Origin of the sequence: Massilia soli, from assembly GCF_016809835.1 — a bacterium.
Lineage (GTDB): Bacteria > Pseudomonadota > Gammaproteobacteria > Burkholderiales > Burkholderiaceae_D > Telluria_A > Telluria_A soli.
This window is the reverse complement of the sequence record NZ_JAFBIL020000009.1, coordinates 111,653-168,838: the sequence shown is the minus strand read 5'-3', so window position 1 is coordinate 168,838 and position 57,186 is coordinate 111,653. Positions and strand designations below refer to the sequence as shown.

General features: G+C 65.7%; 49 protein-coding genes (2 of these 49 only partly in view). 32 read left to right on the top strand and 17 right to left on the bottom strand.

Annotated elements, in window-relative coordinates; genetic code table 11:
• The 5 genes in view from I4X03_RS21180 to I4X03_RS21160 are tightly spaced (at most 56 nt apart) and all read left to right on the top strand, a layout consistent with a single transcriptional unit that may run on beyond the window.
• A protein-coding gene (locus tag I4X03_RS21180) for a TolC family protein (RefSeq protein WP_223470440.1) crosses the window boundary here: on the top strand, positions 1-51 show its final stretch. Its footprint begins 1,176 nt before the window's first position; 51 of the gene's 1,227 nt are visible here — the last part of the coding sequence; the start codon falls outside the window, past its left edge; it ends in the stop codon at positions 49-51.
• Positions 48-596, top strand: coding sequence for a hypothetical protein (locus tag I4X03_RS21175; RefSeq protein WP_223470438.1), 549 nt, complete (start codon positions 48-50; stop codon positions 594-596). The genes I4X03_RS21180 and I4X03_RS21175 overlap by 4 nt, the downstream gene beginning before the upstream one ends.
• Before the next feature lies 1 nt (position 597).
• A complete protein-coding gene (locus I4X03_RS21170; protein ID WP_223470436.1) occupies positions 598-1,716 on the top strand; it encodes an efflux RND transporter periplasmic adaptor subunit in 1,119 nt (372 codons plus the stop codon).
• A 7-nt stretch (positions 1,717-1,723) separates the two neighbouring features.
• Positions 1,724-4,822, top strand: coding sequence for an efflux RND transporter permease subunit (locus tag I4X03_RS21165; RefSeq protein WP_223470434.1), 3,099 nt, complete (start codon positions 1,724-1,726; stop codon positions 4,820-4,822).
• Positions 4,823-4,878: 56 nt separating this feature from the next.
• Positions 4,879-5,253 carry a hypothetical protein gene (locus tag I4X03_RS21160; RefSeq protein ID WP_223470432.1) on the top strand — a complete coding sequence of 125 codons (375 nt, stop codon included), beginning with the start codon at positions 4,879-4,881 and terminating at the stop codon, positions 5,251-5,253.
• Between the two features lie 21 nt (positions 5,254-5,274).
• On the opposite strand, the gene I4X03_RS21155 is transcribed toward I4X03_RS21160, so the two are convergent.
• The 7 genes from I4X03_RS21155 to I4X03_RS21125 are packed head-to-tail and all read right to left on the bottom strand — an operon-like array spanning position 5,275 to position 11,582.
• Complete coding sequence (locus tag I4X03_RS21155; RefSeq protein WP_223470430.1) at positions 5,275-6,669, bottom strand: sensor histidine kinase; 1,395 nt, start codon at positions 6,667-6,669, stop codon at positions 5,275-5,277.
• Positions 6,666-7,331: a response regulator gene (locus tag I4X03_RS21150; RefSeq protein ID WP_223470428.1), complete on the bottom strand. Its 666-nt coding sequence runs from the start codon at positions 7,329-7,331 to the stop codon at positions 6,666-6,668. Before I4X03_RS21150 ends, I4X03_RS21155 begins: the two co-directional genes overlap by 4 nt.
• Before the next feature lie 21 nt (positions 7,332-7,352).
• Positions 7,353-8,003 (bottom strand): tetratricopeptide repeat protein, encoded by a 651-nt coding sequence (locus I4X03_RS21145; protein WP_223470422.1) that lies wholly within the window; start codon positions 8,001-8,003, stop codon positions 7,353-7,355.
• Between the two features lie 29 nt (positions 8,004-8,032).
• Positions 8,033-8,833 (bottom strand): SDR family oxidoreductase, encoded by an 801-nt coding sequence (locus I4X03_RS21140; protein WP_223470420.1) that lies wholly within the window; start codon positions 8,831-8,833, stop codon positions 8,033-8,035.
• 1 nt (position 8,834) lies between these two features.
• Positions 8,835-9,494: an iron-containing redox enzyme family protein gene (locus I4X03_RS21135; protein WP_223470418.1), complete on the bottom strand. Its 660-nt coding sequence runs from the start codon at positions 9,492-9,494 to the stop codon at positions 8,835-8,837.
• The gene (locus tag I4X03_RS21130) at positions 9,494-10,969 is read right to left on the bottom strand and encodes an AMP-binding protein (protein WP_223470409.1); all 1,476 of its coding nucleotides are present in this window, start codon (positions 10,967-10,969) and stop codon (positions 9,494-9,496) included. The genes I4X03_RS21135 and I4X03_RS21130 overlap by 1 nt, the downstream gene beginning before the upstream one ends.
• Positions 10,953-11,582, bottom strand: a complete 630-nt coding sequence (locus I4X03_RS21125; RefSeq protein WP_223470407.1) for a thermostable hemolysin — start codon at positions 11,580-11,582, stop codon at positions 10,953-10,955. The genes I4X03_RS21130 and I4X03_RS21125 overlap by 17 nt, the downstream gene beginning before the upstream one ends.
• A gap of 225 nt (positions 11,583-11,807) precedes the next feature.
• On the opposite strand from I4X03_RS21125, the gene I4X03_RS21120 reads away from it, so the two are divergent.
• The 4 genes from I4X03_RS21120 (at position 11,808) to I4X03_RS21105 (ending at position 14,555) form a co-directional block, all read left to right on the top strand.
• The gene (locus tag I4X03_RS21120; protein ID WP_223470405.1) at positions 11,808-13,100 is read left to right on the top strand and encodes a hemolysin family protein; all 1,293 of its coding nucleotides are present in this window, start codon (positions 11,808-11,810) and stop codon (positions 13,098-13,100) included.
• A 217-nt stretch (positions 13,101-13,317) separates the two neighbouring features.
• Positions 13,318-13,464 carry a hypothetical protein gene (locus I4X03_RS21115; RefSeq protein ID WP_223470403.1) on the top strand — a complete coding sequence of 49 codons (147 nt, stop codon included), beginning with the start codon at positions 13,318-13,320 and terminating at the stop codon, positions 13,462-13,464.
• Positions 13,465-13,656: 192 nt separating this feature from the next.
• Complete coding sequence (locus I4X03_RS21110) at positions 13,657-13,995, top strand: CzcE family metal-binding protein (RefSeq protein WP_223470400.1); 339 nt, start codon at positions 13,657-13,659, stop codon at positions 13,993-13,995.
• Between the two features lie 89 nt (positions 13,996-14,084).
• Positions 14,085-14,555: a hypothetical protein gene (locus I4X03_RS21105; RefSeq protein ID WP_223470391.1), complete on the top strand. Its 471-nt coding sequence runs from the start codon at positions 14,085-14,087 to the stop codon at positions 14,553-14,555.
• A 22-nt stretch (positions 14,556-14,577) separates the two neighbouring features.
• Here the strand turns inward: I4X03_RS21105 and I4X03_RS21100 are convergent, their stop codons facing one another.
• Entirely contained in the window at positions 14,578-15,093 is a 516-nt protein-coding gene (locus I4X03_RS21100; protein ID WP_223470389.1) for a DUF421 domain-containing protein, read from the bottom strand.
• A gap of 17 nt (positions 15,094-15,110) precedes the next feature.
• On the bottom strand, positions 15,111-16,034 hold the full coding sequence (locus tag I4X03_RS21095) for a YihY/virulence factor BrkB family protein (RefSeq protein WP_223470387.1): 924 nt from the start codon (positions 16,032-16,034) through the stop codon (positions 15,111-15,113).
• 220 nt (positions 16,035-16,254) lie between these two features.
• Here I4X03_RS21095 and I4X03_RS21090 point away from each other — a divergent pair, with 220 nt between their 5' ends.
• Positions 16,255-17,169 (top strand): mechanosensitive ion channel family protein, encoded by a 915-nt coding sequence (locus tag I4X03_RS21090; RefSeq protein ID WP_223470385.1) that lies wholly within the window; start codon positions 16,255-16,257, stop codon positions 17,167-17,169.
• Complete coding sequence (locus I4X03_RS21085) at positions 17,166-18,230, top strand: sodium:calcium antiporter (protein ID WP_223470383.1); 1,065 nt, start codon at positions 17,166-17,168, stop codon at positions 18,228-18,230. The genes I4X03_RS21090 and I4X03_RS21085 overlap by 4 nt, the downstream gene beginning before the upstream one ends.
• 3 nt (positions 18,231-18,233) lie before the next feature.
• Here I4X03_RS21085 and I4X03_RS21080 read toward each other — a convergent pair whose 3' ends face one another.
• Positions 18,234-20,774 (bottom strand): NAD-dependent epimerase/dehydratase family protein, encoded by a 2,541-nt coding sequence (locus I4X03_RS21080; RefSeq protein ID WP_223470381.1) that lies wholly within the window; start codon positions 20,772-20,774, stop codon positions 18,234-18,236.
• Positions 20,775-21,061: 287 nt separating this feature from the next.
• Here I4X03_RS21080 and I4X03_RS21075 point away from each other — a divergent pair, with 287 nt between their 5' ends.
• The 4 genes from I4X03_RS21075 (at position 21,062) to I4X03_RS21060 (ending at position 24,886) form a co-directional block, all read left to right on the top strand.
• Positions 21,062-22,666: a L,D-transpeptidase family protein gene (locus I4X03_RS21075; protein ID WP_223470379.1), complete on the top strand. Its 1,605-nt coding sequence runs from the start codon at positions 21,062-21,064 to the stop codon at positions 22,664-22,666.
• 41 nt (positions 22,667-22,707) lie between these two features.
• Complete coding sequence (locus I4X03_RS21070) at positions 22,708-23,259, top strand: hypothetical protein (protein WP_223470377.1); 552 nt, start codon at positions 22,708-22,710, stop codon at positions 23,257-23,259.
• 115 nt (positions 23,260-23,374) lie between these two features.
• On the top strand, positions 23,375-24,319 hold the full coding sequence (locus I4X03_RS21065; protein ID WP_223470375.1) for a methyltransferase: 945 nt from the start codon (positions 23,375-23,377) through the stop codon (positions 24,317-24,319).
• Between the two features lie 39 nt (positions 24,320-24,358).
• Complete coding sequence (locus I4X03_RS21060; RefSeq protein WP_223470373.1) at positions 24,359-24,886, top strand: MarR family winged helix-turn-helix transcriptional regulator; 528 nt, start codon at positions 24,359-24,361, stop codon at positions 24,884-24,886.
• 9 nt (positions 24,887-24,895) lie between these two features.
• Here the strand turns inward: I4X03_RS21060 and I4X03_RS21055 are convergent, their stop codons facing one another.
• Positions 24,896-26,194 (bottom strand): hemolysin family protein, encoded by a 1,299-nt coding sequence (locus tag I4X03_RS21055; RefSeq protein WP_223470371.1) that lies wholly within the window; start codon positions 26,192-26,194, stop codon positions 24,896-24,898.
• Positions 26,195-26,471: 277 nt separating this feature from the next.
• Between I4X03_RS21055 and I4X03_RS21050 the strand changes: the two genes are divergently transcribed.
• From I4X03_RS21050 to I4X03_RS21035, 4 genes are read left to right on the top strand one after another with little or no spacing between them, the layout of a single operon-like run.
• Positions 26,472-26,930, top strand: a complete 459-nt coding sequence (locus tag I4X03_RS21050) for a hypothetical protein (RefSeq protein ID WP_223470369.1) — start codon at positions 26,472-26,474, stop codon at positions 26,928-26,930.
• On the top strand, positions 26,930-28,015 hold the full coding sequence (locus I4X03_RS21045; RefSeq protein ID WP_223470367.1) for a hypothetical protein: 1,086 nt from the start codon (positions 26,930-26,932) through the stop codon (positions 28,013-28,015). The genes I4X03_RS21050 and I4X03_RS21045 overlap by 1 nt, the downstream gene beginning before the upstream one ends.
• Entirely contained in the window at positions 28,005-29,210 is a 1,206-nt protein-coding gene (locus tag I4X03_RS21040) for a cation:proton antiporter domain-containing protein (RefSeq protein ID WP_223470365.1), read from the top strand. The genes I4X03_RS21045 and I4X03_RS21040 overlap by 11 nt, the downstream gene beginning before the upstream one ends.
• Positions 29,211-30,428, top strand: coding sequence for a YbdK family carboxylate-amine ligase (locus tag I4X03_RS21035; protein ID WP_223470363.1), 1,218 nt, complete (start codon positions 29,211-29,213; stop codon positions 30,426-30,428).
• On the opposite strand, the gene cueR is transcribed toward I4X03_RS21035, so the two are convergent.
• Both cueR and I4X03_RS21025 read right to left on the bottom strand, forming a co-directional pair.
• Positions 30,425-30,853 (bottom strand): Cu(I)-responsive transcriptional regulator, encoded by a 429-nt coding sequence (cueR, locus tag I4X03_RS21030; RefSeq protein WP_223470360.1) that lies wholly within the window; start codon positions 30,851-30,853, stop codon positions 30,425-30,427. The two genes, I4X03_RS21035 and cueR, sit on opposite strands and share 4 nt — an antisense overlap.
• Positions 30,850-33,228, bottom strand: a complete 2,379-nt coding sequence (locus tag I4X03_RS21025) for a heavy metal translocating P-type ATPase (RefSeq protein WP_223470350.1) — start codon at positions 33,226-33,228, stop codon at positions 30,850-30,852. Before I4X03_RS21025 ends, cueR begins: the two co-directional genes overlap by 4 nt.
• A gap of 153 nt (positions 33,229-33,381) precedes the next feature.
• Between I4X03_RS21025 and I4X03_RS21020 the strand changes: the two genes are divergently transcribed.
• The 5 genes from I4X03_RS21020 to I4X03_RS21000 all read left to right on the top strand — a co-directional run bounded on the left by I4X03_RS21020 (position 33,382) and on the right by I4X03_RS21000 (position 37,354).
• Positions 33,382-33,759 carry a hypothetical protein gene (locus I4X03_RS21020; RefSeq protein WP_223470348.1) on the top strand — a complete coding sequence of 126 codons (378 nt, stop codon included), beginning with the start codon at positions 33,382-33,384 and terminating at the stop codon, positions 33,757-33,759.
• Between the two features lie 93 nt (positions 33,760-33,852).
• Positions 33,853-34,191, top strand: a complete 339-nt coding sequence (locus I4X03_RS21015; RefSeq protein WP_223470345.1) for a hypothetical protein — start codon at positions 33,853-33,855, stop codon at positions 34,189-34,191.
• Between the two features lie 2 nt (positions 34,192-34,193).
• Complete coding sequence (locus I4X03_RS21010; protein ID WP_223470336.1) at positions 34,194-35,582, top strand: TolC family protein; 1,389 nt, start codon at positions 34,194-34,196, stop codon at positions 35,580-35,582.
• 17 nt (positions 35,583-35,599) lie between these two features.
• A complete protein-coding gene (locus I4X03_RS21005; protein ID WP_223470333.1) occupies positions 35,600-36,994 on the top strand; it encodes a multicopper oxidase family protein in 1,395 nt (464 codons plus the stop codon).
• Between the two features lie 39 nt (positions 36,995-37,033).
• Positions 37,034-37,354, top strand: a complete 321-nt coding sequence (locus tag I4X03_RS21000) for a copper-binding protein (protein ID WP_223470331.1) — start codon at positions 37,034-37,036, stop codon at positions 37,352-37,354.
• 3 nt (positions 37,355-37,357) lie between these two features.
• Here the strand turns inward: I4X03_RS21000 and I4X03_RS20995 are convergent, their stop codons facing one another.
• On the bottom strand, positions 37,358-38,557 hold the full coding sequence (locus I4X03_RS20995; protein WP_223470329.1) for a beta propeller repeat protein: 1,200 nt from the start codon (positions 38,555-38,557) through the stop codon (positions 37,358-37,360).
• 207 nt (positions 38,558-38,764) lie between these two features.
• Here I4X03_RS20995 and I4X03_RS23120 point away from each other — a divergent pair, with 207 nt between their 5' ends.
• Positions 38,765-42,691: a DUF4214 domain-containing protein gene (locus tag I4X03_RS23120; protein WP_267874090.1), complete on the top strand. Its 3,927-nt coding sequence runs from the start codon at positions 38,765-38,767 to the stop codon at positions 42,689-42,691.
• 7 nt (positions 42,692-42,698) lie between these two features.
• Here the strand turns inward: I4X03_RS23120 and I4X03_RS20980 are convergent, their stop codons facing one another.
• Positions 42,699-43,202 (bottom strand): pyridoxamine 5'-phosphate oxidase family protein, encoded by a 504-nt coding sequence (locus tag I4X03_RS20980; RefSeq protein ID WP_223470320.1) that lies wholly within the window; start codon positions 43,200-43,202, stop codon positions 42,699-42,701.
• Between the two features lie 162 nt (positions 43,203-43,364).
• Between I4X03_RS20980 and I4X03_RS20975 the strand changes: the two genes are divergently transcribed.
• The 5 genes from I4X03_RS20975 (at position 43,365) to prsT (ending at position 53,063) form a co-directional block, all read left to right on the top strand.
• Entirely contained in the window at positions 43,365-45,455 is a 2,091-nt protein-coding gene (locus tag I4X03_RS20975; protein ID WP_223470317.1) for a TonB-dependent receptor, read from the top strand.
• Positions 45,456-45,662: 207 nt separating this feature from the next.
• A complete protein-coding gene (locus tag I4X03_RS20970; protein WP_223470315.1) occupies positions 45,663-47,624 on the top strand; it encodes a serine protein kinase in 1,962 nt (653 codons plus the stop codon).
• Positions 47,625-47,655: 31 nt separating this feature from the next.
• Complete coding sequence (locus tag I4X03_RS20965) at positions 47,656-48,807, top strand: DUF444 family protein (protein ID WP_223470312.1); 1,152 nt, start codon at positions 47,656-47,658, stop codon at positions 48,805-48,807.
• Entirely contained in the window at positions 48,804-50,189 is a 1,386-nt protein-coding gene (locus I4X03_RS20960) for a SpoVR family protein (RefSeq protein WP_223470310.1), read from the top strand. Before I4X03_RS20965 ends, I4X03_RS20960 begins: the two co-directional genes overlap by 4 nt.
• 96 nt (positions 50,190-50,285) lie before the next feature.
• Positions 50,286-53,063 (top strand): XrtA/PEP-CTERM system TPR-repeat protein PrsT, encoded by a 2,778-nt coding sequence (gene prsT / locus I4X03_RS20955; protein ID WP_223470298.1) that lies wholly within the window; start codon positions 50,286-50,288, stop codon positions 53,061-53,063.
• Between the two features lie 35 nt (positions 53,064-53,098).
• Here the strand turns inward: prsT and I4X03_RS20950 are convergent, their stop codons facing one another.
• Both I4X03_RS20950 and I4X03_RS20945 read right to left on the bottom strand, forming a co-directional pair.
• Positions 53,099-54,769, bottom strand: a complete 1,671-nt coding sequence (locus I4X03_RS20950) for an FAD-binding oxidoreductase (RefSeq protein ID WP_223470296.1) — start codon at positions 54,767-54,769, stop codon at positions 53,099-53,101.
• A gap of 11 nt (positions 54,770-54,780) precedes the next feature.
• The gene (locus I4X03_RS20945) at positions 54,781-55,524 is read right to left on the bottom strand and encodes an N-acyl amino acid synthase FeeM domain-containing protein (protein ID WP_223470294.1); all 744 of its coding nucleotides are present in this window, start codon (positions 55,522-55,524) and stop codon (positions 54,781-54,783) included.
• 307 nt (positions 55,525-55,831) lie between these two features.
• Here I4X03_RS20945 and I4X03_RS20940 point away from each other — a divergent pair, with 307 nt between their 5' ends.
• Together I4X03_RS20940 and I4X03_RS20935 are read left to right on the top strand one after the other, a co-directional pair.
• Positions 55,832-56,782, top strand: coding sequence for an EDSAP-1 family PEP-CTERM protein (locus tag I4X03_RS20940; protein WP_223470292.1), 951 nt, complete (start codon positions 55,832-55,834; stop codon positions 56,780-56,782).
• A 299-nt stretch (positions 56,783-57,081) separates the two neighbouring features.
• A protein-coding gene (locus I4X03_RS20935; protein WP_223470290.1) for an XrtA system polysaccharide chain length determinant crosses the window boundary here: on the top strand, positions 57,082-57,186 show its start. Its footprint extends 1,422 nt past the window's final position; 105 of the gene's 1,527 nt are visible here — the first part of the coding sequence; its start codon is at positions 57,082-57,084; the stop codon falls past the right edge of the window.

Sequence of the window (57,186 nt, the reverse complement as noted above, 5' to 3'; positions counted from 1 at the left end):
CTTGGCCTGGCGCACGCCCAAGTTAATCAAGCACGAGGAATTCTTCCATGAAGTTGTTGACCACATTCTTGTTCGCGCTCTCGGTCGCGTCCGCCGCATTGGCATCTCCCGGCGCCCACGGCCCCAACGGCGAACACCTCGATGGTGCGGTCGCCACCGCCGAAGGCGGCACGTTTCCGCGCATCGAGACGTTTACCGAATCGTTCGAACTGGTCGGCCAACTTTCGGGCGGCGAGCTGTCGATCATGATCGACAGGTACGAGACCAATGAACCGGTGCTGGGGGGCACGCTGGAAGTCGAGTACAAGGGCCTGAAGGCGCCGGCAAAGTTTCACGCCGACCTTGGCGACTATGCGATCGACAATCCCGCATTGCTGGCAGCCCTGTCCAAACCCGGCAGCCATCCCTTGTTGTTCACCTTGATTGTGGGCGACGAAAGCGACCTGCTGGAGGGCACGCTGGTTGTGAACGAGATTCATGGCGAGGAACACGAGCACCTCAATGCCTGGCCGTGGGTGACCGGGATCGCCATCGCGGCAGCCATCCTCGCGGCCGTGGTCTTTGCACGCCGCCGTACCAACCGCAAGGACATCTGAGATGACATCATTCCATTACCGACTCGCCGCCTGCGTGTTGAGCGCAGCGCTGGCCAGCCCTGCCCTTGCCTCTCCCGGCGCCCATGGCCCGAATGGCGAGCATCTCGATAACCAGGTAAGCGGCGCAGGCGGCGGCCTGGCGCGCCTGCCCGACGGCAGCGTGAATGTGCCGAAGCTGGCCCAGCGCCGCATGGCAATCCGGACGCTTATGGCGCAGGAAGCCGAGCATCCGCTGACGGTCGAGCTGAACGGCCGCGCCAGCATCGACGCGAACGCGGGCGGCCGTGTCCAGGCGCCGTTTTCCGGTCGCATCGAGCCAGGGCCAGCGGGCCTTCCGGTTGCTGGCCAGCAGGTTCGCAAAGGCCAGGTCCTGGCCCGCATCCGCCCGGTCGACGGCGCGATCGAGCGCGGAAACCAGGCCGCCCAGCTGGCCGACCTGCGCGCCAACCGCACCATGCTGGCCAGCCGTGTGAAGCGCCTTGAATCCCTTGAAGGCACGGTGCCCGCCAAGGACATCGAGGCAGCCCGGGCCGAACTGGCCAGCGTCATCGGCCGCGAACGCGCCGTGGCGGCCTCCATCGGTGGCGTCGAGAACATTAGCGCGCCCGCCAGCGGCGTGATCGCCAGCGCGTCTATCCTGAATGGGCAAATCGTCGAGTCGCGCGAGGTGCTGTTCGATATCGTCGATCCCGCGCGCATGCTGGTCGAAGCGCTGGCGACCGATGTGTCGCTTGCCGGCCGCATTAGCGAAGCCACGCTGTTGCAGTCCCCTTCCGTCAAGCTGACCTTGCTGGGCGGCGCACGCGCGCTGCGCGATGGCGCCCTGCCCCTGAACTTCCGCGCAAGCGGCGGCGATCTCGGCCTTGCGATCGGGCAGCCGGTGACCGTGCTCGCCAAGTTGCGCACCACGGTCAAAGGCATCGCGTTGCCAGCCGAAGCGCTGGCGCGCAACCCGGCTAACGAGACGGTGGTCTGGATCAAATCCGGGGCCCAGCGCTTCATCGCGCTGCCGGTGGAGGCGAAGGCGCTCGACGCCAAAACGGTGGTGATCGTTAAAGGGCTGAGCGGCGACAATCGCGTCGTTGTGTCCGGCACCGCGTTGATCAACCAGATCAGGTAAGCGGCGCATGTTCAATTCCATTGTGAGCTTTAGCCTGAGAAACCGGCTGTTCGTGCTGGCGGCCGCCCTGCTGCTGATGATCTACGGCGCCTTTACGGCCTGGCGCACGCCGGTCGATGTGTTCCCCGATCTCGACAAGCCAGTGGTGACGGTGCTGACCGAGGCCGGCGGCATGGCCCCGGAGGAAGTCGAGCAGCTGGTGTCGTTCCCGATCGAGACGGCGCTTAACGGCATGCCTGGGGTCACCCGCGTGCGCTCGGTCTCCGGCGTGGGGCTGTCGATCGTCTACGCCGAATTCGACTGGGGTACCGACGTCTACCGCAACCGCCAGCTGGTGTCCGAGCGCATCGCGCTGGTTAAGGAGCAGCTACCGGGCGACCTTGCCCCCATGATGGGGCCGGTGTCGTCGATCATGGGCGAAATCATGCTGATCGCACTGCCGATCGATGTGACGGTGACCGATCCGATGAAGGCGCGCGAATACGCCGACTTCGTGCTGCGCCCGCGCCTGCTGTCGATTCCCGGCGTGTCGCAGGTGATTCCGATCGGCGGCGAAGTGCGCCAGTTGCGGGTGGAGCCGGATACCGCTCGCATGGCCCAGTTCGGTATCTCGCTCGACCAGGTCACCACCGCACTGCGCGGGTTCGCAGCCAACACCAGCGGCGGCTTCATCGACCTGAACAGCCGCGAATACCTGATCCGAAACCTCGGCCGCACCAACAAGCTGGACGACGCCAAGGGCCTGGCGGTCGCATACCGCAACGGCGCGCCCGTGCTGCTTGAACAGGTTGCGACGGTGCGCTATGCGGCCGCGTTCAAGCGCGGCGATGCCGGCCTGAACGGTAAACCGGCGGTCATCGTCAGCGTCCAGAAGCAGCCGGCTGGCGACACAGTTCGCCTGACCCGCGACATCGAAACCGCGCTCGCCGAGCTTAAACAGGGGCTGCCGAAGGGATTGGCGGCGCCCGTGGTGCTGTTCCGCCAGGCTAACTTCATCGATTCCTCCATCGGCAATGTGGTGGAGGCGCTGCGCGACGGCGCCATCCTGGTCGCGGTCGTGCTGTTCGCCTTCCTGCTCAGCGTGCGCACCACGCTGATCTCGCTGGTCGCCATCCCGCTGTCGCTCGGCGTCACGGCGCTGGCCTTCCACCTGCTTGGCCAGTCGATCAACGTGATGACCCTCGGCGGGTTGGCGATTGCCGTCGGCGAACTGGTCGACGATGCGGTGGTGGACGTCGAGAACATCGTGCGGCGCCTGAAGCAGCGTGGCGAGAGCGGCCTGTCGGTGCTTGAGGTGATCTGGCGCGCGTCGGTCGAAGTGCGCTCGGGGATTGTCTACGCGACCGTCATCGTGGTGCTGGTGTTCGTGCCCCTGTTCGCCCTGCCCGGCATCGAGGGCCGCCTGTTCGCGCCGCTTGGCATCGCCTACATCGCGTCGATCCTGGCGTCGATGCTGGTGTCGATGACGGTCACGCCGGCGCTGGCGTATTACCTGCTGCCGCGCATGAAGCGCCTGCACAAGGGCGACAGTCCGGTGGTGCGGCGCCTGAAAGCGTGGGATGCCGCTGTCCTCAACTGGTCGTTCGGGCGCATCCGCGCGATCCTGGCGCTGGCGTTGATTGTCGTGATCGCCGCCGCGGCTTCGGTGCCGTTCTTCCCGCGCGCATTCCTGCCGGCATTTAACGAGGGCTCGCTCGTCATGGGGATGACCTTCACGCCCGGGACCTCGCTGGCGGAGGCCAACCGCATGGGCGCACTGGCGGAAACCCTGATTGGCCAGGTGCCCGAAGTAACCAAGGTCGGGCGGCGCACTGGACGCGCCGAACTCGATGAGCACGCCGAGGGTGTGCATTCGTCCGAGATCGACGTCGACCTGAAGGCCTCCGGTCGCAGCCGCGAGGAAGTCATGGCCAGCATCCGCTCGCAGCTGGCCGCCATTCCGGCATCGGTGGCGATAGGACAGCCGATTTCGCACCGTCTCGACCACCTGTTGTCGGGCGTACGGGCCCAGATCGCGTTGAAAATCTATGGCGACGACCTGGACACGCTGCGCGGGCTGGCCGACGGCTTGCGCGCGTCGCTGGCTACGGTCCCGGGACTGGTCGACCTGTCGGTCGAGCGCCAGGTGCTGATCCCCCAGATCAAGGTGCATGTCGATTACCGCAAGGCGGCGCAACATGGCCTGGCGACCGGACAGGTGCTGGCCGTACTGGAAGCGCTGGCCGAAGGCACGCGCGTGACCCAGATCATCGACGGCGCGCGCCGCTTCGACCTGGTCGTGCGCCTGTCCGATGCCAACCGTTCGCCCCAGGATCTGGAAAAGGTCATGATCGACAGCCCGGCCGGACGGATTCCGCTGTCGTCGATCGCCACCGTCGAAGAAGGCGATGGCCCCAACCAGATCGGGCGCGAAAACGGCCGCCGGCGTATCGTCGTGTACGCCAATACCGATGGCAGCAACATGTCCGACGTGATCGCCGATGTCCGCCAAGCGGTTGCAGCGGCAAAGCTTCCCGATGGCTACTTCGTCAGCATTGAAGGCCAGTTCCAGGCGCAGGAGCAGGCGCAGCGGCTGATCGTCGGCCTGTCGCTGGCGTCGCTGGTGCTGATCTTCCTGGTGCTGTATTCGCGCTATCGCTCGACGACCTTGGCTCTCATCATCATGGGCAACATTCCGTTCGCCCTGGTGGGCAGCGTGATCGCCATGTGGATCGCCGGCGTGTCGCTGTCGGTGGCGTCGATGGTCGGCTTCATCACGCTGGCCGGTATTGCGACGCGCAACGGCATCCTGAAGGTCAGCCACTACGTGAACCTGTGCAAGTTCGAAGGCGAAACCTTCGGCTGGCCGATGATCGTGCGCGGCTCGCTCGAACGCCTGACCCCGGTGCTGATGACCGCCCTGGTGGCGGCATTCGCCTTGCTGCCGCTGCTGTTGGCGGCCGACGCGCCGGGCAAGGAGATCCTGCATCCGGTGGCGGTCGTCATCTTTGGCGGCCTGATCAGCTCGACGGTGCTCGACTCGCTGCTGACGCCGCTGATTTTCTGGCTGGTGGGACGCGCGCCGCTCGAAGCGCTGGTCGGCTCGGACGAAAAGGAAGCATTTTAAGATAAGGGCCTGGTGGCGGCGCCCTTCCTGAGCCGCCACACTCTTGGAGAAATAGAATGAAGAAATTGATCGCACTCGCAGCTGTTGCTGCAACCCTGGCCCTGTCGGGCAACGCGGTGGCACACGGCAGCAAGGCCAAGCATGGCGGCATCGTGCAGACTGCGGGCGACCTGTCGTTCGAACTGGTCAGCAAGGATGGCAAGACCACGATCTTCGTCGACGACCATGGCAAGGACTTGCCGACGGCAGGCGTCAGCGGCACCTTGACCGTGCTGAAGGGCGCGCAAAAAACCGCGGTGCCGCTTGAAGCTGCCGGCGGCAACATGCTGGTGGCGAAAAGCGACGCGGTACTGGCAAAGGGAAGCAAGGCCGTTGCCGCGGTCACCTTGGCAGACAAAACGGTTGTCAGCGTGCGCTTCGCGGTGAAGTAGGCGATCTTGGAAGCGGGAGCGTCACGCGCGCCATAGAGGCAGCGACAGCTCGACCGCGGTTCCCTGCCCGTCAGCCTTGCGGCCGATGACAATCGTGCCGCCGTGCTGTACCGCGATTTCCTTGACGATCGCCAGGCCCAGGCCATGCCCGGCCCCGGCGCGGCCCGACAGCCGGTAGTAAGGCATGAAAATCCGCTCCAGCTCGGCATCCGGGATTGGCGTGCCGTCGTTGCTCACGGTCAGTCGCGCCAGCCCGTCGCGCTGGCGCACCGTCACCGCGATGTCGCAGCCAGGGCTGCCGTGCACCGACGCATTGTCGATCAGGTTCTGCAGCAGCCTGCCGAGCTGCTCGCGCTGGCCCCAGACGATGCAATCCTGTTCCACTTCCAGGCCGATGGTCTGGTTGCGCCGCTCGACCAGCGGTGCCAGCGTGCCGATCACGTCGCAACATACCTCGGAAAGCGCAACGGCCTCGCTGGTCTCGCCCCCTCCCCCGGCACTGATCCTGCCCAGCGCAAGCAATTGCTCGGCCAGCTTGCTGGTCCGGCGCACCGCCGTCATGGCGCTGTCGAGCGAGCGGCTGCGTTCCTGCTCGGACCCGGCACGCAAGGCGTTTTCAACGTGCAGCTGGAGGCCGGCTATCGGCGTGCGGATTTCATGGGCGGCGGCGTTGATGAACTGCTGCTCTCGCTCGTAGGTCAAGCGCATGCGCTGCAGCAAGTCATTGAGCTCGGTGACGATGGGCGCCAGCTCGACGGGCGTGGCCGGCAGCGCGATCGGGTCGAGCGACTCGGGACGGCGCGCGGCGATGCGGTTGGCAAGCTCGCGCAGCACGCCCATATTGTGGCCAAGCACAAAGTTGACCGCGCCAAGCATCAGCAGCCCGCCTATGGCCAGCGGCATCAGGATGGACAGGCCGATGGCATGCGCCATCTCCTGGCGCACTTCTTCTTTTTCCGCCATCAGGATCCAGACCGAGCCCGATCGGAGCGCAAACACTTCCCACATCGCCGAGGCGATCGTATTCTGGCTGAAGCCCGCCGCCAGCTTGCCGAGCGGCGCGGCGGGCGCCGAGGCCGACCGGGCCAGCAGCACGCCGTCATCGCGCCATACCTGGAACGCCACCTTGGTTTCGTAGCGGTGCCCGAAGCTTTGCGGCTCGTCGCTGCTGGTGGTTTCCAGCTCCTTGGGCAAGGCAATGACCAGCGGGCGCTCGATCGTCGCATTGCTCAGCTGGTGCGCCACCAGCGCTTCCAGCACCCGCGCCGAGGTCGCCAGGCGCGCGCTGAACAGTTCTTCCGATTCGTGGCGCGCGACCGCATGCGCGCCAAGCCCGATGCCGGCAAAGATCAGCAGCATGCAGGCGACCGTGGCGACGATCATGCGCCGCCGCAGCGAATACAGGCCGCCGCTCATGCTTCCGGCAGACCGATGCGGTAGCCGACCCCGCGCACCGTTTTAATGGCGGAGGGCGAAAGCTTCTTGCGGATATGATGCACATGCACGTCGATGGTATTGCTTTCCACGCCTTCTCCCCAGCCGTACAGCGATTCTTCGAGCTGGGCGCGGCTGAACACCCGCTGCGGGCTCTCCGCCATTTTATGGAGCAGCATGAATTCCATGCGCGCCATCTCGACCGGCTTGCCTTGCCAGGTCGCGCTCAGGCCGTCCAGGTCGAGCTGCAGCTCGCCCAGTTGCAGCTGGTTGACCGACTGGCCGCTGCGGCGCCGCATCAACACGCGCAGGCGCGCCAGCAATTCATCCAGTTCGAACGGCTTGATCAGGTAGTCGTCGGCGCCCAGGTCCAGCCCGGCGATGCGGTCGCGGGTTGCGTCGCGGGCCGACAGGATCAGCACCGGCGTCAGGTCGCCGCGCGCGCGCATCGCATGCAGCACAGCCATGCCGTCGCGTTTGGGCAGACCGAGGTCCAGCACCATCAGCGCGAACTGGTTGTGGGCCAGCGCCTCGAGCGCGGCGTCGCCGTCGCGCACATGCTCGACCGTGTAGTGGGCCCGGTACAAGGCCAGCACCAGGCCCGAGGCCAGCAGTTCGTCGTCTTCAACCAGCAATAATCGCAATTGGATCGCCCTCCCCGGCAATTATTTCCTTTTAGCGGCTATTTTGTCCAGCAATTGCTGGATTTCCTTGCGGCGGCCATCGTCAGCCACCTTGCGCCCCGGACGCGGCGGCGCCGCCAGCGCCTTGCGCAGCGATTTCTCGGCCAGGTCCAGCTCGCCCTTGCGGAACAGGAATTCACCGTAGAAAAAGTTCGGATCGATGCCATCCGGATTAATCGCCAGGCCCTTTTTGAGCATTTGCTCGGCCTTCTTGTCGTCGCCGAAGCCCACCGGCCATCCCGGCACCTGGTAGTACAGCGATCCGAGGCTGGTATAGGCCGAACCGGCAAGCGCGTCGGGGTTGACGGACAAGGCACGCTCAAGCGTCTTCTTGGCCGATTTGACGCTCGACAGCGCCCCCAGGCCACCCTTGGCGCCCGCATAGGTCGACTCGATGATGGCGTCCCAGATCATCAGCTCGGCGCTGTTGGGGTTCTGCGCCAGCAGGCGCCCTGCTTCGGCGCTCAGGCGTTCCATGCGCGCTTCATGCTCGGCTGCCGGCAGTTCGTACTTGATGTGCTCCCATTCCTGCTGCAGTTTGGTAACGTCTTCCGGCACCCCGGCAAACACCGGCAATGCCGCCAGCAGGATCGCGCCGACGGCGGCGCGCAGTGTTGAAAGGGAAATGTGCATGAGTGTTCTCCTGGATAAAAGTGATCGTATTACTTGGGTAAATGTTTCCGAATAATTGGCAGCTGGGCGCGAATGGCCCCGTCGGGCAGCCCCGGCAGCAAGGCATTGACGAGCGAAAAGAAGCGTTCCTTCGCGCCCAGCGTGCGCTGCCATGCGCCGCCATCCAGGAAGCGCAGCAAGGCAGCCGCTACGTGTTGCGGCGTGTCCTCGGCGGTCTTCAGTTCACCGTTCATGGCGTTCACGGCGTCGCTGTTGATCGCCGTGCGGGTGGCACGCGGGGCAAAATAGCGCACCGCGACATGGCTGTCGGACAGTTCGCGCCGCAGCGCCTGGCTGAAACCCTTCAGGCCCGCCTTGGCGCCGCAATAGGCGGCAAAGCCTGGAAAGCCAATCGCGCCGAACACCGAGCCGACATTGACAATCTGGGCCCTGGGTTCGGCCATCAGCATCGGCAACAGGCGGCGCGTGAGCAGCATCGGCGCCAGCAGGTTGGTCGCCAGCAGGGTCTCGATGACGTCTGGCTGCTGGGTGGCGAAGGCATGGAAGTCGCTGACGCCGGCGTTATTGACCAGCAGGTCGATGCCGCCAACCCGGCGCCCGCAAGCGGCGATTTCGTCCAGCGTGGCCGCCTCGGTCAGATCGCCGCACACGATATGCACCGCGCTCCCTTTCAGGCTGCGCGCCAGCGCTTCGAGCGCCGGGCGCTGGCGTCCGACCAGGATCAGCGCCTGGCAGCGCGGCGCCAGCTCGGCGGCAATCGCCGCGCCGATGCCGCCGCTGGCGCCGGTCAGCACGGCGCGCCAGCGCTGTGGTGGCGTGTTGGCGGCCATCTCAGTCCTCCAGCGCGGCGGGCAGGCTGCGGAAGATGTCGCCGTACAGGCCGTACATCATGCGTGCGCAGTGCACCACGGCCGCGCGGTCGGCCGCGTCGTCGAGCCGGTTCATCAAGCCTTCAAAGAAGGCCACGTGTTCCAGGTCCAGGCTGCCGTGCGAGGTCAGGTAGCTGAAGGCTGCGGGCGGCAAGCCAAGGGCGCCCTGGATGGTGGATGCCGCGTGCGTGGCCAGTGAAGTGCTGGTGCCTTCGAGCACATGCACCATGCCGAAGAAAGCGACCGGGTTGTTGCGGTCGATCTGGTGATAGGCATAGGCAACCATCAATTCGGTGCTGCGGTTGGGCGTGCCGTGGCGGACGAGCTCAGGGTCGGCGCCGCACGCGGCGATATCGGACAAGATCCATTCCTGGTGCCCGAGTTCTTCTTCGATGTACTCGGCGATGGCGTTGCGCAGCCATTCGTGGCGGCCGTCCAGTCGCGCGCCGCACGCCATCAGCAGGGGCACGGTATGCTTGACGTGGTGGTAGGCCTGGGTCAGGAAGGCAAGGTACTGGCCGCGCGTGATCTCGCCGCGCAGCGCTTGTTCGATGACGGGAATCGTGAACAGGGCGTGGCGGTCAGCTGCGGTTTCAGCTTGCAAGGTGTCGAAAAATTGCATCAAATGGTCTCCGTTGCGTCAAATAGGGCAGCAATGTGCTGTCGGTAATGGTGTTGGATGCTGGCGCGGCGCGGCCGGCCGTTGGCGGTAGCCTGGCCATTCGCCGTCGTGAATGGGGCGGCCAGTTGCCAGCGCGTGATGCGCGCGTAGTCGGGCAGCCCGGCGTTGGCCAGGTCGACGGCGGCCTGGATCTCGGCCATGCTGTCGTGGCTGGGCAACGGCACGATGAGCGCGGCAAGGTAGGGCTGGCCGTCGCCTACCACCAGCGACTGGGCCACGCGGCCAGTGCCTGACAAGGCCGCCTCAGGCCACTCGGGCGAGACGTTGCGGCCAAAACCGGTGATCAGGATGTCCTTCTTGCGCCCGTCGATGGTCAGGAAGCCGTCGGCGTCGAGGTGGCCCAGGTCGCCGGTGGCCAGCCACATTGCGCCGGCTTCCGGCTGGCCGAGGTAGCGCGCAAGCACGCCGCCGATTTCGATCTCGCCGTCCGGCGCGATGCGCAGACTGCGCCCGGACAGCGCGCGTCCCACGGTGCCTGGGCGCGACGCACCCGGCAGGTTCAGCGCGACGACCGAGCTGCACTCGGACAAGCCATACCCTTCGTAGACGGGAAAACCGGCGCGCGCCGCCGCGGCCAGCAGGCCGGCCGGGGTCTTCGCTCCGCCCACCGCCACGAAGCGCAGGCTGGCCATGCGGGCGTCGCCCGGCTTTGCCGCCGCCACCAGGGCCTGCAGCATTTGCGGCAGCACGATGATGCTGTGAGCGCCATAGCGTGCGACCGCATCGAGGCAACGCTGGGGATCGAAGCCGCTGGAGCCCGACATCCCTACTTCGGCCAGTGGCGGGCAAATGGTGGTGGCGCCGCTCAACAGGGCTGTATAGGGGCCGGCAATGTTTTCCAGCAGGACCGCAAACGGGAGCAGGCACAGGTGGCGCCGCAGGCCAAGCGAGGCCAGTCCGGCGTGCAGGGCGCTGGCCACATCGGCTTGCTGGCCGGCGCTTAAGCACACGCCCTTTGGCGTCGATGTCGTCCCGGATGTGAAGGTGATTTTCTGGACACCGTCCAGCCCGGGCGCCGGCGCGGCATCGCGCTTCTGGCACAGCGCCAGCGCGCCCGCACTTCCCACGACCTCGGTGAAGCCGAGCGACGCGGCCTGCTGCGGCTGGGCGCAAAATACAGCCTGCACCCCGCTTTCGGCAATCACATGCAACCATTGCGCGGGTGTGAAGAACAGCGGCAGCGGCACCAGGGTGAGGCCCATCTGCCGGGTGCACAGGTCGACCGCCAGCCAGTCGGGCGAATTGTCCGCCAGGATCGCTACCGGCGCCTGCGGCGCGCTGCGCTGCTCCAGCGTGGCGCGCAGGAGCGCGATTCGTTCGTGCAGCATGGCGGCGGTCCATGGCCCGCCCGCGCCGTCAAGAACGACGGTGTCGGCGCTCAGCGAGTCAAGCAAGGGGTCAGGCCAGCTGTGCATAGCCGTACCGGATATCGCCGAACATCACCTGCGGCTGAGCGTTGTAATAGCTGCCCCAGCGGCGGCCGCCGTCCGGCAGGCGGTGCGGATCGGCGGCGGCCAGCACGCCCGGCTTGAGGCGCAGCCGGGTGAAGGAATTAAGCAGGCTGGTGGTGGCGGTGAACGCCACCCAGTGCAAGCCCTGGGCATGCAGCAGGCGCGTCATGCTGACGATCAGCGCGCGCGCGGCGCCCGGATGGGCCGCCGCCAGGTTCCCCACTTCGACGATCTCGGCGCGTGCTACCGGATGGCCCGCGCGGGCGCCGATGGCCTGTTCCAGCGGCGCATCCAGGTACTGTTCGAGGAACAGCGGGCCATCCTCGCCCAGCGAATAGCCGAGCGCGGCGATCCACTGGCCGCTGCCATCGCGGCAGCCAAGCAATGTGTCGCAAAAGTGGCTGAGGATGGCGCCGTAGGAGGCGTGGAAAGACTGGGCGATGAACGCTTCGAGGCTGGCGCGCGCGGGGTCGCCGGCCCGCACATACTCGACGCCGTCGCTGATGCGCCGCGGGGCGCGCACGGCATTTGGTCTGGCGCTGGGGGCGCTTGCCCCGGAAACCATATTCGACAGCATGATGATCCTCCCTCGTTGACTTGCTTGGGAGAAGACTATGCAGCGAACATTAACCCTGCATTAAGCGGCCAGAACGATTGCGCTCCCGATGCCGCAACGGCGCCTTTGGCGCGCGCTTGACCTGCCGCAGCGGGTGCGGTTGGCCACGCCCGTTTCATTCAAGCTGCATTGCCCATGTAGAATAGGCGCCAACTACCCACCAAGGCGCAACTGGCGCCCACACTCATGGAAATTGCCCTACTTTTTGGCCTCATCCTCCTCAACGGCGCCTTCGCGATGGCGGAAATCGCCCTCGTGACAGCCCGGAAAGGCCGTCTGTCGAAGCTGGCCGAGGCTGGCGACATGGGTGCCAAGGCGGCCGTGCAGCTGGGCGACGACCCGACCAAGTTCATGTCGACCGTGCAGATCGGCATTACCTCGATCGGGGTGCTGAACGGTATCGTGGGCGAGGCGACCCTGGCCAAGCCGTTTGCCGCTTGGCTGCAATCGCTGGGCATGGCGATCCCCGTGTCGGAATACGTCGCGACCGGGCTGGTGGTGGTAACCATCACCTACTTCTCCATCGTCCTGGGCGAACTGGTGCCGAAGCGCCTGGCCCAGATCAGTCCCGAGCCGCTGGCGCGGATCGCGTCGCGGCCAATGCTGCTGCTGGCCCTGGTCGCCAAGCCATTCGTGCTCATGCTCTCGGCCTCGACGCAACTGGTGCTGCGCCTGCTGCGGGTCAAGGATTCCGGCCGCCAGGTCGTGACGGAAGAAGAGCTGCACATGATGCTCGAGGAAGGCTCAGACGCCGGCGTCATCGAGCAGCACGAGCACAAGATGGTACGCAACGTGTTCCGGCTCGACGACCGCCAGATCGCCTCCTTCATGGTGCCGCGCAGCGAAGTGGTGTATTTCGATGCCGACCAGGACCTGGAGACCAACTTGCAGCGCTTCGGATCGAGTCCGCACTCGCGGTTCCCGGTCGTGCGCAGCGGGTGGGACAATATCCTCGGCGTGGCAAGCGCGCGCCAGATGCTGGCGCAGTCGCTGCGCGCCGGCGCGCCCGACCTGGTGGCGGACCTGTCGCCGCCGGTGTTCGTCCCCGAGTCATTGTCGGGCATGGAACTGCTGGAACAATTCAAGGCCAATGGCGCGCAGCTTGCCTTCATCGTCAATGAATATGGCGAGGTCCAGGGAATCGTGACGCTGCAGGACATGATGGAAGCGATTACAGGCGAGTTCAAGACCCAGCACGCGGAAGACTCGTGGGCGGTGCAGCGCGAGGATGGCTCCTGGCTGCTGGACGGCTTGATCCCGATCCACGACCTGAAGGATTGCCTGAACATCAGCACCGTCCCCGAGGAGGAGCGCGGCCGCTACCACACGCTGAGTGGCATGCTGATGCTGTTGCTGGGGGATATGCCGAAGACCGCCGATTCTTGCGTGTGGGGCGATTGGCGCTTCGAGATCGTCGACCTGGATGGCCTGCGCATCGACAAGGTGCTGGCGTCGAGGATCGCCGCCAGCGGCACCTGACAATTCTCCTCGCTTCGCGCGACAAAATACCGGCAATAGCGGAGCATGCCCACCCTATTCCCGGCGCTGGCGGCATACGTATTGCCCCACGCTCACTGAAGAAAAAGGCTGCGGCATGTCCATCGGTCCGCTCGGCGGCGCGCAGGCGCAGGCACGCTACCGCTCGCTCTAGAAAGACCGCCGGGGCGGCCATTCGCTCGATACGTTTGCGAAGATCGTGGCCGATCCGCTGGGCAGCGACGGCGCGCGCAGAATCGAGCAGATCCTCGACCAGATCAGGGTGGGCCGCGGCATTGGCGACGTCAAAGGCAACATCCTCGACGCAGCCGGCAGCGTGCGCGACACGGACCGGATGCTGCGCTAGCTGGCCCACCAATTCCCCGGCAATCTCTACACCTGAGCTCGTTTTGTATCCGAGTGTGTACGGGCGCGGCCGGTACACACTGCAATACCCAGGCGGCAGTTTCGCGACATTGGCCTGATACACGCCCACGGTTTAATGACGACATCGGAGCACAGACGTGCCCGCTTAACGTCATTAACTAAAGGATCTATCATGCTGAACCTGAACCGCGCCTCCCTCCTGATCGCCTCCGCCGCCATCGCATTCGGCGCCAGCGCCGCCGGCCCGACCGGCGCCGCCGGCGACTTTGGCGCCCCGGTTGCCAACAGCGCGGCGGCACGCGCCTTTACCGTCAAGCCAGCCACGAAGTACGTCAACGTCACCGACGGCGAGACCGTCAGGTTCGCCGTCGACGGCAAGGAATTCAGCTGGCACTTCAGCGCCTGGCCAGGCGCGCAGCAAATCGCCCTGGACAAGCTGGCGCCCACGGGCACCGTGGCCGGCGGCGTGACCGTGCACGTGGCGCGCAATCCTCTGTATTACGGGAATTGACCTGGCTGCGCCGAAGGGAACATGGCGCCGCGCCGCTTGTCCTACCTGTGTCGCGCCGATCGGTCGGCGCCAACACACAGGAGTTCGAGATGAAGACCATCGCTTCCCTTGTTCTCGCCGCGTCCTGCGCGGCACTGGTCATCCCAGTCGCCGCGCAGGACCCGGGCGCCGCGGCTGGCCGCCCCCTGCCCGAGCCAAAGACCGAGAACGGCGTCAAGTACGTGTGCGGCGGAATCGGCATGACGGAGGCCGAGCGCATGAAGGCGCTGTCGCGCGAATATGACCTGATGATCACCTTTGCAGCGAGCAATGGCGCCTACCTGGCCGACATCGGCGTCGAAATCGCGCACGGCAAAGATAAACTGCTGACGGCAAACTGCGGCGGCCCAATCATGCTGGTCGATGTGCCGAAGGCCGGCACCTACCGCATAACCGCCGATACGGAAGGCCAGCAGCAAGTGCGCACCGCGCGGGTGCGCGATGGCGTAACCGGCAAGCGCGTCAACGTGACCTGGCCGGTGCGCCTGGTCGACCGTCCCGACACCGCCGCGCGCGACTAGGGCGCGGTGCCGCGGCGCCCGCTTACTGCGGCGGCACTTGCATCCCGCTCAGTCTGGCGGCGCCATCGGTACCGGCGCTCTCGACGACCGACAAGCTGCCGTCGGCTTCAAGCACCACAGCCATCACCTGGTCGAGCCGGGCGAAGCCGCGCTGGCGTAACGCCGCCTCGATGTCTTCGATTGCCACGCGTTGCTGGCGCATGGCGTCGTCCAGCACGTGGCCGCCCCATGCCAGCAGTACCGGCTGGGTGGTGATCCAGTTGCGGAAGCGGCCCGATCGCACAGCCAGCGCGGCGACCACGAACTGCAGCACGATCAGCAGGGCCAGGGCGCCAATGCCGGTTGCCAGGCTCAGGCTACCGTCGATCAGGATCGCCGACAGCGTCGACCCGAACGCGATCGTCACTACCAGGTCGAAGGCATTCATCTTCGACAGGGTGCGGCTGCCGCTGATCCTGAGCATGGCGATGGCGCCGGCATACGCTGCGATGCCGAAGACGACCATGCGTCCGATACTGTCCCAACTGTCGAATAACATCGGCGCTCCTGGTGTTGTCAGTTCCAGCCCGCTCGCGCGGCCGTGGACGCCGGCGAATGCCCTGCCCCGGAGCCTGCCCGGAGCGAACCGCCTGCGGATGAATCAGCTTGTTCGATCGCCGCGTTGACCTCGGCGCCAAACAGCAATACCGACATCGAGATATGGATGTAGGCCAGCAGCACGATGACCGCGCCGATACTGCCGAACATCACATCGTAGTTGGCAAAATTCTGGACGTAAAAGCTGAACCCGAGCGAGGCCACGCTCCAGACCAGCACCGACAGCAGCGATCCAGCCGACACCAGCCGGAACGGATGGGCGACGTTGGGCGCGAAATGGTAGGCGATTGCCACGGACAGGCTCGACAGCATGAGCGCGACGGGCCAGCGCAGCCATGCCCACAGCGTCACGAAGGATGCCTCCAGCCCGATCTGGCCGGCCAGCCAGCGCATCGCCTGCGGCCCGAAATGCATCAGGATGGCTGCAACGGTCAGCATCAGCGCGATGCCGACGGTAAACAGGATCGACAGCGGGTAGCGCTTCCACGCCGGCCGCGACTCCTTGGCCGCATACGCCACATTGAGCGCTTTCATCAACGAACGCATCGCCCCCGACGCCAGCCACAGGGCGACCACCGCGCCGAACGACAGCAAGCCTTTCTGGGGCACCTGCAGCTCGACCAGGATGGCATCGACCTGATGTAGCGCCTGCTGCGGCAGGAATGGCCCGGCCTGCTCCCTGAGCCAGCCAAAAAATGCCGGCAGCCGGAAAAAGCCCAGCAGGGCGAGCAGGAAAATCACGAACGGGAACATCGAGAACAGCATCCGGAACGACAGCGCCGCGGCGTGCACCGGCATGTCGTGCCGCATATAGGCCTGCAGCGATCGCTTGATCAGTACGAACAAGCTGCCGCTAACCGTAGACTTGCCGAAAACCTGCATTGACCTCTCCGTGTTGGGCATGGGGCGGACCACGCTCCCTTTCCGGCGGTGGCAGTGTGATGGCGTCATTATCGCCGCCGCCCGTGCGCCGTGGCGCGAGCTTGCCCGATAGTAAGCTTTGCTGCGCGAGCTAATTGAACGGGGCGACACCGGAATGCGCTTCCATCATATCGTCCTCACTATCGACTTCCTTCAGGCCGCACCTTCCCAGCCCCCCCAGATGATGAGTTCTCAACTTACGGTCGCGTACGAGCGTTTCGAACAACTCGGCAACGAGGCCTTGCGCCTCCTCCCGGGGCTGGGCATCGCCATTGCCGTGTTCGTAGTGTTCCTGGTGCTGGCGCGCTGGACCCGCACGGCGGTCCAGCACCTCAATGCGCGGCGCTTTCAGCACAACCTGGTGATTGTCCTCGGGCGCATGGCCCAGTGGGGCATTATCCTGCTTGGCTTGCTGCTGGCTATCACGATCGCCTTTCCTTCCTTCACCCCGGCGAACCTGATCAGCGCGCTGGGCATCACCGGCATCGCGATCGGCTTCGCGTTCAAGGACATCTTTGAAAACTTCCTCGCCGGGATACTGATCCTGATTAATGAGCCGTTCCGCATCGGCGACCAGATCATTTTCGGCGCCTTCGAGGGCACGGTCGAAAAAATCGAGACGCGCGCCACCATGATCCGCACCTACGACGGGCGCCTGGTCGTGATTCCAAACGCCGAACTGTTCAAGGGATCGTTTATTGTCAACACGGCCTTTCCCAGCCGGCGCCTCGAGTACGATGTGACAATTGGCAATGGCGACGACATCGCCGTTGCCAAGGAGGCGATGCTTGGCGTGCTCGCCCGCCTGCCGGGCATCGAGCCTGCGCCGGCGCCGGACGCGCTGGTGCTCGGTTACGCCGCCAACGGCGTGACGATACGGATCCGCTGGTGGATCAAGCCGCCGCGCCGCGCCGACGCGCTCGATATCCGCGACGAGGTGCTGTGCGCGGTGAAAGCCGAGCTGACACGCAATGGCATCGACCTGCCCTATCCCACGCATCAAGTGCTGTTGCATGACCAGACCGAACCGGCCGACGGCAACCGGTTGCGCCAGCGCGAAGGCTGGCCGCCACAGCCGGACCAGCCTGGCAAGTGACCACCGTGCAAGCGCTCGACTTCGCCAGCTATCCGCTCCACGTCAACCTGCTGGTCTTCGCTTGCGCCGCCGGCGCCGTATGGCTTGCCGGCACCCGCGTGGTCGACTATGCCGACCAGCTGGCGCGCGCGACAGGGATCGGCGGCGGGATGATCGGATTGGTACTGTTGGGGGGAATCACCTCCCTGCCTGAGATCGCCGTCGGCGTGTCCGCCGCCTGGTCCGGATTGCCTGCGCTGGCCGTCAACAACCTGGTGGGCGGCATCGCCATGCAGAAGGCGATCCTCGCCGCCACCGACGGCTTCATTGGCAGGCAAGCCCTGACCGTCATCGCGGCCAGCCCAAGCCTGCTGCTGCAGTGCGGGTTCAGCATCTTCATGCTGGTTATCGTCGCCATGGCCATCGTCGCCGGCGACTCCCCGCTCGGCCCGGTCGGCTGGTGGGCGTGGGCGCTTCCGCTGGCCTACATTGTGTCGGTCTGGGTGATTTCCGCCTCGCGCGCAACGCCGGCATGGCAGCCGCGCGCTGTTCCCGGCGACGCCGGCGCGGCCGACAGCGAGCAACCGGAGGCCAGCGGCGCCAGCGGCGTCGCCCTGCGCAGCGTGGCCTTGGGCATCGCGGTGGCCGGCGCCGGTATCTTCGTTGCCGGTTTCGTGCTCAGCGCCACCGCCGACGCGCTGGCCGAACAGACCGGCCTCGGCGCCAACTTCGTCGGCGCCGCACTGCTGGCCCTGGCGACCTCATTGCCTGAGTTGAGCACGGTCATCGCCGCCATGCGCTTGCGCCGCTACGAGATGGCCATCGGCGACATCATGGGCACGAGCATGTTCAACCTCCTGCTGATTTTTTTGGTCGACGCCATTTACAGCGGGCCGCCGGTGCTCGGCCAGGCCGGCACGTTTTCGCTGTTCGCCGTGCTGCTGTGTATCCTGATGTCGACCATTTACCTGGTCGGGCTGGTGGAGCGCAACAACCGCACCATCGCCCGCTTCGGCATCGATTCGCTGCTCATCCTGCTGGTCTATGGCGGCGGCATGCTGTTGCTGTTCCGGATGCGTTAGCGGCTAACCATGGGCCTGGCGCGACCGCTGCGCCAGGCGCGGCGTCAGGCGGGCGATCCGGTCCCAGGCGCCGTAATGCATGCTGATTTTTCCCGCAGGATACGACAGCAGCACCAGGGCAAACCCGCCAACGACGGAAGCGACGCTGCCGGCACTGCCATAGCCGTCAAGCAGCCACGGCGCCAGCATCAGCCAGAGGCCGAAGCCGATATTGGCAAAGCGCAGCGGCCGCGCCATTTCGCCCCACGCCATGATGCTGAACGTGATCACCAGCGATCCGATGATGTGGTCGTTGTCGGCGGCCTGCCCGCCGGCGCCGAACAGCACCCGTGTGAACATCAGCATAACGCCCATCAGCGTGCTTAGCGCCAGCGTCCATGGCACGCTGACGCCGGTCAGCAGCATCTCGCGCAAGATCGCCCTGGCCGGTGCGGCGAAGTTGTCGGAGTAGTCGGCGTTGCCGCCCTCCATCGTGTCACCGCGCAGCAGCACGTACCACCACGGCTGGCCTTGCAGGCGGCGCGCCTTCAGGAACTGCAGCGTCGCCAGTATCTCGTCGAACGAGTAAGGAATCTGCAGCAGCATCGCCAGCGCCCCCACCAGGCACAAGGTGCACCAGGCGCCGATAACCACGGGCTGGATGATGATGAAGAACACGCTGACCGCGCCAAGCGGCACGATCAGGATGCCGAACAGCAGTACCAGCCAGGGCATGGTGCGCCAGCGGCGCTTGTCGCCGATGACGCCGGTGACAATCTCGAGCGCGTACACGGTGGCGCCGAGGCCGGCATCGGACACAGGCCAGGCCTCGGACACCGATGAGGTGATGATGCGTTCGGTGCCTTCGCCAAAGAACGGATCCCACGCCGCCTCGATGTGGCCCAGCTGGTAGGCAGCCAGGTAGCGCGAAATGAACAAGCCGACGAAGGCCAGCGCGATGATCGGCAGGCGGTTGGTCCAGCCCGACGGGCTGTAGTCCCAGCCGGGCGGCGCGTCGGGCCCGCTGACCCTGGCCGCCGGGCTGATCCCGGGCGCTGACGGCAGCGCGACCGCGAAGATGATCAGCAATGACCCGCCCAGGGTGTCGCTGGCATAGGCGGCGGCGCTGGGCGTCCACAGGACGATAGGTGCATACAGCAGCCATAGCCCGAGCGCCGCGGTGGCCCAGCGCGCCCAGCCGGCGTCGCGCGACAGTGACAAGGTGCCGAACACGACGACAAGCGCCCCGGTGATGATCTCGCTGAGCGTCATCCAGGTCGCCGAGTAGAGCAAGCCGCGCGCGTTCGGCGCCGCCAAGGCGCCCGCTTCCATCCACTGCTGCGCCAAACCGAGGGCGAACGGACTGGCCAGCAGCCACAGGCCAAGTGCGATGTTGGCGAAATGGCACCACAGCGTAGCCTGGTGCTCGCGCCGGTCGACGCGGTGATATTCGTCGAGCAGCCGGGCGCCGGAGTGGCCTGCTTCGTCGGCCGCCTCGAGCCACAGCGGCAGCGGTATCTTGTTGCGCTTGTACCAGCCGGCGGGATCGGCGCGCAGCCGCGCCACCATGGTTTGCAGGCCGCGCCGCAGGCTGTGCCGCGGCCGCCATCCGAGCAGCGACTGGGCGCGGGTGATGTCGAGCTCATAATGGTCGTCGGCCAGCTGGACCATGAATGGCCGGATGAACGGTTCGACCCCGCGGTCGATCGCATCCGGCACCACGGCTTCGGCCTTGCTTTCCAGCCAGGCGCCGGCCGCGGCGACGGTTTTTGGAATCTGGCGCGTTTCCCACTGTTCGTGGTGCAGCAGCCACGCGATCAGGTTCTGCAGTGCCTCGTAGCTTTCGGTGACCGCTTCCCCTACCAGCACCGTCGATTCAGGCGGCAACTGGCCGCGCCGCTCGACCGCCAGCCGGAACGCCTCGGCGACGTCGTCGATATGCACGAAGGCCTGCCCGTGTGAAGCGTCGCCGGGAAAGACCCGGCTCAGCATCTGGCGCTCGAAGATGCGCTGGATCTGGTTCGCCAGCGAAGGCACTTCGCAATCGTCGGTGTATACGCCGGCCAGGCGCAGGATCAGCGCGGGGATCTTGCCGCGCTCCAGCGCAACGATCCGTTCCGCCGCCAGCTTCGATTCCGGGTATGGCCAGGCCGGCGCCAGCGGGGCGTCTTCCCGGGTCGGCTGGCCGGGCGCGCCGGGCGCGTGGACCAGCATGGTGCTGGCGTAGATGAATTGGCCGACATCGAACGCCTGCAACGCCCGCAGCAGGTGCCGGGTGCCTTGCACGTTAACCGATTGGTACAGGGGATTCGGTTCGCCCGAGAAGTCGTAGAACGCGGCCAGGTGGATGACCGAGGCGAGCCGGCCGCCGTAGCGCTCGCGCAAGTTGGCCAGCGCGGCGCCGATCGCCTCTTCGGACGTGATGTCGGCGCTGATGCAGTTGTCGCCGTGGCATTCGCGCTCCAGGCCGACAACTGTGCAGGCGTGGCCGAGGGCGGCCGCGATCGCGCTGCCGAGCCGCCCTTCGGATCCGGTGATCAGTACAACAGGTTTGTCTGAAGCCATGCATCGCCCCCCTGCCGCAACGGTCGAAACACGCCGCATGTCGCGCTGGCGCCCGAGTCCCAAGTGTAGGGTGGCTGATTCGCGCGCCCTTGATCACGGCCTGACGTCGCAACGCAACTTAATCGGGCGGGCGATGACAGCGGCCACGTGGAAACTGCTTCACTGACCGACCGCTATCCCCGGCGATTTCCGCCCGTTTTGATGTGGATCAAGCTTTTTTGGGGCCGTGGCTCATAGCATGGGCCGTTGCAGCACCCCATCCCTGTAACGCTAGAAAGAATCTCGCAATGATCGTTATACTGGCCGCCGCGCTGCGGCAAGGCATGCTCGCCATCGGGCTCGTTGTCGCACTCGCCGCACTGGCGCCATTCCAGGCGCTGGCTGCCGATCTTGCCAGCGCGCGCGCGATGGCAGGACTGGATACCCATAGCCTGCTGCAGCGACTGTACGGCGACGGCCAGCCGCGCCGCCTGTGGAACGATGACCAGGCACGGCAGGCGCTGTCGGCGTTGCGCGCCGCACCGACGCACGGCCTGGATCCGGATGACTACGACATCGCTGGGCTGGAGACGCGCTTCGGCGACCAGCACGGCGCCGGCGCCGACGGCTTCGACAGGGCGCTCAGCACAGCCATGCTCGCGTTTCTGACGCACCTGCGTTATGGCCGGACCCAGCCCGATATCGCGCTGCCTCCGCAGGAACCGGGCCCGCTGCCCTTCGATCCGGCCGACTACCTGCGCGCGGCGCTTCAGCAGCAGCAGCCGCTGGAGCTGGCCATCGACGCGGCCGCGCCGCCGATTCCGCTGTACCGGCGCGTCCAGGCAAGCCTGCAACAGTACCGCGACCTGGCCGCCGCCGCGCCTGCATGGCGCGCGCCGGCGCAGCTGCGGCCTGGCGCCGAGCTGCGGCTCGGGAAAGCGGCTCCCGGGTTGCGGCTGGTACGCCAACGGCTCATCCTGCTGGGGGATCTGGAACCGCAGGCCAGCGTGGCCGACCCGGACCAGTACAGCCCGCAACTGGCTCGGGCAATCCGCGCGTTTCAGTCGCGTCACGGCCTGGCCGAAACGGGCAAGCCGGGGCCGCAAACGCTCGCCGCCTTGGCCGTGCCGCTCAGCCATCGGGTGCGCCAGCTTGAACTCACGCTCGAGCGCCTGCGCTGGATACCGCCGCTCAGGCCGGGCCGCGTCATCGTGGTCAACGTGGCAGCGTACCGCCTGTGGGCGTTCGACACGACGGCGGACAGCAGCGCCGAGCCGCTCGAGATGCGTGTCATCGTCGGCAACGCCGCCCGCACCCCGACCCCGCTGTTCATCGGGCAAATGCGCTACCTGGAATTCAATCCTTACTGGAATGTGCCGCGCAGTATCGCGCTGGGCGAGATCGTCCCCAGGCTGGCGCGCAACAGCGGCTATCTCAAACAGCAACGCATGGAACTGGTGTCGCCGGACGGTAAAGTGCAGCGCATGCCAGCCCACGCTGCCTTGGCCGAACTGCGCGCCGGCACGGTGCGGGTGCGCCAGACGCCGGGCGCGCACAATGTGCTTGGCGCGGTGAAATTCGCCATGCCCAACCCGATGAATATCTACCTCCACTCGACGTCGGCGAAGGAACTGTTCGGCAAGGCGCGGCGTGACCTGAGCCACGGCTGCATCCGGGTCGAGCGTCCGGAGGCGCTGGCGGCCTTCGTGCTTGCCGACCAGCCGCAGTGGCAAGGGCCGGCGATCGCCGCCGCCATGGCGCCCGGTCCGGTGCGCACGGTCCGTTTGAGCGAAAGCATTCCCGTGGTCCTGTTCTACGCCACTGCCGCCACCGACCGGCAAGGCCGCACCTTGTTCGCCGAAGACATTTACCAGCGGGATAACAAGCTGATGCGGGCGATGCGCGCAAACTGAGGCAGGCGGTACCCGCCGCTCCAGCATAACCAGGACCAGACATGCATATCAGCCAGCATCCCACCCATTGCCTCGACCTGCGCGTGCAAGAGCTGCCGCAGTTGTTCAACTCGCTGGATCCGACGCCCTTCCTGAACAAGGACCTCGATCGCGCCTGTGAAGCCTTCATCGAAAACTGGGCGCTGGGCCTTCCGCATGACAGCCACCTGCACCTGCGCATCCATGTGGGGCGCTTGTCCACGCCTGCGGCGGCGGCCGGCGAACTGGTCGGCGAAGCGGTCCACAACTATTACGCCTACAAGATCGGGCTGCTGCGCGGCGAGTTGCGGCAACTGCTCCAGCTGGGCCGTACCAGCTTGACGATCGGCCTGGTTTTTGTCGCGACCTGCCTGTTACTGGGCGAAACCATCGTCAGCCTGGTTCCTGGCCATCCGGCAAAGATTGCGCAGGAGAGCCTGACCATCATCGGCTGGGTCGCCATGTGGCGCCCGGTGCAGATCTTCTTGTACGATTGGTGGCCCCTGCGCGACCGCATCAAGGTGTTCGAGAACCTGAAATTTGCCCGGGTCAGTGCGGTACAGGCTGAGGAGTAAGGCCGTGCGCAGCGGCCGCGTAGTCGCCCTCTTACACCGTTCCAGCATGCGTACCGATGTTCCACGGTCGAGCTAGCCACGATAATCAAGCACCATGATGAGAGAGAGCTGACCAATGAGCGACCAACCGCGCGACGACGCCTTGCTGGCCCTTGGCCGCGCACTGATGGCCGGCGGCTACCGCTTCACCACGATTACCCAGGCCAGCCACCGCCGCGTAAATGCCCGTCCCGGCAATGACTGGGCCCGCGGCATCACCGATGTATTGGGTTGGAGCCGTCCGTTCCGGGATGGCGCGCTGGACCACGCCACCGTGCAGTTGATGCGCGCTGCCGGCATCCTTGAACCGCACGAGGACGGCTGGCGCTGCACGCTGCGCGCGTCCACCATCGGCGACCTGCTGTTCTTCCACTCGGCATTCCCGACCTCGGACGACGACGCCGTGTTTTTCGGCCCGGACACTTACCGCTTCGTGCGCGCCCTCGAGGCTTGCCTTGCCGTCCCGGGCAACGAGGTCAGGCGGGCGGTCGACATCGGCTGCGGCGGCGGCCCCGGCGCGCTGACGGTGGCGCGCCGCTTTCCCGGCGCGGAAGTGGTCGGTGCAGACATCAACGAACGCGCATTGCGGCTCACCCGCATCAACGCCCGGCTGGCCGGCGAAGGCAAGGTCGTCGCCGTGAACAGCAATCTGCTGGCCGGGGTGGACGGCGCGTTCGACCTGATCATCTCCAACCCGCCGTATGTCCAGGATCCCGACCAGCGCACCTACCGCCATGGCGGCGGCGAGCTCGGGGCCGGCTTGTCGCTGGCCATTGTCGACGCAGCCATCGAGCGGCTGGCGCCGGGCGGCGCGTTGCTGCTCTATACCGGCGTGGCGATCGTCGATGGCGCCGACCCGTTCCGGCGCGAAGCCGGCGCGCGTCTCGACCGCGCCGGCTTCGGCTGGGCCTACGAAGAGATCGATCCCGACATTTTTGGCTCGGAACTGGCCAGCGCGGCATACGCCAGCGCCGACCGGCTCGCTGCGGTATTGTTGCGCGCGGAGCGGCCACTGCAATGACTGATTCTCGCGGGCGGCGTTTTGGGCTATGATTTTGACATGACAAGCATTGCCCCCGATCCCACCTGCGACGACGCCGTAAGCGGCGTGCCAGCCCCTTCATTGGACGACGACGCTTCGGTACGCGTGCTGCGTCAGTTCCGCATCGTATTCAATACCGTCAAAGCCCATTTCCGCCAGGTTGAGCGCGACACCGGCATCGGCGGCGCGCAGTTGTGGGCGCTGAGCGAAATCCGCGCCACGCCCGGGATCGGCGTCAACGACCTGGCGCGCGCGCTCGATGTGCACCAGTCGACCGCCAGCAATCTGGTCAAAAGCCTGCTGGACAAGGGCCTGGTGATGGCCGTCCGTAGCGGCCGCGACCGCCGGATCGTGCTGCTGTCGCTGCTGCCCGCGGGCGCGGCGCTGCTCGATAGTGCGCCGGCGCCGTTTGCCGGCGTCCTGCCTGGCGCGCTCGCAGGGCTCGACCTGGCCACCCTGAACCGCCTGGAGACCGATCTCGCCAGCGTGATCGCGCTGCTGCAGGGCGATCCGGCCGGCGCCAAGGTGCCGCTGGCCGAGCCTTAGCCACCCCGGCTAGCCCGGCGCCGGTTCCGCCGCCATCGGCGAGGCCAGCACCTTGTCGATCCGCAAGCCGTCGAGATCGACTATTTCGAATTTCCAGCCACCCCAGCAGCAGCTCTCGCCAGTGCTCGGGATGTCGCCGAGAAGCAGCAACAGCATCCCGCTGAGCGTGTTGTAGCGTCCCCGGCTCTCCTCCGGCAATTGGCTCAGGCCGAGGCAATCCTTGAGCTCGGGGATCGGGATCAGGCCGTCCAGCAGGAATGAGCCGTCGTCGCGCCGCACCGACCAGGCGTCCTCGGCGCGGCCGGTATGGAACTCGCCGGTGATCGATTCGAACACATCCTGCAGCGTCACGATGCCCTGCACCTGGCCGTATTCGTCGACGATGAAGGCCAGCTGCATGCCGGAGCTCTTGAAGTTCTCCAGCAACTCCATGCCGGTCAGCGAGGCGGGCACGTAGACCGGCTCCTGAAGGTTGGCCACCAGGTCCGGCTGCGGACTGCGCAGCACCTGCGCCAGCATCTGGCGCGCGCTGGCAACGCCCAGGATATTGTCCCAGCCGCCGCGCAGCACCGGAAAGCGCGAATGCGGGCTCGCTTCCAGCCGCGCCAGGTTCGTGTCGAGGTCGTCGCCGGCGTCCAGCCAGACCACTTCGCCGCGCGGCACCATGAAGGACGCGATCTGCCGGTCGTCCAGCCGGAACAGGTTGCGCACCATGCGATGCTCTTCCTGCTCGATGACGCCGGCTTCCGACCCCTCCTCCAGCGCCATGTTCAGGTCATCCTCGGTCATCTGGCGCTCGCCCGAGTCGCGCACGCCCATCAGCCGAAGGATCAGCCCGGTAGAGCAGGACAGCAGGACGACGAACGGCTTGGCCAGCACGGCCAGCAATTGCATCGGCCGCGCCACCGCGCGCGCCAGCGCTTCCGGGCTGATCTGTCCCAGCCGCTTGGGCACCAGTTCGCCCAGGACGATCGTGAAATAAGTAATTGCCATCACCACCAGCGCGCTCGCGCTGAAGGCGGACGCGGCCTGCGGCATGCCGAACGACTGCAGCCATTCGGCCATGGGAGCGGCCAGCGTCGCCTCGCCGACGACGCCGTTCAGGATGCCGATCGAGGTGATGCCGATCTGCACGGTCGACAAGAACTTGGTCGGTTCTTCTCCCAGCGCGATGGCCACCCTGGCGCTGGCGTCGCCCGCATTGGCCTGGCGCGCCAGCCGTCCCTTGCGCGCGGTGACCAGCGCAATTTCCGACATGGCGAAGACGCCGTTGAGAAGAATGAGGCCGAACAGGAGTGCGATTTCCATGGCGAATCTCAGGACTGGGGGCGGCGCCCGGTACGCCGATTGTACCAATGCCCCCTGCTGCCAACCGCGCCGTCCGCGCGCAAAAAAAAGCCCCCGGCAAGGCCGGGGGCACGAGGCCCGGTAACACACCTCATCGCAGAGTTGTAGCAATTGGAATCGCTAAATTGCCCACGGGCACATTGTGCCCGAAACACATATTGGTGGCAATCACATTTGTCCAAATGTATAATGCGGCGATGATTTTCTTTCACTATTCGGTTGGTCCTCCAGGCAAGGCGTGCGCGCGGCGAGCGCGAACGCGCCGCCCGAGCACGCCGGCGCGGTATCGATGAGCGTGACCGGGCCGCCCCACATCAGTGAAGAAATGCAGCGTTTTGTCGTGCTCGCTATCCCCTCCGTCCCCTACCTCGAAGCGATCTTGCTGCTGCGCGCCGACCCCCTGCTGGCGTGGGATGCCGAACAGGTGGCCCGCCGCCTCTACCTGAATGAAAAAGCTGCCCAAACCCTGCTTGACCAGCTGTATGCCGCCGGCGTCGCCACCGTTGGTGCCGGTGAGGAACGCAGATTCTGCTATGCTCCCCAGACCGAACACATGCGTTCAATGATCGACGCGCTGGCGGATATTTACTCGCGCAACCTGATCGGGGTTAGCAACCTGATCCATTCGACGACGAACAGCAAAGCGCGCCAGTTTGCCGACGCTTTTGTGTTCCGAAAACCACCGGAGAACCCTTGATGGCGACCAGCCTCCCCATGTCACGCCGGGCATTTGCCACCGCCCAGGCAGTCCTGATCGCCGCAACCATGGCGCTGGCGCTGCCGTCCCTTGCCGCGCCTGCCAAGGCGCGCAAGAAGCCGCAAGCCGACGCGGTCGATTTCGCCAAGCTGGCCCAGCATCGTCCGCGCGCCTGCGCGCCCGATAGCGACACCGTGGCCGGCCCGGCCGGGTGGAAGGAAGCGCCGGCCCAATGCGTATGGCAGGGCCGCCTGCAGATGCGCCGCTGGCACGCCAGCGCCGTCGCGGACGCCTGCGTCGCGCCGCCTGCCAACTGGCTGGCATGGCAGCGTCCGCGCATTGGCGTTGCCCCTGCAGCGCCCGGGGCGGCCTGGCACAGCGCCTGGAAGTCGCACTTTGTCAGCGGCGCCGGCGACGGCGACATCAAGCGCCTCGCCATCGTCGAAATGCGCGAACCTGGCGTCTGGACCGCCACCGAATGGACCTGGTCGCCCTCGCCGCGCGCCGCCACCCGCAGGTGGCAGCAAGGCCGCTGGACACTGATCGCGCAAGCCGCCGCCAAGGGGCGCGTCGGCGCGCCCAGCCCGGCGACCCCGCTGCGCAACGCGTGGGAGAAAAACCTCAACGGCCGGGCCGGCGAGATTGCCGGCGACAGCTGGCGCTGGAACAGCGACGGCCGGTGCCTGCGCATGACGCCGATGACGGCGTCGAGCGCGCCGCTGCCGCTGCCGCATGCGCGCGAGGATGCGCGCCTCGAGCAGCGCGCCGCCATGCAGATCCAGCTGGCGCGGCGCCACCCCGGGGCCACCTTCCTGATGCCGTTCCGGCTGCTCGACGCGCCGGCCTCGGCGCCGCGCTCGGGCGCGAAATACGCCGCCATCTGGACCGAACGCACCAGCGTCACCGGGCAGCTGTGGATCCCGCAGAAATCGGACGATCCGCCGGTGCGCGCGCAGTTCAGTACGCCGCTGCCGGCTCGCTACGACACGCCATCCGGGCTGGCGGCCAGCAGCGGCGCGCTGCGCGCCATCGAACATGAAATGACCGGCGTTGCCGACATCTGGAGTGCAGACTATGAGCGATAAGATCTTCGCGATCGCGCCGTGGCTGTTCTCGCCGCTGGCGATCATCGGCGCCGGCCTGCTGCTGGCGCAGCTGCTTGGCCTCGGGCTGGCCTCGCGCGGCCTCCCCAAACTGTACGGCGCCGTCATCGCCGGCCTGCTGGTCGGCGTCAGTGGACTCGGGCTGGTCGATGCGCCGCTGCTGTCGCAGTTCCAGGAACTGTTCAACGCCGCCACCGCGCTGGTGCTGTTTGAAGTCGGCCGCAAGATGGACCTGCAATGGCTGTGGCGCAGCGGCCGCGAAGGGCTGAGCCTGGTGCTCGCGAGCGTGCTGCGCGGGACCGTCAGCTTCATTTGCCTGCTGGCCTTCGGCCTGCCCGGCGGCGACGCCGCCTTCATCTCGGTGGTGCTGATCGCGGCGAGCCCGATCATCTTCGCATCGATGGCGGCGGACTCCAACGCCAGCGGCGTGGCCACCTTTGCCGGCGCCAACATGGTCGGCATCGGCAATGTGATCGCGCTGCTCGCACTTGGCCCGGCGCTGGCCTGGATCAAGATGCAGGACCCGGTGTCGAACGGCTTCGGCGCCGAGCTTGGCGGGCAACTGACCAAGCTGGCGCTGGGCGCCCTGATCGCCGGCGTCTGCTACGGCCTGTACGCGCTTGCCACCCGCGTCACCCGCGCGCCGGCACGCCAGCGGCCGGGCATGCTGCTCGCCGCGCTGCTGATGGACCTCGGACTGTGTTCGGTGACCGCCTCCAGCGCGCTGCTGTCCTTGCTGCTGATGGGCCTGATGCTGCGCAACGCCGAGAAGCGCGACAATGTCTTCCAGGCCGAACTCAAGACCGGCCAGGACATCGGCTACGCGCTGCTGTTCATGATGTCGGCGGCGCTGGTCGAAGTACAGCAGTTGATGAACCCCGCGGTGCTGGGGATCGCGCTGCTGGTGTTCGCCCTGCGCATCCTGGTCACCCGCCTCGCGTTCGTCGGCAGCACCGCGTGGAGTTCGCGCAAGAAGAATGCGATGGCGGTGTCGATGTGCTCGCTGGTGAGCTTCGGCACGCTGATGGTCGATAACTCGCTTGGCATCTACACCGGCCTCGGGCCCACGGGCGCGCAGGTGATCGCGTCGCTGCTGGCACTGAATGTCCTGATCGCCCCTGCCCTCACCTGGTGGGGACTGAAGATCGCTGGCGAAACCCACGAGGAGAAAGTCTAAATGACCGACAAGGCCGAACAATTCATCTCGCTCGAAGAGGCCCAGGCACGCGCGGTCTCCGGTACCGGCCCGGCTTTCCTGCCGCCGTTCGCCAACTCGCGCATGGGATCGATGGGAATCGAGCTTGAGCTGATGGTGCTCGATCGCCTGACCTACGACCTGCTGCCGGCCGCGCCGGACATCCTGCGCATTCTCGACAAGCGCAAGAAGGAATGGGTCGCGACTCCCGAGATCACGACCTCGATGCTGGAAGTGGCGACCTCGATCCTCGATGGCTACGACCAGGCCGCGACCCAGGTGGAGGAAATCCGCGAGGCCGTGCGCAGCGCAGCCTTCCAGGTGGGCGCGGCCATTTCGGGCGGCGGCGCGCACCCGTTCCAGAAATGGGCCGAACAGCGCATCTATCCGAAGGAGCGCTACCGGGCGTCGGCCAAGAAGTTCGGCTACCTGGCCAAGCTGTTTACCGTGTTCGGCATGCACGTGCACATCGGCGTGCCGGATGGCGACGAAGCGATCCGCATCGCCGCCTGGCTGACCCAGCGCGCGCCGCTGTTTATCGCGCTGTCGGCCAACTCGCCGTGCTGGCAGGGCGAGGACTCGGGCTTTTGCAGCGCGCGCAGCAATGTGGTCGGGGCGTTTCCGATGAGCGGCACGATGCCGGCCGAGATCCGCAGCTGGGATGGTTTCGAAGAGTACTTCGACCGTCTCGCGGGCCACGGCATCGTCGGCTCGATCAAGGACTTTTACTGGGATGTGCGTCCCAAGCCGGAATACGGCACGGTCGAGCTGCGCGTGCTCGACACGCCGCTGCGCCCCGCCTACGCGGCCGCGATGGCAAGCTATGCGCGCGAACTGTGCATCGAGGCGCATGGCCGGCCGGGCACATGGCCGTCGGACAGCAGCCGCGAGCTGTATGCGTGGAATCGCTTCAACGCCGCCAAGGATGGCGTCGGCGCGATCTGGATCGATCCGGAAGACGGCGCGCGCCTGCCGGTCTCCCAGGTGGTCGAAAACGATCTTCAGCGCTTGTCCGCCGTGTCGCTCGACCCCGGGTTCGCCACCGCATGCGAGGTGATCCGCGAGCTGATGGCCAAGGGCGGCCAGGCCCGCTGGCTGACCGCGCACATGGATGCCGGCTCGGGTGTCAACGACATCGCCCGCGTGGCCAGCGAAATGTTCGACTTGCCGGATGAACGGATCACAAAGGCAAAGCCTTAGCCAGAACCGCCGGTGGTCGCCGCCGGCGACAGCCCGCGCGCAGCGGCGAGGTCGTCGAGGATCGGGCAATCGGGCCGGTCGTCGCCGTGGCAGGCGCTGGCCAGCGTTTCGAGCGTGCGCCGCATCGCCTGCATCTCGGCGATCTTGCGGTCCAGCTCTGCGATATGCTCCTGGGCCAGCGCCCGCACATCCTGGCTGGCGCGCTGCCTGTCCTGCCATAGCGCCAGCAGCGCGCGGATCCGCTCCAGCGAGAAGCCCAGCTCACGCCCGCGGTGGATAAACTGCAGCATCTGCACCTCGCGCAGCGAATACACGCGGTAGCCCGATTCGGCGCGCCTGGCTTCGCCAGTGAGCCCGATCGCCTCGTAGTGGCGGATCATCTTGGCCGATACCCCGGAGGCTTTGGCCGCTTCGCCAATATTCATGCCGCCCCCTTCCAGCGCCGCAGCAGCAGCGCGTTGCTAACCACCGTCACGCTCGAAAATGCCATCGCCGCACCCGCGATCATCGGGTTGAGCAGGCCGAACGCGGCCAGCGGAACGCCAACGGCGTTGAAGATGAAGGCCCAGAACAGGTTCTGGCGAATCTTCGCGTAGGTGCGTCGCGAGATATCGATGGCGTCGGCCAGCAGGCGCGGGTCGCCGCGCATCAGCGTGACCCCGGCCGTGTGCATCGCCACATCGGTGCCGCCGCCCATCGCGATCCCGATGTCCGCCGCCGCCAGCGCCGGCGCATCGTTGATGCCATCTCCGACCATCGCCACCCGCCCGCCCTGCGCCTTCAGCTGCGCGACAATGCCGGCCTTGCCTTCCGGGAGCACCTGCGCATGGACTTCGTCGATGCCAAGCTGCGCTGCGACATGGCTGGCGCTGCCCTGGTTGTCCCCGGTCAGCATCACGGTGCGGATGCCCGCCGCTTTCAGCGCCTGCACCGCCTGCGCGCTTTCCGCCTTGAGCGCGTCGCCAAAGGCCAGCATGCCGATCAATTTTGGCTGCGGCGCGGTTTGCGCCAGCCACGATACCGTCTCGCCGGCGTCTTCATGGCGCCGCGCGGCGTCGGCCAGCGCGCCAGTCGAGACGGCGAAACGCTCGAGCAGGCGGGCATTGCCCAGCGCGTAGCTGGCGCCGCCGACGGTGGCGCTGACGCCGTAGCCCGGCACCGCCTGCACATCGGCGGCAGGCGCCGTCGCCAGTCCGGCGGCGGCAGCGCCAACCGCGCGGGCCAGCGGGTGTTCGCTGCCCTGCTGTACCGCGGCCGACAGCGCGAGCAGCTCGCCGTGGTCGCCATTGGCCGCGATATGCGCCGTCAAACGCGGCTTGCCTTCGGTGAGCGTGCCGGTTTTGTCGAACGCGACGACATCGACGCCATGCAGCAGCTCGAGCGCCTCGGCGTCCTTGATCAGGATGCCGCGCCGCGCCGCGACGCCGGTGCCGGCCATGATCGCGGTCGGTGTCGCCAGGCCAAGCGCGCACGGGCAGGCGATCACCAGCACCGCGACCGCGTTCAGCAGCGCCGCGCTCCAGTCGCCGTTGTACAGCCACCAGCCGAGGAACGCGGCCAGTGCGACCACGATCACGGCCGGCACGAAGACCGCGCTGACCTTGTCCACCAGCCGCTGCACCGGCGCCTTGGCGGCTTGCGCATCCTCGACCGCGCGGATGATGCGCGCCAGCGTCGACTCGGCGCCGAGCGCCGTGGCCCGGGCGACAACCAGGCCTTCGCCATTGACCGCGCCGCCGATCACCTTGTCGCCGCTGCCTTTCGTGACCGGCATGCTCTCGCCGGTCAGCATCGACTCGTCGGCATGGGTGGCGCCTTCGATAATGACGCCGTCCATCGGCATGCGCTCACCTGGCCGGATCACCACTTCATCGCCGATGCGCAGCGCGCCGATCTCGACTTCGCGCTCGGCGCCGCCCTTGCGCACCCGCGCGGTAGCCGGCCGCAACGCCTGCAGCGCGCGGATCGCCTCGGTGGTCTGGCGCTTGGCGCGCGCTTCCAGCCATTTGCCGAGTCGAACCAAGGTGATCACCACCGCCGCCGCTTCAAAGTACAGGTGCCCGCCGCCGCCGAGCCACTCGAACACGCTCAGGCCATACGCCGCCGAGGTGCCCAGCGCCACCAGCAAGTCCATATTGCCGGTGCGTGCCAGCAGCGCTTTCCAGGCCGCGCGGTAGAAGCGCGCACCGATCCAGAACTGCACCGGCGTCGCCAGCAGCCACTGGACCCAGGCTGGCAGCATCAGGTGGCCCATGCCAAGCACGTCGGCGAGCATCGGCAGCACCAGCGGCAGCGTCAGTGCGACAGCGATGCCAATCTGCCAGGCGTCGCGCGCAACGAGGTCCGGCGCGGCAGCCCCGCCAGGCGCCGCGGCCGTCGCTGGCGCGGCCTGGTAGCCGGCGCGTTCCACCGCCTGCACCAATGCTGCGGTCTCGACATTGCCAGCCGTGCGGACCAGCGCGCGCTCGGTCGCCAGGTTGACCCGCGCTTCCAGCACGCCGGGCACGCCCGCCAGCGCTTTTTCAACCCGGCCCGCGCAGGAAGCGCAGGTCATGCCACTGATCGTCAGTGTGGCATCGGCGCTGGGCACCTGGTAACCGGCGCCCATGACCGCGTCGGCCACCTGCGCGGTGCTCAGGCCCGGCTCGGCGCTGAGCCGGGCCGATTCGCTGGCCAGGTTGACCGACACCGAGCGCACGCCCGGCAACGCGGCGAGTGCACGCTCGACCCGGCCGGCGCACGACATGCAGCTCATGCCCTCGATCGGGATGTCGATTTCTTTCAGGGTGGTTGTATTCATCGCGCTCTCCATGTGAAGCATGAGATCATGATCGACCTTCCCATCATTGTAATGTCAAGCGGAATTTTACCTAAGGCACGCGGCGTTTGCCGGCCGGTCTTGCTGCTCCTGTGCAATACTCGGCCAAGTCGAGTCGTGCTAAACTGCGCCACCATGAAAACGCTGAAGTCCATTCTCGCCTGGCTCTTGCTGCTCGCGCTCCCGCTTCAGGGATTCGCCGCGGTGTCGATGTCGATGTGCGAGATGGGCGCCCCTGCGGCAGCCGCTTCGGCGCCAGCCGCGCACGCATCTCCGCCGATGCCCGAGGGATGCGAGCATCACGCCGCCGCGGTCGCGGGCGACGACAGCGCCGGCGGCATGGTCAAGTGCAGCACGTGCGCCAAGTGTTCGGTTGGTGCGGCGATCGTTGCAGCGTTGCCGCTTCTGCCTCAGGTCAATTCCCACAGCACCGAGCGCATTCCCTACATCGCCGCGCACGACACCGCCTGTATCTATGGCGCACTTGAGCGCCCGCCTCACTCCGTCGCCTGAACGCGGTGGCTGGCGACAATCTCGCCGCGCCTGTCGATTCGGTTCCCCACACCCGTGCGATGCATGCGGCATGTGGATTGACGAGAGAATGATATGACTATCCCACGACGTTTTGCCTTGCTGGCCCTGATGGCCGGCGCCGCCCCGGTTTCCGCAGGCGCCCAGGACAGCCCTGAACTGGCGCCGATGAAGGCCACCGCGGCGGCAGCGCCGCTAGCCTATGAATCGGCGTTTGCCGGCTATCGCGGCGACAAGGAGCTGGTCCCGGTTGCGTGGAAAGACAGTAACGCGCGCGTCGCCCAGCCCCACGATGAACATGCCGGGCATGACATGGGCGCGATGAAGCATGGCCATCACGCCAAGCCGGCGCCAGCGCCGGCCCCGGAGCCCAAGAACAAGGACCCGCATCAGGGTCACCAACACAAGGAATGAGCATGCGTGTTTTGATTCCCTCCGCGCTCGCCCTGCTGCTGTCCGGCTGCGCTTCGCTGTCGGCCGACGGCGGTTATAGCGATGTGCAAGCCCTGGCCCAGGCGCGCAGTGCCCAGCCGGTCCCCGCGCGTCCGGTTGCCGGCGCGGCGGCCGAACGCCAGCTGGCCGAACTGCTGGCAAAGCCCCTGACAGTCGACAGCGCAGTCCAGCTTGCCTTGAGCAACAACCGCGGCCTGCAGGCGTCGTACGCCGAACTGGGCGTGGCCGAAGCCGACCTGGTGCAGGCTGGCCGCATCGCCAACCCGGTGTTCAGCTTTGGCCGCATCAAGGGCCACGAAGGTATCGAGCTGGAGCGCACCCTGACCTTGCCGATCATGGGTTTGCTGACGATGCCGATCGCGCTGCCGCTGGAGCGGCGCCGCTTCGAGCAGGCCCAGATGCGCGCCGCCGGCGAACTGCTGCGCGTGGCCGACGACACCCGGCGCGCGTTCTACAGCGCGGTCGCGGCGCAGCAGAGCGCGGCCTACATGGAGCAGGTCAAGGACTCGGCGGATGCCAGCGCCGAGCTGGCGCGGCGCATGGCTGCCGCCGGCAACTGGAGCAAGTTGCAGCAGGCGCGCGAGCAGGCCTTCTACGCCGACACCGTGGCGCAGCTGGCGCGTGCGCGCCAGGCAAAAGTGGCCGAAAGGGAACGCCTGACCCGCCTGATAGGACTGTGGGGCAACAACACCCAGTTCCAGCTGCCCGACCGCCTGCCCGACCTGCCGGCTGCGCCGCGCGACATCCAGAATGCCGAAGCGCAGGCCATGGCCAACCGCCTCGACATGCTGATGGCGCAGAAGGAGCTGGCCGGGCTTGCCGCGTCGCTTGGCCTGACGCGCGCGACCCGCTTCGTCAACCTGCTGGACCTGTCGTATTTGCATAACACCACGCCCGACGGCGAACGCGAGAAAGGCTGGGAGATCGAATTCCAGATCCCGCTGTTCGACTGGGGCACGGCGCGCGTGTCGAAAGCCGAGCAGCTGTACATGCAGGCGGTGCACCGCGCGGCCGCCTCGGCTGTGGATGCGCGTTCCGAGGTGCGCGAGTCCTACCTGGCCTACCGCACCGCCTACGATTTGGCGCGCCACTACCGCGACGAGATCGTGCCGCTGAAAAAGCGCATCTCCGATGAGCAGCTGCTGCGCTACAACGGCATGCTGATCGGCGTGTTTGAATTGCTGGCGGACGCCCGCGACCAGATCATGAGCGTCAACGCCGCGATCGAAGCGCAGCGCGATTACTGGGTGGCCGATTCGGCGCTGCACGCGGCAATGACCGGCGCTGGCGGCGCGCGCCCGGCCGCCCGAGCCAGCAATGCGCCGGCGGCAGCCGCTGCGCCACAACATTAAGCTGGAGAACACTCATCATGGTTTCACGTAGGGATTTCTTCCGCAACGCCGGCGCCGCCGCGGTCACCACCGCCGTGGTCAGCCGGGTTGGCGCGGCGTCGCTGCCAGAGGCGGTCGTCATGGACAGCGCGGCGACCCAGGCGCCGCTGATGCCGCCCAATGGCCGCCCGTACAACCCGGTGGTCACGCTGAACGGCTGGACGCTGCCGTGGCGCATGAAGGACGGCGTCAAGGAGTTCCACCTGGTGGCCGAGCCGGTCGTGCGCGAAATCGCGCCGGGCATGAAGGCCAACCTGTGGGGCTACAACGGCCAGTCCCCGGGCCCGACCATCGAAGTGGTCGAGGGCGACCGCGTGCGCATCTTCGTCACCAACAAGTTGCCCGAGCACACCAGCATCCACTGGCATGGCCAGCGGCTGCCGAACGGCATGGATGGCGTCAGCGGCCTGAACCAGCCGGCCATCCCCGTCGATAAAACCTTCGTCTACGAATTCGTGGCGCGCCGGCCAGGCACCTTCATGTACCACCCGCATGCCGATGAAATGACGCAAATGGCGATGGGCATGATGGGCTTCTGGGTCACGCACCCGAAAAATCCGGCATTCCAGCGGGTCGACCGCGATTTCTGCTTCCTGCTCAACGCCTACGACATCGACCCGGGCAGCTTTACGCCCAAGGTCAACACCATGCTCGACTTTAACTTGTGGACCTTCAACAGCCGCGCTTTTCCGGGCATCGACCCGATGGTGATCGGCCTCAACGACAAGGTCCGCATCCGGGTCGGCAACCTGACCATGACCAATCACCCGATCCACATGCACGGCCACGAATTCACCGTGACCGGCACCGATGGCGGCTGGACGCCGCCGGCGTCACGCTGGCCCGAGGTGACCACGGATATCGCGGTTGGCCAGATGCGCGCGATCGAGTTCGTCGCCGATGCGCCGGGCGACTGGGCGTTCCACTGCCACAAGTCGCACCACACAATGAATGCCATGGGTCACGATGTGCCGACGCTGATCGGCGTCGAGCAGCGCGACGTGCTCGAAAAGATCAACAAGCTGGTGCCGGACTACATGATCATGGGCGACAAGGGCATGGCCGACATGGCCGACATGGAAATGCCGCTTCCGGACAATACCTTGCCGATGATGACAGGCACCGGGCCATTCGGCGGCATCGGCATGGGCGGCATGTTCACCGTCATGAAGGTGCGCAAAGGTCTGGCGCGCGACGACTACAAAGACCCGGGCTGGTACAAGCACCCGGCCGGGACCGTTGCCTACGAGTGGAAAGATGGCAATACAGCCATTCCGGAGCCTGTCAGCGCGCCGGACAAGCAGGCAATGGCGGCAAAACCAGGCGAGAAAGTGTTGCAGGTTGTAAAGCCGGTCAACCATCGCGGTCACTAGGCCGTTGTAACCAGACATTGAACACGTAGAGGAATACAGATGAAATTGAATGCTTTCCTGATTGCAGCAGCACTCGCTCTTCCCTTGACCGCTACCGCCTTGGCCGAGTCCCCGGCAGCGAGCGCGGCGGCACCGGTGGCCCTGGTCGCTGGCGAAGTGAAGAAGGTCGACAAGGACACTGGCAAAATGACCATCAAGCATGGCCCATTGGCTAATCTGGACATGCCTGCCATGACGATGGTATTCCGCGTGAAGGATCCGGCGATGCTGGACAAAGTCAAAGCGGGCGACAAGATCAAGTTTGCCGCCGAGCGCGCCAACGGCGCCATCACCGTCACCCAGCTCGACGTCGCCAAGTAAGCGCTACGGTTTGCCGAGGGTAAGCTGGATCAGTTTGCCCTTGGCGGTTTCATCCTCATTCAAGGTCAGCAAGACGCGCCCTTGCGGATCCTCCACCAGCGAGGTCACCTGCCCCGACAGGCTGGCATCGTTCGGCGCGCGGTTGTACCCCGGCAGCAGCGACGACAGGTTGGTCCAGTTGTCGCCGCCATCGGCCGACCACGCAAGGTAGGCACGCGCATTGGCCTTGTCGAACCCACCCACCACAATCACGTTCGGCTTGTTCTTCAGGGACAGGAATTTTTGCACGTACGGATACATCGTGCCGCCCTCGGCCGGGTGGCGGATCACGAACTTGAACGTCGTGCCGCCGTCGTCGCTGCGCAGCAGGCCGCCCTCGACACCGGCAAACACGCGCTGGGTACCGGCGATCGCATCGATGAACTGGATGTTGCGGTTTTCGAGCGCGGGTACGGCGACCGGCAGTTCGGTCTGCGACGCGAGGCGCGAACCGTCCGCGCTTAATCGATAGGCGCGGAGGTAGGCCATGTCGAGCGGGCATTCGCCGCCCACCAGCAGGCGGTCGCCGACGACGTGGAACGCCTGGTGGTAGCAGGTCATCGCATCGAACTGGCCCAGCAGCACGCGCCAGCTGGCCGCCTTGTTATCGGACACGAACAGGTTCTGGCCTGCCCCGGCGTTGCTGTACAGGCGGCTGCCAACCATCTTCAGCTCATCCATCCACAGCGTGTAGCAATATTGCTCGTAGCAGGCGCGCAGCGACTGGTCCTGCGCGACGAAGCTGGTGCCGGCCTGGTTCAGCGCGCACAGCGCGTGTTCGGCACCGGCGCCAGCATCGTCGTACCAGGGCTGGAACAGCCACAAGGTATCGCCGAGCGGACGAAGGGCTGGCGCGCGCTGCGGCGCGTTGCCGCCGAACGGGCCGATGCGGCAGTTGCCCAGCGCGACAGTATTCCATTGCGACGCCACTGAGACCGGCAAGCCGGTGCGCACCACCGCCGTGCCCTCGGTGGCGGAGTTGGACATGCCGATGTAGGCGCTGCCGTCATGGAAGACGATGTTCTCCATGCCGCGCGCGTGGCTGGCCAGCACGTCGATGCGGGTGACCGGGGCGGCAACGAAGATTGGCTCGCCACCGCATCCCGCCAGCATGAGGATGGCGATCGAAATAGCTGTGGAAAAAAAGGCCTGGCGCCGGATCATGGCAGCTCCTGTCTGGATGATGGTTGCGAACCGCTGAGTCCGCTGCTGCGCTATTTTCGCGGGTTCAGCTGGCCCATTCCATTGCTCTTGTGTCGACAGAGTGTCGGGAATGTGTAAGGCATGCCTGTTGCATAACCCACAATCATGTGGACATTTAGGCAATACTTGGACATACTTCCGGTTTTCCGACAGGCAGGCGCCGTACCGATGAACATCACCGACAGTCAATCAGCGGTTCCTGCCGCGCTTCATACCAACTCGGCGATGCGGGCAAGTGCCGATACCACCGCTCCGGCCCTGCTGCGGGTCGTCTCGCCGGCGACATCCGGACCGGTATCGCCATTGCTGGGAACCGTGGTCCTCGAGTTCTCCGAAGCCGTTTTCCCCGGGGTTGGGAAGATCCGGCTGTTCGACATGTACAACGCGGCTACCTCGATCGAGGTCGACATCAACGATCCTGCCGTGAGCATTTCCGGCGCCATGCTTACCTGGACACTCCCGGGCGCCCTGCCGCTGGGCGGCCGGTTCTGGATTGAGCTGTCCGCAGGCACCGTCAAGGATGCGGCTGGCAATTTATCCCCCCAGTTCTACAGCCTGTCCTTCGATGTTGAGCGCAGTGCCGTCAGCGTCGACCTGACCGGAACCAGCGGTCGCGACGTCCTGCATGGCAGCGATCTCGCCGATACGCTCGACGGCGGCACCGGTGGCGCCGATTCGCTGTACGGCTACGGCGGGAATGATCACCTGTCGGGTGGCGACGAACCGGACGATGCCGCCGGCGACAAGCTTTATGGCGGTGACGGCGACGATAGCCTGTATGGCAACGCCGGGCGCGACGCACTGTTTGGCGGCAGTGGCGACGACCGGATCTTCGGCGGAACCGGAAACGACGAGCTACGCGGCGACGCGGGCAATGATCTGCTCGACGGCGGCGACGGGGACGATTTTTTGCGTGACGAGCATGGCGCCAGCGACATGCGCGGCGGCGACGGCGACGATGTGCTTCAAGCCTTGGCGCCGAGTGTCGGCAACCGGCTCGACGGCGGAGCGGGCAACGACAAGATATGGGCGATCAAAGGCGACACCGTTACCGGCGGCGCCGGCAATGACGAAATTTTCGTGTACAACACCGCAGCACCGGCAGTCGGACCCGGCGCGATAACGGGCGGAGATGGCGACGACAAGTTTCATATTTCCTTTTTCGGCGGCACAGGTTTCGCCCCCGTCCTCGGTGGCGCCGGCAGGGATACCTATGTCCTGTCGTCTTATTCCGGCTATGACGCCTACTATGTCGTGGGAGACTTCGCAGCGGGCGTGAACGGCGACATGATCGATGTGTCGTCGATGAGCACGGGGAACGGCAGCAACCCCTTCTCGCCGGGAGGGAACCTCCGCTTTGTCCAGCACGGCGCCGATGCCGTGCTCGAAATGCGCATCAACCCAATGCACGCATTCAAGCCCCAGATCAGGCTGAGCGACGTGCACGTTGACGACATCAGGCAAAACATTGTGGGTGGCCATGATCCAAGGGGCTCGGCGCCCGGGATACTTGTCGGTGGCGCAGCAGGCGACATGCTCGACGGCACATCGAACGATGACGCCATTTACGGCATGGGTGGCTCCGACACCATTTTCGGCCACCAGGGCAATGACCTGATCGAGGGCGGCGACGAGACAGGCGTCGGCGACAGCCTGTTCGGCGGCGAGGGCGACGACACTGTACGCGGTGGCGACGGCGATGACCGGATTGATGGCGGTACGGGCCGGAATCTGCTCGAAGGCGGAGCGGGAGATGATTTCCTGCTCGACCGGGGCGCCGGCAGCACCCTGCTTGGGGGCAAAGGCGACGACATACTGCAACTTGAAGGCACTGAACAAGGCAAGGCTGACGGGGGCGACGGCAACGATGTGATCAGCGGCGGACGTGGGCACGACACACTGATCGGCGGCGCCGGGAACGACGTGATCAAGGTGATGGCGGCGCTTGCGCCAGGCGCTGCATGGCCATATTCGGTAAACGTTGACGCGGGCGAGGACGACGACCTTGTCATCATTGAAGGCCAGATCGCGCCACAGGCGCTGGTCGGCATCGTTGGCGGTGGTGGCAACGACACCTTCGGATTCAGAAGCTCGTTCAGCGGCGCGACCGTTGTCATCCAGGACTTCCATGCCGGTGACCAGATCGACCTGACGAGCTTGTTGCCGATAAACGCTGCCGGCGATCCATTTGGCAGCGGCGGCTGGTTCGTGGCGTCGCAAGTTGGCGCTGACTCGGTGATCCATTTCGACCAGGATGGCGCCGCCGGCACCACGCACGCGCCGGTGCCGGCGATTGTGCTGCACTCCGTCTCATTGTCGGAACTCACTGCCGCAGAGTTTGTCGGGGGATTCGATCCGGGATCGCGCGATATCGGGGTCAACCTGGTTGGCACGGCCGGCAACGACACATTGATCGGCACGCTTGAGCGCGATCGCATCCACGGGGGTGATGGCGCCGATACCATCAGTGGCGGCGAAGGCAGTGACTTCCTGACCGGTGGTGATGAAACGCCGGGTGATGCTGGCGACAGCATCCGCGCAGGCGGTGGCGACGACACCGTCTACGGCGGCGCTGGCGATGACTTCTTGTCCGGTGACGATGGCCATGACTGGCTGACCGGGGGGAGCGGCAATGACACGCTGGAGGGCGGCGCTGGCGAGGACCACCTGTATGGTGGCGATGGCGACGATACCCTGGCGGGCGCGAGTGACACAAACTGGCTTTATGGCGGCGCTGGCAACGACCGGCTTCACTACACCAGCGGTGGTGGCACGCTCGACGGCGGAACTGGCGATGACGAGATTACGCTTGCTAACACCGACCCCGAGAATGGCGTAGAGGTCTACGGTGGCGATGGAAACGATACGATCATCATCCCGGCCACTGCAACGCCACTCTCTTACGCCCCCGTCTACGGTGGCGCGGGCCGGGATACCTACCGCCTGGAAAGCACGCAGGCTGCGCCGGGGCTCGCTCTCTGGGATTTCACGCCGGGTCCCAACGGCGACCTGCTCGACCTTACCAAGCTGTTCGCAAAAGTTCCCAATTACAATGGCGAGAACCCATTTATTCAGGTGGGCCTGATCCGCCTGATACCGACAGACGCCGGTCTGGAGCTGCAATTTGATCAGGATGGCGCCGGCTCTGCACATGGGTTCGTGACTGCGGCGACGCTTCCCAGCATGCCTGCCGCATGGGTCGGCGCAGAGAACTTTACCGGAACCCTGGCGCCGATGCTGCCTGTTCCGCCCGCCCCAGTGCCCCCTGCGCCACCACCTGCCCCTCCCCGGCCGCCGGCGCCGGTGCCAGCACCACCGGCACCTCCGGCACCGCCCCCTCCTGCGCCGCCAGCCCAGCCAAACCCCGGTCCGGTATCGGGCGGTGACGCGTCGGATGTAATCAACGGCACGCTATCGAACGATACCTTGATGGGACTGGGCGGACAGGACCGCATTTCCGGTGGCGCCGGCGACGATTATCTCGATGGCGGCAATGACAACGACGTGTTGTCTGGGGGGGCTGGCGACGACCGACTTCACGGAGGGAGCGGCATCGACACGGCGACATTCGTGGGACAGCGTGGCAACTTCGTGGTTCAGCGCAGCGAACTTGGCATCACGATCAAGGATCTGACCGGCGCCGAGGGGCAGGATACGCTGTTTGGCGTCGAACGGGCTATCTTCGGCGCAAGCCATTTCGCGCTCGACATCGAGGGCGCCGGCGGCCAGGCCTACCGCATCTACCAGGCCGCGTTTAACCGGGCCCCGGACATCGCCGGCCTTGGCTACTGGCTGGCGGCGCTCGACAAGGGAAACAGCGTTGCCGATATCGCGGCAGGTTTCATGAATTCCCCGGAATTCGCCGGCCTGTACGGTGCCGCCCCATCGAATGAAGACCTGGTGGCGCGCTTCTACGAGAACGTGTTGCACCGCAAGCCCGACGCGGGCGGCTCCGCGTTCTGGCTTGACGTGCTCAATTCTGGCCGCGGTACGCGGGCCGAAGTATTAGCACTCTTCAGCGAGAGCACCGAGAACCAGGCCGCACTGGTCGGCGTGATCAGCCAGGGCATCGAATACCTGCCCTACCTCGGCTGACGCGGGCTTACAGGTTGATCTTGCCGTGTTCGGTTTCGTCCATCTTCGGCGGCTCGCCGGTGATGGCGGCCTTGGCCATGGCGAACAGCGAGACCATCTTGCTCGACGCGGTATCCCAGTATTCGGCGCTGTGCGGGACCACGCGCACCAGCGCGACATGAATGTCGTCAGGGCCGTTGGGGAACCATGCGGCGACGAACGGATTCCACAATTCGTGCACCTTGGCACGGTCGACCACGCGCTCGGCGCGCCCGCTGACCGACACATATAGTCCGTCCTTTGGTTCGGCGAAGCTGACGTTGACTTCCGGGGTGACGGCAATGTCTTCCCACAAGCCGGTATTAATCGACGTGAAAAACCACAGGTTGCCGGCCTTGTCCATTTCCTGATTCGTCATCGGCGCTGCGACCAGATGGCCATGCTGGTCGGTTGTCGTAAACATCGCGAAGCGTACCGAACTGATTTTGTCGGATAACTCCTTGACGTTATGGGCGGAATTGGTTGGGTACATAAACACTCCTTCGAAGTTGGCATGGACAAGCCGCTATCTTGTACCCGATGGCGCGATTCATCTGTGCGCGTGCGAACGTAAGCCTTGCTTGCCATGCCGATTTGCCATTTCCGCAAAGTTAAATCATAATGCGAACTATTCTCATTCATATTCAAGCAAAACATGTCCCACATCCGCCCTACCCGTCTCGCCCTCGCCATCGCGGCGGTTTTTTGCAGTAGCGCCTTTGCCCAGTCGACCGAACAGACCTTGCAAGAAGTAAAGATCGTCGGCACCAGCGAAGCTGGCTATAACGTCGTGGAGACCGCGACGGCGATGAAGACCGATACCCTGCTGCGCGATACGCCACAGGCAATCACCGTGATCAGCAAAGACCTGATCCGCGACCAGGCCATCCAGAGCATGACCGATGTGGTGCGCTACGTGCCGGGCATGGTCCCGTCGCAGGGCGAAGGCAACCGCGATGCGGTGATCTTCCGCGGCAACAATTCGACCAGCGATTTCTACATCGACGGCATCCGCGACGACGTCCAGTACTTCCGTGATTTCTACAACATCGACAGCATCGAAGCGCTGCGCGGTTCGAACGCGATGATCTTCGGCCGCGGCGGTTCGGGCGGCGTCATCAACCGCGTCTCCAAGCAGCCGCAATGGACCACGATCCGCGAAGGTTCGCTCACGCTGGGTTCGTGGGATAACCGCCGCGCCACCATCGATACCGGCCAGGCCATCAATGACAGCATGGCGTTCCGGGTCAATGCCATGGTCGAGGATTCGGGCAGCTTCCGTGACGGCGTCAAGGTCGAACGCAAGGGCATCAACCCGACCGTGGCCATCCGCGCCGGCAAGAACACCAGCGTGGTGCTGGGCTACGAGCATTTCCAGGACGAGCGCGTTGCGGACCGCGGCATTCCTTCGCAAAACGGCCGCCCGTTCGATACCGACGCGTCGACTTTCTTCGGCAATGCCGAACTGAGCCCGACCTGGTCGAGGGTCAACGCGTTTACCGCCGTGATCGATCATGACTTCGGCAACGGCGTAGCACTGCGCAACCGCACCCGTGCGGCTGACTACGACAAGTTCTACCAGAACGTGTTCGCGTCCGGTCCGGTCCTGCCCGCGGGCACCGTAGCAATCGGTGCATACAGCACCGCCACCCAGCGCGAGAACCTGTTCAACCAGACCGACCTTACCTACACCCTGGACGCCGGCGGCATCAAGCACAAGCTGCTGGTTGGCGCCGAGTTCGGCCGCCAGGAAACCGACAACCTGCGCCTGACCGGCTACAACAGTGCCGGCACCACCGCCCTGAGCGTGACGGCTGCCGATCCGGTCTACCGCGCACCGATCGCCTTCCGCCCGTCGGCAACCGATGCCAACAACCATGGCGTGGCCAAGGTGGCGTCGGCCTACATCCAGGACCAGCTCGAATTCACGCCGCAGTGGCACGCCGTGCTCGGCCTGCGCTACGACCGCTTCGATGTCGACTTCCTCAACAACCGCACTGGCGCCAAGCTGGAGCAGAAGGATTCCCCGGTATCGCCGCGCGTCGGCCTGATCTACAAGCCGGTGGAAGCGCTGTCGCTCTACGGCAGCTACAGCATCGCCTACGTGCCGCGCGCTGGTGACCAGCTGAGCTCGCTTAGCGCCACCAACCAGGCGTTCGATCCGGAAGAGTTCAAGAACATCGAACTGGGCGCCAAGTGGGATATCCGCCCGAACCTGTCGGCCAGCGCCGCGGTCTACAAGCTTGACCGCACCAACGTCGTGATTCCCGGCCTCACCAGCGCCGACCCGAGCCAGCTGGCCGACGGCCAGACCACCAAGGGTGTCGAGCTCGGCCTGTCGGGCAAGCTCACGCGCGCATGGAGCGTGATGGGCGGCTACGCCTACCAGGACGCCGAACTGACCGCGACCCAGTCGGCCACCGCGCGCGATGGCGCACGCCTTTCGCAGGTGCCGAAGCACAGCGCCTCGCTGTGGAACCGTTACGAAATCACCCCTGCGTGGGCCGCCGGCCTGGGCGTGATCTACCGCGACGAGATCTTCACGAGCACCTCGAACGCGGTCAGCCTGCCGTCGTTCACCCGCGTCGATGGCGCCCTGTTCTACACGCTGAACCAGAACTACCGGGTCCAGGTCAATGTGGAAAACCTGTTCGACAAGCGCTACTACGCGTCGGCGCACAGCGATACCAACATTTCGCCAGGGTCGCCGCGCGCGGTGCGCGTTGCCCTGAACGCCAGGTTCTAACCGTTTAGTTCGGCAAACCATGCGGCGCCTGCGGGCGCCGCTGGCCGTTAACCGCCCGGTTTTCACGGCTGAGGCCGGAAATGCCGCCGATAGGTTCGCGCGTTCACATTGAGAAGGGTCATCGGCGACATCGCCCCCGCGCCGATACTTGAACTCCGGGCGGCCTGCGCCACGCGCTTGCCGCGCCTATTTCCCGACGGAGGACATGTGACATCACCTGGCGAAGCGCTGGACCAGCAAGCTGGCCAGCATGGCAACTTTCTCGATAGCCTCAACCAGTTCACCAGGCAGCATCGGGCCGGGCACTGGTCCGGCACGTTTGCCGAATTCATCGACACGGTGCTGCCGGCAGCGCCGCACCAGGTAGCGCGCAGTTCGCACCAGTATGTGTGGGACATGATCCGCGGCAGCTTCGTCGAGGGCGGCGACGGCAAGGTGCGCTGCAGCCTGTTCGAGGACGACCTGTTCGGCATCGATCCGGCGATCGAGCGCGTGATCGACTACTTCAAGGCGGCTGCGGCCGGCTCGGAGGTCGGCCGGCGTCTGCTGTTGCTGCTCGGCCCGCCATCGGGCGGCAAGTCCAGCCTGGTCATCCTGCTCAAGCGCGGGCTGGAAGAATACAGCCACACCGACGAGGGCACCTTGTACGCCATCGCCGGCTGCCCGGTGCATGAATCGCCGCTGCACCTGGTGCCGCACACCATGCGCGCGGCCTGCCGCAACACCTACGGCATCGACATCGCCGGCGAGGTCTGCCCGCATTGCCGCGCCCGTCTGGAAGACCAGTTCGGCGGCGACTTCATGCAGATGCCGGTCGAGCGCCTGTTTATCTCCGAATCGGGCCGCTGCGGCATTGGCACCTACGCGCCGCACGACCCCACCACGGCCGACCTGGCCGACCTGGTCGGCTCGGTTGACCTGTCCAAAGTGGCCCAGTACGGCGACGAAGGCGACCCGCGCGCCTGGTCCTGGTCGGGCGCGGTCTACGCGGCCAGCCGCGGCGTGCTCGAAATGATCGAAATCCTCAAGGTCAAGCGCGAGTTCCTCTACCTGCTGCTGACCCTGACGCAGGAAAAGAACGTCAAGGTGTCGCGGTTCCCGCTGATTTATCTCGACGAAACCATTCTGGCGCACACCAACCTGGCCGAGTTCCGCAAGTTTCTGCAAGAAAGCGAAAACGAGGCGCTGCTCGACCGCATGGTGATCATCCAGGTGCCGTACACCCTCAATTACAAGGAAGAAGCACGGATCTACAAAAAGCTCATTTCATCGGCGGCGCCGGCATTCCGCGACGTCCATCTCGACCCCCATGTGCTGCATGCGGCTGCCGTGTTCGCCATCCTGTCGCGCATCCAGGAAGGCGACGACAAGGAGGTCGAACTGGTCAGGAAAGTGCGGCTCCATGCCGACGAGGAAGTCGAGGGCGTGAACCGCGCCGACGCCCGGCGGGTCAAAGAAAAGGAAAAGGCGCCCGAAGAAGGCCTCGCTGGCGTGTCGCCGCGCTTCGTGATCAATGCACTGTCGAACGCGATCATCCAGTCGAACCAGAAAAGCCTGTCGACCATGGACGTGCTGCTGGCGCTCAAGGACGGCATCGAGAGCGATGCCCGCATCGACGCCAAGAAGAAGCGCCGCTGGGTCGACTACCTGGTACTGACCCGCAAGGACTTTTACAACCGCTGGGTCAAGGAAGACGTGCACAAGGCGCTGTTCGTGTCGTTCGAACAAGAGGCCCAGGACCTGCTCAACAAGTACCTCGACGAGGTCGAAGCCATGCTCGACAACCGCCAGATCAAGGACCCGATCACCAGCGAGGAGCGGCGCCCTGACGAGCGTTTCCTGCGCGCGGTCGAAGAAAAGATCCATATCTCCGAATCGGGCAAGCAGTCGTTCCGCCAGGAGGTGGTGCGCAAGGCAATGGGCGCATACAAGCGCGGCGTCAAGTTTGGCCTGGAAAGCCACCTGCAGCTCAACGACGCCGTGCAGCAATACCTGTTCGAACAGCGCCGCGATGTGCTCAGGCTGGTCAGCTCGGCCAAGCGGCCGGACGAGGAAATCCGCACCAAGATATCGGCGGTTGAAAAACGCCTGGTCGATGAGTACGGTTACGACAGCCACAGCGCGCGCGAAGCGCTGAACTACGTAACCACCCTGCTGGCACAGGAGTAGCACCCTTCTCGGGAGGTGGACGGTGGCGGCAATGATCAACACGGCGTGGTACGACCTGTTCTCGCGCGGCGCGCGCGACTGGCTGCGCCACAACGACAAGGTGCGCGACGCCGTCCAGCAGCACCTGCCGGACCTGATCGCGGGCCCCGACCTGATCACCGGGCCGCAGGAGCGTACCGTGCAGGTGCCGGTGCGCTTGCTGGAGCATGCGCGCTTCAAGCTGGCCGACGGACGCAGCCAGAGCGGCGCCGGCCAGGGCGAAGGCCAGCCGGGCGACGTCCTGCAGCACAGCCAGCCCGGGCCGGGCAGCGGCGATGACGGCGGTGGCGGCCAGGATGACGGCGAGCTCAAGCTGCTGCTCGAGTTCTCGATCGACGACGTCATGGACTGGGTGTGGGAAGAACTCAAGCTGCCCGAGCTCAAGCCCAAGCCATCGGCCAAAATCGATGAGCTTGAGCTGGTGCGCGAAGGTTGGGACAAGCGCGGCGCGCGCTCGCGCCTCGACCGCCGCCGCACCATCAAGGAAGCGATCAAACGGCGCGCGGTGCAGGCAGACCCGGTGCCGTTCACCAATGACGACCTGCGCTTCCGCCAGATCGTCACGCGTGCGAAGCCGAGCACCAGCGCCGTGATCCTGTTTGTCATCGACGTGTCGGCGAGCATGACCCAGCTCGAGCGCAAGCTGGCCAAATCATTTTTCTTTTTCGCGCTGCAGGGCATCCGGCGCAAGTACGCCAAGGTGGAAACGCGCTTCATCGCCCACACCACCCACGCGTGGGAGTTTTCCGAAAGCGACTTCTTCCAGGTCAGCGGCACCGGCGGCACCATCGCGTCGAGTGCCTTCAAGCTGGCGCTGGAGCTTGCGCGCAACGACTATTCGGCGGCGCAGCACAACGTCTATCTGTTCTATGCGTCCGATGGCGAGAACTTCACCGAAGACCGCGCCGCCGCCACCGAGGCGCTCACCGAACTTGGCAAGGTGCTCAACTACATCGGCTATGTCGAGACGCTGCCGGGCATACCACGCTCGCTGGACACCGAAATGCGCCGCCTGTGCAACGAGCTCGAACGGCGCGGCGTGCCGATCAGCAGCAGCGCCTTGTCCAGCCCGGACGATGTCTGGCGCGCGCTGCGCAAGTTCTTCACCCAGGAAACCGGCGAAGGCAAGGAGGCATTCGCATGACGAGCACCCAGCAGCAGCTGGCCGACTACGGCGCCCGGATCGAGGCGCTGGCAGTCGAACTTGGCCTCGATTTCTACCCAGTCAATTTCGACCTGGTCCCGGCCAGCTTCATGGTCGAGATCGCCGTCTATGGCTTGCCGGTACGGATGCGCCACTGGTCGTTCGGGGTGCGTTACATCCACCAGCTGGTGCGCCAGCACATGGGGCACTCGCGCATTTTCGAGGTGATGTTCCCCGGCGACCCATGCCACGCTTTCATGCAGGAGCAGAACTCGCTGGCCGAGAACACGCTGGTGACGGCGCATGTGCTCGGCCACGCCGACTTCGCCAAGAACAACCAGCTGTTCGCGCGGTTCATGTCGATGGCCGGCGGTCACATCCTGGAGCAAAGCGCCGCCCGTGCCCATCGCCTCGAACTGGCGCTGCAGGCCCACGGGCAGGAGCGGGTCGAAGCGGTGCTCGACGCGGCGCTGGCCCTGGAAACCCATATCGACGTCGACCAGCCGCTGCACCGCCCGCGTTATCCGGAGTTTATCGCCCCGCGCGAGGAACCCGTGGCCGACCGGTTCCGCGACCGCTTCGCGCGCTTGCCGGGCGAGGCGGCCGCCGTGGCGGCCAGCGGGCCGCTGCAGCGGGCGCCGCTGCCCCCACGGCCCGAGACCGACCTGCTGTGGTTCATCGCCAACTATGCGCCGGACATGGACAACTGGGAGCGCGACATCTTCCTGGCTGTACGCGAAGAGGCCTATTACTTCCACCCGATCTTCGCCTGCCAGATCATGAACGAAGGCTGGGCGTCTTACTGGCATGCCCGGCTGCTGCGGGAAGCCACGTTCCTGCCGCATGACCTCTACCTTGCCGCGATCAAGTCGCATTCGGACGTCGTGCGCCCGTTCGCCAGCGACCAGCAGCTGGCCCTGTCGCTCAACCCCTACCACCTGGGCTTCTCGCTGTGGGAACACATCATCGGCAAGCATGGCCTCGAGAAGGCGCGCCAGATCTGCCGCGAGGAAGACGATTTTGGCTTCATCCGCAACTATCTTGACGAGGAAATTGCCGACAAACTTGACTTGTTCGTCTACGAAGCCCGCCGCGATGGCGACACGCGCGTGACCAGCCGCGACATTCATGCCATTCGCGAGGCAATCCTGGCGCCGAAATACAATTACGGCTCACCTTCTGTCACCGTGTCCAAGGTCGGGCCCGATGGCAGCCTCGACCTGCGCCATGACTATCTTCACGACGGCCGCGGCCTTGAGCTGGCGCAGGCGGAGCGCGTCATGGAATACGTCGCGCGCGTCTGGCGCAAGCCGGTTTCGCTGCACACGGTCGACTTTCGCGGTGTGGTGCGTGTCTTGCCCGGCAAAAAGCCGATCGGCTGAGCCGCACGCCGCTTCGATGGCATGTCATTGATTGCGCGCAAGAAGTTGCTATGTGGACTCACTACCCTAGTCAGGAGAACCTGACCGGAGTACGCCATGTCCCAGCAGAAGCAACCCTTGTGGTCCCGATCCGTTGCCGCCGCGCTTGCCGTTTCCCTTGGCATAGCTGCCGCGGGATGCGGCAGCGAAAAGGACGCCGGCCCGCTGATAGCGGAAGCGCGCAAGTTCCGCGACCAGGGCGAGACCCGCGCCGCCGTCATTCAGCTCAAGAACGTGCTCCAGCAGGACGGCAGCAACAGCGCGGCGCGCATTTTGCTGGGCGAGGTCTATATCGAGGATGGCGACGCGGTATCGGCCGAGAAAGAGTTGCGCCGCGCGCTGACGCTGGGCGGCGACGCCGGACAAATCGCGCCGCTGCTCGGCAAGGCGATGCTGATGCAGGGCCAGTATGAGGCGCTGCTGGGCGAGATCCAGCCGGCGGCAAGCGCGGCGCGGCGCCCCCTGGTCCTTGCCTTGCGCGGCAACGCCCTGCTCGGCCTCGGCAAGCCCGGCGCCGCGCGCGAGGCCTTCGCCGAGGCGCTCAAGGACGACCCGAAGTCGCCCGACGCGCTGCTCGGCATGGCGCGCCTGTCCCTTGGCGAGAAAGATGCGGCGCAGGCAAGCGCCTACCTCGACCAGGCGCTCAAGGCCAGCCCGGCCAATCTCGACGCCCTGCGCCTGCGCGGCGACATGCAGCGCGCGGCCGGCCGGCCGAACGAGGCGATGGCGGCCTACCGCGCCATCCTTGCCCTGCGTCCCGCCAACCTGCAGGCGCTGGTCGATATCAGCAACCTGCAGATCGACAAGGGCGAATTGAAGGAGGCGCGCGCCACCATCGCCAGCGCGCGCAAGGCAGCGCCGGGCGCAGTGGCGGTGTTTCACTCGCTGGCGATGCTCGATTATCGTGAAGGCAAGCACAAGGCGGCACTCGAATCGGTACAGAAGATCCTGCGCGAGATCCCGGACCACATGCCGAGCGTGCTCCTGTCCGGTGCGATCCAGTCGGCCCTGGGCAACACGCAGCAAGCCGAGGCGCACCTGCACAAGTTCCTCGAGTCGTATCCGCGCCATGCCTACGCCTCCAAGCTGCTGGCGGCAGTCCACCTGCGCAACAATGCGCCCGATGATGCCATGGCCCTGCTGCGTCCCCTGATGCTCGCCCAGCCGCAGGATGTCGAATTGCTCTCGCTGGCCGGCGAAGCGAGCCTGCGCGGGCGCCGCTTCACCCAGGCCGCCGAATTCTTCGAGAAGGCCGCCGCCCTGCGTCCCGCGGCGCCAGGCCTGCATACCGGCGTGGCGCTGAGCCGCCTCGGCAACGGCGACAATGGCCGCGCGGTTGCCGAACTCGAGCGTGCTACCGCGCTCGACAGCGGCAACGACCGCGCCGGCCTGCTGCTGGCGATGAGCTACCTGCGCGCCAACGCCCCCGACAAGGCGATGGCGACCGTTCAGCGCATGGAGAGCCAGGCCAGCAACCCACTGGTGCAAAACCTCAAGGGTGGCATCTACCTCGCCAAGCACGACCTGGCGTCGGCCCGCGCCAGCTTCGACGCCGCCCTCAAGCTTGACCCGTCGTACCTGCCCGCACTGGACAACCTGGCGCAACTCGATACCCTCGAAGGAAGGCGCGCGGACGCCCGCGAGCGCTATCTGAAGGCGCTGGCGCGCACGCCGGGCGATGCCGCCGTGATGGAGTCGCTGGGCCGGCTGGCGGCCGCCGAAGGCAAGCAGGCCGAGGTGATGACATGGCTCGAGCGGGCCAACGCAGCGAGCCCGGACAACCTGCGGGTTGCACTGCGCCTGGTGGACCTCTACGCGCGCGCCGGCGCACAGCAAAAGGCGCTCATGCTTGTCCAGAAACTGGAGGCCAGCCACCCCGCCAATGCCGATGTGCTGGTGATGCGGGCCCAGGTGTCGTACCTGAACAGCGACTTCGCCGCGGCTGCCGAATACTACGCCCGGCTGATCGCGCTGGCGCCGCGCAACGCGGCCTTGCACGCGCGCCACGCCAGCGTTCAGGTGAAGCTGAACGACCAGGCAGGGGCGCTGGCGTCGCTGAACAAGGCGCTGGCCCTCGACCCGGACCTCGCCGACGCCCAGGTCAACCTGCTGAACCTGCTGATCGGCCAAAAGAAATTCACCGAGGCGCTGGCCCTGGCCCGCTCGGTGCACCAGCGGCGCCCGGAGTCGGCACGCGGCCACAAGCTCGAGGGCGACGTGTATAGCGCGCAGCACAAGTATGCCGAAGCCATCAAGTCCTACGAACGCGCGTTTGACCTCCAGCAAAACGGTGCGCTGCTGATCCAGCTGCATGGTGCCTTGATCAAGAACAACCGCAGCGCCGAAGCGCACGCGCGGATGGCGGAATGGTTCCGCAAGCGCCCCGACGACATCCCTACCCGGCTGTATTACGCCAGCAGCATGGTGGTCGCGAAGAATTACGAGGCCGCCGTCGGCCACCTGCATGCGGTCCTCAAGCGCGACCCGGACAATGTCATCGCACTCAACGACCTGGCCTGGGCGTACCAGCGCATGAACCGCAAGGAAGCGCTGCATCACGCCGAACGCGCCCACAAGCTTGCGCCGAACAGCCCGGCCATCATGGATACGCTGGGCTGGATCTATCTTGAAACGGGCAACATTGGCCGCGCGCTGCCGCTGCTGCAGAAAGCCAGCGCGCTGGCGCCCGGCGCGGCCGAAATCCGCTACCACTACGGCATGGTGCTGGCCAAATCGGGCGACAAGGCCGCCGCCCGCCGCGAACTGGAACGCGCCCTCGCCGCCAAGGACTTCACCCGCCGCGACGAAGCCCGCGCGCTGCTGGCCACGCTCTGAAAGCGCAGGCCAGGGGCGCCTCGCGTCGGCATTTTTTACAGCCGTGAAGGCTCGTAGCGCCCCGGCGAAATCAGGCCATCGGGATCGAGCGCCGCCTTGATCTGCCGGACCGTGGCCCAGAACACGTCCGAGTTCGGGTCGAGCTCGGCCATCGACTGGTTGCCGACGCGGTAAGGGACATACCCGGCGGCCATGCACAGGTCGAACACCGCCTTGTAGCAGGCCTTGGCGCGCGCCACCTCTTGCTCGTCCTCCTTGTCGTAGGCAATCGTGATCACGCCGCCCAGCGCGCGCTCATTGATCATGCTGAAGGTCACGAACAGGTCGAAGCGAGATTCTTTGAAGATCGGTTCGACCATGCCGTGCAGTTCCAGCAGGTCGGCGCCGCGCATCGGCAAGACCGGCGACACCCACAGCAGGCCGCAATGATCGGCCGCCGGATTGGCCTGGCTGGGAAACCCCGAGGGCAGACCGCCGCGCCGCCGCCAGTAGGCGCCAGCCAGGAACCGCCCGTTCGGCACGCCGCGGTTCATGGCGAACAGCGACACGCCCAGGTCGACCTTGGCCTGCAGGCGCTTGCCGGCGGCGCTGGCGCCGAGCACCCGCGCCAGCATCGCGCCGAGCCGCAATTTGCGCTCGGTCAGGATCGTGGTCGTGGCAGCGGTCGGCGCCAACGCGCGCTTGAGCGCATGCCGCGCCGCGGCCACCTGGCGTTCGGTGCCGTACATGGCGCCCGAGACTGTCCAGGCGCCCACGCCGGCGCCTTCGCGCATCGCCGCGCGCAATGGTTCCGGCAGCGGCAAGGCATCGGCTGCCCGTTCGCGCGGATAGACGGCGCCGCCCGAGATGACGCGCAGGTCGTTGCCAATATGGATGATGCTGCGAAGCGTGCCGTTCATGCGCAGTGGCCGTAGCGCATCCACCACCGGCGCGATATCCTCATGCCGGTCGACAGTGCAAAAGAAGTGGTTGATGCAGTCGGACTTGGGCATCAGCCAGATGCCGATGCGCGTCACGATGCCGAAGTTGGACTGGGTAAACAGGCCGTCGAGGAACGGCCCGACGCCGTACGGGAACAGGTGCGTCGCCTTGGCGTTCGGATAATGGCCGAAGCCGGTTTCAAGCACTTCGCCCGACGCCAGCACCACCTGCATGCCCGCCACATGCTGCAGCCGGTTGCCGTACGGCGAGTGGCCAAACCCCCGCTCCAGGATATTTCCCATGAAGCTGGTATCCGGCCCCGCCCCCGTGCAGTCGATCCAGAAATCAAGTTTGTGCTCGATCAGGTAGTCGGACAATTGCTTTTGCGTCACGCCCGGTTCGATGACGGCGTAGGCCAGGGTGGGATCGACGCTGATGATGCGGTTCATGCGCGACAGCTCGACGATCACCTGCCCGCCGCTGACCGGGCAAGCGTCGCCGTAGCCCCAGTTCTTGCCGGTGCTAAGCGGGTACAGCGGCGTTTTATGGCGCCGCGCGACTTTCACCAGTTCGGCGACCTGGCCGGCGCTGGAAGGCGTGACGACCGCCAGCGCGCGGGTGCTGCGCGAGGCGGTGCTGCGCGCGTAGCGTTCGAGGGTGATATCGTCGTCGCGCACCTGCTCGAAGCCGACCACGTCGCGCAGCGCGCGCAGCAGCAGCGAACGGCGCTCGGCCGCGGCGCCTGTCTCCCTTGTCTCCTGTGCTGGTTGTTCCGTGACTGTCATGGCGGTCTCCATTAATTTCGTCCGTTCATCAGGCGCGCGGTAATGCCGGGCTCGTCCCATTGCGGGAAGAAATAGGGATAGAACGAGCGCTCCTCGCCATGCGCTTCCATCAGGCCGCCCCAGCGCCGGATCTGTTCGCCCATATGGGCCAGGTCAAGGCGCAGCAGCACGGCCGGCGCGCCGACCCGCGTGCACGGGCGCTCGCCGCCGAAATCGCGGAAGCCCAGCATACGCTTGTAGAACATGACGTGGCGCGGATTGACTTCGATGACGTAGTCGGTGAAGCCGTGGATATTGTGCGAGTAAATGTACGAGATGTGGATCAGCGAGGCGAACACGCGCTTGGTCACGCCCTTGTCGATGGCCAGCCGCGACGGTTCGCACAGGCGCCGCCCCTGGGTGCGCAATTCGTCGAGCTTGTCGCGGAAGTTTTCATCGGCCGGCAAGCTGATATCGCGGTCGAGGCACAGGCTCATGGTGCCGACCACCATGCCGCCGGTCTCCGCGTACAGCGTGATCTTGTTCGGCTCGGCATCGTGTTCCGGCTCGACCGCGTAGCCGCGCCAGCCGTACATTTTGCGGATCAACAGGCTGGCCGCTTCGCGCCGGCCTGCCGAGTTGGCAAGACGTATATGAAATACCTGGACATCGAGCGGATGGTCGAGGCGTTCGTCCGTTCCTTGTTCGCCGATACACAGGTCGCGCAGCCCGGTTGGACAGGCGAAAGTCGCAATCGGCAGCTCATCTTTAAGCATAGTTGATCATCCTCCACAGGAACCGTCGCCACCGATTGCCGGGGCGAACGAAAAGTTGTGCCTGTCTGACATGCTCATCAATAAGATAGTTCCCGCGAACTGAACAGTACTAGCGCAAATTCAATCCTCAAAGCAGCGTCGGGATTTTTTCCAGCACCGGTATGGCTCAGTTGCCAAGTCCAGGACGGTGATGTCAAGTGGTTGATTTTGTTGGGGAAATTGGCTTGGCACGGAAGCTGCATTAGCTAAGGCAAGGCGGCAAGGTGTCGTCCCAGAAATCCAGTTTCATCCCCAACAGGAGAGTGACATGAAGATCGTACGCAAAACCATGCTGCTGACGGCCATGGCCGCCAGCATCGCCATCGGTGGGATGGGCAGCGCGCGAGCCGATGCGTTTGCCCAGTCCATCCTCGTCATCGATAACTTCCGCTTGCTGCATTCGTCCGGTACGCCTTACAGCGTGACCGACTTTGGCATGCTGACCGGAACCAACGATGCACACGCAACCGCTTCGCTCAATGGCGTGTTTGCCAACGGCGCACAGTCGTTCGGCATTTTGAGCGGCGTCAACCCGGACGTCGCGCACCAGACGGTGGGCAATCCGAATCCAGCCCTGCCGGAAAACAATTTCACCCCGTTCAGCAGCGCGCCCCCGGTGCCCGGCACCTTCGGCTACGCCGACCAGAACCTGAGCGGCAGTTCGATTACCATCGGCGCCATGCCTGCCGGCGCAACGGCAGCAACCCGCGCCGATGCGTCGCTGGCGGTCAACGGTGTCGCATCGGGCAACTCCGATGTCGGAACTTCTACCACCTTCAGCTTCACCCTCGGCGCCGCCGACTCGATGACGATCGCATTCAACGCCACCCCCTTCACCCAGGCGTACGTGTCGGCCGATGGTTCCCCCACCACCAACGCCAATGCGCGGCTATCGTGGAGCATCAACATTGTTGACATGACCACCGGCATGACGGTGTTCGCCTACGCTCCAAACGAGCTCAACGCGTTTAGCAATGTCAGCCGTACCGACGGCTTCCCCGGCACCACGACCTACAACCCTGGTACCGGTTCGTTCAGCGCGACCACCGGCATGCTGAGCATCGCCAGCACCTACCAGATCACGATCCAGCACAACACGCTGGCCAACGCCCTGCAGGACACGCAGGCCGTACCGGAGCCGGCCACCCTGGCGATCTTCGGTATCGGCTTGCTGGGAATGACGGCGTTCGGCCGCCGCCGCAAGCAGGCAGTGGAATAATTCGTGGCCGGGCAGTCATGGTCACGCCAGGGCCTTCAGACCTGCTTGCCAAGCGGTTTGGGCCTGCTGGGGATGTAGGCGCCAAGCCGCCGCAGGGGCTCTGATGCCGCGTTGCTGGAACGCGCATTTGCCGGTCGGCCGCGCAGCTGACCGGCCCCATTTTTTCCCGTCTCGACATTTTTGATGCGAATCAACGGCGGCAGAGGTAGCCGATTTTGGTTGCCCACACGCCATATAATCGGACACATGTGCGGAGCGAGGCATGCGCTTCTGGTCGCACGACTACGGAGGTCGACAGAATGGAGGACTTCATCAGCCAGCTGCTGTCGAGCATTCGGGGCATCTGGAAATATCGCTGGCATGCCGTCGCGGTCGCCTGGCTGGTCGCCATGGGCGGCTGGATC

What these genes read in the sequence shown, in the direction of transcription:
- I4X03_RS21175 (WP_223470438.1), top strand. Translation starts at nt 48, where the DNA reads ATGAAGTTGTTGACCACATTCTTGTTCGCGCTCTCGGTCGCGTCCGCC.
- I4X03_RS21170 (WP_223470436.1), top strand. Translation starts at nt 598, where the DNA reads ATGACATCATTCCATTACCGACTCGCCGCCTGCGTGTTGAGCGCAGCG.
- I4X03_RS21165 (WP_223470434.1), top strand. Translation starts at nt 1,724, where the DNA reads ATGTTCAATTCCATTGTGAGCTTTAGCCTGAGAAACCGGCTGTTCGTG.
- I4X03_RS21160 (WP_223470432.1), top strand. Translation starts at nt 4,879, where the DNA reads ATGAAGAAATTGATCGCACTCGCAGCTGTTGCTGCAACCCTGGCCCTG.
- I4X03_RS21155 (WP_223470430.1), bottom strand. Translation starts at nt 6,669, where the DNA reads ATGAGCGGCGGCCTGTATTCGCTGCGGCGGCGCATGATCGTCGCCACG.
- I4X03_RS21145 (WP_223470422.1), bottom strand. Translation starts at nt 8,003, where the DNA reads ATGCACATTTCCCTTTCAACACTGCGCGCCGCCGTCGGCGCGATCCTG.
- I4X03_RS21140 (WP_223470420.1), bottom strand. Translation starts at nt 8,833, where the DNA reads ATGGCCGCCAACACGCCACCACAGCGCTGGCGCGCCGTGCTGACCGGC.
- I4X03_RS21135 (WP_223470418.1), bottom strand. Translation starts at nt 9,494, where the DNA reads ATGCAATTTTTCGACACCTTGCAAGCTGAAACCGCAGCTGACCGCCAC.
- I4X03_RS21130 (WP_223470409.1), bottom strand. Translation starts at nt 10,969, where the DNA reads ATGCACAGCTGGCCTGACCCCTTGCTTGACTCGCTGAGCGCCGACACC.
- I4X03_RS21125 (WP_223470407.1), bottom strand. Translation starts at nt 11,582, where the DNA reads ATGCTGTCGAATATGGTTTCCGGGGCAAGCGCCCCCAGCGCCAGACCA.
- I4X03_RS21120 (WP_223470405.1), top strand. Translation starts at nt 11,808, where the DNA reads ATGGAAATTGCCCTACTTTTTGGCCTCATCCTCCTCAACGGCGCCTTC.
- I4X03_RS21110 (WP_223470400.1), top strand. Translation starts at nt 13,657, where the DNA reads ATGCTGAACCTGAACCGCGCCTCCCTCCTGATCGCCTCCGCCGCCATC.
- I4X03_RS21105 (WP_223470391.1), top strand. Translation starts at nt 14,085, where the DNA reads ATGAAGACCATCGCTTCCCTTGTTCTCGCCGCGTCCTGCGCGGCACTG.
- I4X03_RS21100 (WP_223470389.1), bottom strand. Translation starts at nt 15,093, where the DNA reads ATGTTATTCGACAGTTGGGACAGTATCGGACGCATGGTCGTCTTCGGC.
- I4X03_RS21095 (WP_223470387.1), bottom strand. Translation starts at nt 16,034, where the DNA reads ATGCAGGTTTTCGGCAAGTCTACGGTTAGCGGCAGCTTGTTCGTACTG.
- I4X03_RS21090 (WP_223470385.1), top strand. Translation starts at nt 16,255, where the DNA reads ATGATGAGTTCTCAACTTACGGTCGCGTACGAGCGTTTCGAACAACTC.
- I4X03_RS21080 (WP_223470381.1), bottom strand. Translation starts at nt 20,774, where the DNA reads ATGGCTTCAGACAAACCTGTTGTACTGATCACCGGATCCGAAGGGCGG.
- I4X03_RS21075 (WP_223470379.1), top strand. Translation starts at nt 21,062, where the DNA reads ATGATCGTTATACTGGCCGCCGCGCTGCGGCAAGGCATGCTCGCCATC.
- I4X03_RS21070 (WP_223470377.1), top strand. Translation starts at nt 22,708, where the DNA reads ATGCATATCAGCCAGCATCCCACCCATTGCCTCGACCTGCGCGTGCAA.
- I4X03_RS21065 (WP_223470375.1), top strand. Translation starts at nt 23,375, where the DNA reads ATGAGCGACCAACCGCGCGACGACGCCTTGCTGGCCCTTGGCCGCGCA.
- I4X03_RS21060 (WP_223470373.1), top strand. Translation starts at nt 24,359, where the DNA reads ATGACAAGCATTGCCCCCGATCCCACCTGCGACGACGCCGTAAGCGGC.
- I4X03_RS21055 (WP_223470371.1), bottom strand. Translation starts at nt 26,194, where the DNA reads ATGGAAATCGCACTCCTGTTCGGCCTCATTCTTCTCAACGGCGTCTTC.
- I4X03_RS21045 (WP_223470367.1), top strand. Translation starts at nt 26,930, where the DNA reads ATGGCGACCAGCCTCCCCATGTCACGCCGGGCATTTGCCACCGCCCAG.
- I4X03_RS21040 (WP_223470365.1), top strand. Translation starts at nt 28,005, where the DNA reads ATGAGCGATAAGATCTTCGCGATCGCGCCGTGGCTGTTCTCGCCGCTG.
- I4X03_RS21035 (WP_223470363.1), top strand. Translation starts at nt 29,211, where the DNA reads ATGACCGACAAGGCCGAACAATTCATCTCGCTCGAAGAGGCCCAGGCA.
- cueR (WP_223470360.1), bottom strand. Translation starts at nt 30,853, where the DNA reads ATGAATATTGGCGAAGCGGCCAAAGCCTCCGGGGTATCGGCCAAGATG.
- I4X03_RS21025 (WP_223470350.1), bottom strand. Translation starts at nt 33,228, where the DNA reads ATGAATACAACCACCCTGAAAGAAATCGACATCCCGATCGAGGGCATG.
- I4X03_RS21020 (WP_223470348.1), top strand. Translation starts at nt 33,382, where the DNA reads ATGAAAACGCTGAAGTCCATTCTCGCCTGGCTCTTGCTGCTCGCGCTC.
- I4X03_RS21015 (WP_223470345.1), top strand. Translation starts at nt 33,853, where the DNA reads ATGACTATCCCACGACGTTTTGCCTTGCTGGCCCTGATGGCCGGCGCC.
- I4X03_RS21010 (WP_223470336.1), top strand. Translation starts at nt 34,194, where the DNA reads ATGCGTGTTTTGATTCCCTCCGCGCTCGCCCTGCTGCTGTCCGGCTGC.
- I4X03_RS21005 (WP_223470333.1), top strand. Translation starts at nt 35,600, where the DNA reads ATGGTTTCACGTAGGGATTTCTTCCGCAACGCCGGCGCCGCCGCGGTC.
- I4X03_RS21000 (WP_223470331.1), top strand. Translation starts at nt 37,034, where the DNA reads ATGAAATTGAATGCTTTCCTGATTGCAGCAGCACTCGCTCTTCCCTTG.
- I4X03_RS20995 (WP_223470329.1), bottom strand. Translation starts at nt 38,557, where the DNA reads ATGATCCGGCGCCAGGCCTTTTTTTCCACAGCTATTTCGATCGCCATC.
- I4X03_RS23120 (WP_267874090.1), top strand. Translation starts at nt 38,765, where the DNA reads ATGAACATCACCGACAGTCAATCAGCGGTTCCTGCCGCGCTTCATACC.
- I4X03_RS20980 (WP_223470320.1), bottom strand. Translation starts at nt 43,202, where the DNA reads ATGTACCCAACCAATTCCGCCCATAACGTCAAGGAGTTATCCGACAAA.
- I4X03_RS20975 (WP_223470317.1), top strand. Translation starts at nt 43,365, where the DNA reads ATGTCCCACATCCGCCCTACCCGTCTCGCCCTCGCCATCGCGGCGGTT.
- I4X03_RS20965 (WP_223470312.1), top strand. Translation starts at nt 47,656, where the DNA reads ATGATCAACACGGCGTGGTACGACCTGTTCTCGCGCGGCGCGCGCGAC.
- I4X03_RS20960 (WP_223470310.1), top strand. Translation starts at nt 48,804, where the DNA reads ATGACGAGCACCCAGCAGCAGCTGGCCGACTACGGCGCCCGGATCGAG.
- prsT (WP_223470298.1), top strand. Translation starts at nt 50,286, where the DNA reads ATGTCCCAGCAGAAGCAACCCTTGTGGTCCCGATCCGTTGCCGCCGCG.
- I4X03_RS20950 (WP_223470296.1), bottom strand. Translation starts at nt 54,769, where the DNA reads ATGACAGTCACGGAACAACCAGCACAGGAGACAAGGGAGACAGGCGCC.
- I4X03_RS20945 (WP_223470294.1), bottom strand. Translation starts at nt 55,524, where the DNA reads ATGCTTAAAGATGAGCTGCCGATTGCGACTTTCGCCTGTCCAACCGGG.
- I4X03_RS20940 (WP_223470292.1), top strand. Translation starts at nt 55,832, where the DNA reads ATGAAGATCGTACGCAAAACCATGCTGCTGACGGCCATGGCCGCCAGC.